We start from the raw sequence: 56,512 nt of genomic DNA, 5'->3' as shown, positions 1-56,512 counted from the left end.
GCGCCTCAAGGCGTTCCGCCTGTTCCGCCAGTTGTGCGGCAGGATCGGTCAGTGCCTCAACCATCACTACTTCAACGTCCATCAGTTCCAGCAGCAGCCGGTTACCGTTAGTGAGATAATTCTCGCTCTGGGTCGCGATGGGGTTTTCAAGTAATGCCACGCATTTCAGCCCAAGTTTGGCGGCGACCGCAGCGGTCTGACGCACGTGGTTAGACTGGATCGCACCGGCGGTGAGCAGCACATCGGCCCCCTCACGCAGCGCATCGGCCGCCAGGAACTCCAGCTTGCGCAGTTTGTTGCCGCCCAGCGCCAGCGGCGTTACATCGTCGCGTTTGATAAAAATGTCACGACCTAAGAAGTCCGACAGACGGGGCAAAAATTCCAGAGGCGTGGGCGCACCCAGAAGTTCAATACGGGGAAACTGATGAATAAGATGTAAAGACAATGCGGCCTCCAGTCAGGCACAGAGCAGTTATCATTACAGTGTTACAGAAGATGAAGAAAGGATCATCCTGAATTGAGGTCAGGAACGTGGAAGACGGGAATGCACAACATCCCCACGTTTCTTCCGATGGTGAGAAGAAACGTGGGGCGGGAAATCGACTGACCGTGCATCCTGTGCCCGGCATTTTTCCCTTAACGTTGCTGCCAGCCTAAGAACTGGTCGTATTTGCGCAGCGCAATTCGATAATTATTGTTGCCTGCATCGGGTAAATCTTTTTCCAGGCATTGATGCCAGCTATTGCCTTTCAGTTTTTCTGCCGGAAAATTTCGCGCCTTCAGCATATCGTCAAGCCGACGTAACCGAACCACATACTCACGAATCGTGCTTGGGCTCATTTCCGTCTGCTCGAACAGATATTGTTTAAACGCCATAATGTCAAAATAGTTAGGATGTGTATTACAAAAAATATCGCTGCAAAAACGACAAAGTGCCGTTAATTCTGGCTGCAGTTTTAGCCAGAGTGGCTCATCAATCATTTGGTCCATCCGTGCGATGGCCTCTTTATTGATGATCTGGCCACGAAAAACCAGCGCCATTCGGTCTAGTACTTTGCCACAGTGTGAACAATTGGTTTGGCTGTGTTTATAGTCTTTAAGATAGCGACTTAAAGGTCTGGCTTTGGTTTTGGCTCCCACTGTTGAGTCCCCGATTTCTTATATTTATAGATCTCCAGGAACTGAGCCTTCTAGCGCGCTCCCGTAAGTCGGGCACGCAAGCGTTTAATCGCCTGACTGTGCAGTTGGCTGACCCGGGATTCCCCGACATCAAGTACCGCGCCAATCTCTTTAAGATTCAGTTCTTCCTGGTAGTACAGTGTCAGCACCATTTTCTCGCGCTCAGGCAACGCCTCGATCGCTTCTAAGACGCGTTCACGCAGACTCCCTTCCATTAACTGATGAAGTGGATTGGCCTCTTCGTGCCCTTCCGTCACCAGCTCCGCACTGTCACCGTGTTCTTCCCGATACTCGTCGTATGAAAAGAGCTGACTGTTGTTGGTATCCAACAGAATCTGCCGGTACTCTTCTATCGAAACATTCAACTGTTGCGCGACTTCCTGCTCGGAAGCGGCGCGACCCAGCATCTGCTCAACCTGATGCATGGCTCCGGCTACCTCACGTGCATTACGTCTGACGCTGCGTGGCGCCCAGTCCCGGCTGCGAAGCTCATCAAGCATTGCGCCACGAATGCGCTGGACTGCATACGTGGTAAAGGCGGTACCCTGAAGCGCGTCGTAGCGCTCCACCGCATTCAACAGACCAATGCCCCCGGCTTGCAGCAGATCGTCAAGTTCCACACTGGCAGGCAGGCGAACCTGCAAGCGCAGTGCTTCATGACGCACCAGTGGGACGTAGCGCTGCCAGAGCGAATGTTTGTCCATCACGCCTTCGGCGGTATAGAGATCGTTCACGTTGACTACCCTGCGTTAATGAAGTTATCGGCATGATTATGCAATTCTGTAGGACTTTCGATTGGCAGAATAGGCGGGATAAACCGAGGTTATTTCAAATTTGTGATGTTTCAGAGCGGAAGATTCCGCTCTGTCTCAACAGGCTAACCTAATGACAGTAAACGTTGACGAGTGGCGGAGGGCACGCTGTCCCATAAAGCACAAACCTGCCCTTCCATTTCCTGATAAAAAGGGCTAATGCTTTCGCGGGTTTTTTCATCCCCATTAAAACGGACCTTGCCGGAATCACCATCAATACTAATCATTCGGTTAACAAAAAGTCGCTGTAAATCGCTGCGCAGGAATAATCCGTTATCCACACTGTTATCCGCCAGAAAACCTTCATCATTCTCTCGCGTATCAATATGGCAGGCTTCCACCCATGGCCACTGATGCTGATCGATCAGGCTGGTGCCGGTAATGACACAGGCACCATAACGGGCTTTCACGGCGGCCATAAATTCGGCCTGGCTGGCTCGCTGCAGCACTTTAGCCTTTACCCGCCGCCCGACTTCAGTACCAGGCATCACTGCGGCGGGTGTTTTATGTCCGGGGGTACTCAGTACCACAATAAACTGGATACGCTGTGATTGCGGAAAGCACGGGTTGGAGTGCATGTTAAACAACTGCCACCAGGCATCGTCGCCGTCTTCTCGCATCAGCACCAGTTTATATCCCCGGCTGTTAATCAGGTTCTGCGCCTGTGCTGAATGGGGATCGATCATGGCATATACGTAGCTTTGGCCAATCACTTTCCACAAATTCTCCGCTTTGTCCTGCTCTCCCCGGCGGAAATAGTGAAAAGGAGCCTGCTGCTTCAGGTAATACTCAAAACGGCGCAGGTAATTTTTACGTTCATTGTCGTTCGCAATAAATAACAGGTCTTCCAGCGGACTGTTGCTCTCTTCCTGTGCGAAGACAGCACGAATCTTTAGCGTCCGAAAGCTGGTCGAAGGACTCAGCAGCGCTCGCGCTGTTAATTCTTTCTCATCAGGGTATTGCTGTGCATAGCGCCGGGCGATCTCCTCGAAGGAAAGCCGTTCACCCGGTAGCAGGTCATAGTTGAAGCGCATAACCACCCCAGAACACGCGAAGTTGTAGCCAAATTAAACTTATCCTGAAGAGTGTTATCGGCACCATCTGTATGAACTGTAACGTTTATCCAACTTTTATCGCGCCGAAAACTCTAATCCACAATCACTTCCTTCTGGTTGACGCGATTTGCATTACTGCGCGATAAAATGTGCCCGCTTCGCTTATGCTGATTTATTTCATTAGCCGCTATGGATGCGGGGACGGACTTATCCTTGACTTTACCCGCTTTTTTGTCGGTTATTCGTGCCATTACTTTCACTCGAACACTCGTATTCTTTCACCATCACGCTGCACGCGCAGACGAGTTATGAAGGAAGCGAATGATGAAAGGCATAGTACTGGCAGGCGGAACCGGTTCCCGACTGCATCCGGTGACCTGTGGCGTCTCTGAGCAACTGCTGCCGGTCTATGACAAGCCCATGCTCTCTCTTCCCCTTTCACTCTTGATGCACTTGCATCCATTCGTCTCGCGCCCGGACATTGCTGATTTTGAATATACCTGTCCTCACTATGACAATCCTAAGGATGAAGCCTGCCTGATGTGGAATGCCCCTGATGTTGCGATTCAATGGTTTGTCGAACAGCCGATATTATCGGTGAAAAATCAACAAGGACTCTCATTGCAGGAGTTGGTGTAATGCGCGTTTTACTTACAGGTGCTTATGGTCAGTTGGGGCGCTGTTTACTGGATCGTTTTCCCGCCGACTGGATTACGCTGGCATGTGGTTCGGCGGAACTGGATATTACCGATCGCGTTGCCGTTGTGCGCGTGGTTAAAAAATTTAAGCCCGATGTCATTATGAATGCAGCGGCTTATACCGCCGTTGATAAAGCAGAAACCGACCGGACACGTGCCTTAAAGATCAATGCGATTGGCCCTGAAAATCTGGCTCAGGCCGCCAAAATGATCGGGGCGCGTTTCATTCATATTTCCACAGATTATGTTTTCGACGGGGTGAAAAGAACGCCCTATACCGAACAGGATCCGCCCTGCCCGATTAATTTTTACGGCCTGAGTAAGTGGGAAGGTGAAAAGCGCGTCTTTGAGGTCCTGCCCGAGGCGATCGTGATCCGTACTTCATGGATGTTCAGCGAATACGGTAATAACTTCGTCAGTACCATGCTTCGTCTGGCGCAGACACGTTCCGAGTTACATGTGGTGAACGATCAGTATGGTTGTCCGACCTACGCGGGTGATTTAGCCCAGGCCATGATCACGCTCGCCGACATGCCCGAAAAGCACGGTATTTACCATTATTGTGGCGACGTTGCCGTCAGCTGGTGCGAATTCGCTCAGACAATCTTTGTCGCGGCGCAACAGGACGTGGTCGTGCATGGCATTATCAGCTCGCACTATCCGTCTGCGGCGATTCGGCCGGCGCGCAGTGTGATGAACAGCGACGCTCTCAGCACCATCGGCATCCCCCCCTCAGACTGGCAGGATAAACTTCGCCTCTGTCTGAATCACCTGGCGACCCCCTTTCCCTACGCGAATACTTTATAAGGAGATAATGTAATGAAAGTAGCAACGATTGGTAACTGTCAGCTCGAAGTCGTTGGTCAGTTATTAAGTAATTATTCTGAGCTTCATCGTGGCGCAATAACACACGTTGTTAATACACCTCTGTATAAACTTGATGCTCAGCGAGACATTATCAATCTGATGCACGAACTTGAAAGCTGCGATCATATTTATATGCAGTATCATTCTGAACGCTGGGGTTTGCTGTCAACCGCGAAACTGACCGAGTATTTCGATATCCGCATATTACCCACAATGGAATCAAGCGTATCAGCACCGCAGCTAGGGTATTATTCTGCTGCCGTGCCCGATTTAATGGTGTATGTTGATTACCGTTTTTTGCATCTCTATTTGACCGCACATGCCTGTGCGGATGCCGTTGCTGCGTACCACAATGTCAGTTACGACGAGGCCAGGCAGCATAACATGATCATGGACGACGCTAATCGCTACCAGCGGTTGTTCAAAGAAGGTAAGGTGGCGTTTGATTATTCAGACTTTTATCGGGACGCCCTGTTAAAAGATAAACATTGCTACAGCACGGTAAGCCACCCCAATAACAAACATTTAAGCATTTTCTTTAGTGCAATCTTTTTTGATTTATTTAAAGAGAATAAGAACTTCGATCTTGGCGGCAACGATTTGCTTAAAAACTATATTGCTCCAGAGGTAGGCAGTGGCGAACAGCATTATTTCATGATGCGCGAAACAGGGCTTTCTCTGGCCTGTAAAATTAACTATCACTTCTTTTCTTCACAACCGCGTGAACAACTCTCAGAAGCCTTACTGCGTTCCACTTATTATCGTAGCCTGAAATCCGGCTATCAAAACCTCTGAGCCTTTGCTGTAAGCCTGAAGATGCATCTTATCGATCAGGCTTGTCAGCACACAAAACAGTACCATTCAGTCACGGCGGCAATGCAATCAATACTGCGATGTTGCTTTACTGTATTAATACAGCGTTATATCGCTTTGTGGCGTCTGCCTGTCTCTGCCATTCCGGTCATTATGACTCTGCATAAAACATTCACGTTGCCGCCAGAAAGAAGCGCGGTTCCTGACGAGCCTGCCTGTCCCCGTTTGCGTTAAATACACACTAAAAAGGGCTTTATTTACGGCATCAGTTCGGCCTGCCGGGATTACAATCTGCTATAAAAGCGCGCCTGGCACCCCATCCATACCAGGAAAAAACTTTGCCAGCTAAACAATGTGTTAGCTGCACCACCTCAGGCAAATCATAATGAGCAGTAATAAAAAAGCACTTATGCTGGATGCCGGTTTTGCTGCCATGCCTCTTTTGATGGCACTTAAGCATTCCGGTTATGAAACAGCTGTATGCAGCGGCAAACCGCAGGATCCGGGTCATCAACTCGCGACCCACTCTTTTTGCCTGAATTATGCCAACGTACAGGACGTACTGACCCTGGCGAAATCACTCAATATTACTTCACTTCTGCCTGGTGTTACTGATGTGTCTTACCTTACGGGTGCCAGTGTCGCTGAAGCAATGGGCTTACGCGGTTTTGATCGCCCTGATGTAGCAGAAATTATTTTTAAAAAAGACGTTTTCCGCCAGTGGGCACAGAATAAGGGTTATCCAGTCCCTGTGGCCGTGAGCTGTCCTGAAGAGGCGGCGCAACTTCCGTTACCGTTGATGATAAAACCTGTCGATTCCTACAGCGGATTAGGGATTTCACTGGTGACTGAGCGCGAACACATCTCCGCCGCCTGGCGAGACGCCTGTGCGGCATCATCCTGTGGCCAGGCACTTATAGAGCGCTGGATAGCCGGTGATTTACACAGCCACTCCGCTTTTATCGTGAATGGAAAAGTGGCGGTCGAATATTTTGTTGATGAATTTTGTACCGTTTATCCCTGGCAGGTAAACAGTAGTAGCCTCAGCCTCAATCTTCCTGCGTCGATAAAAGACCAGGTCAGCGACTGTATACAGGCACTCGTTGATGAGCTTGGGCTTTGTGATGGTTTACTGCACACTCAGTTTATCTCGGATGGTAAAAGCTTTTCTCTGATAGAAATGACACGCCGATGCCCGGGTGACCTGTATAATCAACTCATTGAATACTCTACAGACACGCCTTATTCACTCTGGTTCACCCATGCCTTTACCGGCACGCCTTTTACGCCAGCCAGTCGGCGTCCCGAACATGTCAGATTAATCGCTCGCCATACTGTGTCCGTTGATCAGGAACAAACCTTTACCTCCGTCAGCTTCGCAGCATTACCGACCAATATCCTTTCTTTTCTGCCACTTAAGAAAACAGGCGAGAGAATCCAGCGCGCGCCTCACGATCGCGCCGCGCTTATTTTTGCTGAATTCCACCAACGTGATGAACTGGCCCGCTTCACACCACAGTTAAAAAATTTTTTTACGCTTGGTAAGTACTAGGAAACCGATATGAAAAAACGACTACAACTTGGTTTTATTGGCGGTGGCGCGAATTCGGCTATTGGTCTTACCCATAAAATTGCCTCACAGCTCGACGGGGATTTTACGCTTGTGGCGGGCTGTTTTAGCCGCAATCCTGAGCAGAATCGTCACACGGGTGAGAGCTGGAATATTCATCCTGAACGTATTTATGACAGTATTCAGGCGTTTATTTTACAGGAGCGCCACCATCTTGACGCAGTTGCGGTGTTAACACCTACCCCTGACCATCATGAAATTATCACCGCCTGTTTCGAAAACGGTCTGGCTGTAATTTGCGAAAAGGCAATGGTTGAAAGCCATCAAAGCGCTTTGCACATCATGAACAGCGAGCACCAACATCAGGCTAAATTGTTTGTCACTTATAATTACAGTGGCTATCCCATGGTGCGCGAACTGCAAAAGCGCGTACAGCGGGGCGATTTCGGGGCCATTCAGCAGGTCATGGTTGAAATGCCTCAGGAAGGTTTTGCACGCCATAATCAGCATGGCGATGTGCCAAAACCGCAGAGATGGCGGCAGCAGGATGCCGTCATTCCAACCGTTTCGCTCGATCTTGGCGTTCATGTTCACCAGCTTATTGAATTTATCACCGGGGATCACGCCGTCGATATTTATGCGATCAATGATACCTACGCCAAAATTCCCGGCGTTATCGACACCGTACATATCTTATCGCGTTATCAAAGCGGTATGACGTGTAATTACTGGTATGGCAAAGCCGCTCTGGGATACCGAAATGGCCTGCGGATTCGCGTCATGGGAAGTCAGGGCAGCGCAGAATGGCTCCAGATGGATCCTGAATTCCTGTATGTCAGCGGTTTGCAAGGCAGTCGTTCTGTTATCGATCGCACAGCCAATGACAACATTGTTGCTGCTGATGCACGTTACTGCCGTTTTAAAGCGGGTCACCCTGCTGGCTTTATTGAAGCATTTGCCAATTATTATGCTGACATTGCCTCTGCATTGAGAGGGGAACCTAACGATTACGTGATGGGTTCAGACGTTGCGGCTCGCGGGCTTCACTTTCTTGAAAGTGCCGCGAAAAGTGCAACAAGTCAGCAAAAATGTACCCTTTGAACAATAAAAAGATAAAATATAACGGAGTTCCTCATGAGTTTTCTTAGTGAAATAGTCGAGAAAAATAACCATTTTCTCGTTACGCTGGAGAAAATGTACCAAAACGGTAATCCGGTAGTCCTCATTGGCGCAGGCTGTCTGGCTACCAAGACCAGTGAATATATGGCGCGTAATCACTTGCATATCGATTATGTAGCGGTCAATGAAATGTATTTTTCTCCTGGTCAAACGTTAAACGAACTGACTGTTGTCCCTCTGGAAAGTTTGCTCAACACCAATAAAAAATATAATTTTATTATTGCACTACAGTATGTGGAGCAGGCGTTTTTAAATTCATTATCAGACGTTCAATCTGAAGTGCTGGTCTATGACCCCTCTTTTACGGGCGTAAACACCGAAGATATTATTTCCTATGATTTTTGTCAGACCCATGCTGACGCCCTGCATTCCTTATATGAAAGTCTTGGTGATGATAAATCTCGCGAGACGTTTATCGCATTCATGAATCAGCGTATTAGCGCACGCCCTGACTATATTAAAACAGTGTATGATGAGAACCATTACTTCCCAACCGACATTGTCGCGTTGAGTAAGTCCGAGGTTTTTGTTGACTGTGGTGCTTATAATGGTGACAGCGTGAATGCTTTCGAAGCCGCACTGGCCACCCGCGGACTCCCTTCGCCGAAAAAAATCTTTGCCTTCGAACCTGACGACGTCAATTATCCGTTGCTGTGTGCCGCTACAGCGGATAAAGCGTATTGTGAATGCCACCAGGCAGGCGTATGGAGTGAAGAGACAACGCTGTATTTCGACTCAGGAAAAGCGTTGGATTCAAAAATTACTGAAAAGGTCACGACTAACAGTATCGCATTAACCACACTCGATAGCGTTATTGCGGACAGTAAGGTGACGTTTATCAAAATGGATATTGAAGGCGCTGAGCTTTCTGCGCTGGAGGGGGCGAAAAACAGTATTCAACGCTGTTACCCACTGTTGGCAATCAGCGCTTATCACAAACCGGATGATCTTATAAAGATTCCTGCTTATATCAAAAGCATTATGCCCGGGTATCGATTTTATCTCCGCGCCCATCATCCTGTTCATGCTTTTGAACTGGTGTTGTACGCGATTCCTGCCTGATTTTTTTTTGCATCAGCCCGGCTCTCGCGTATCAGCCGGGCAGAATTGTTCTCATTACCTGTATCCGTCGTCTGTGCCCTTCCCGTTTTTTTTTTTCGATATACCGCTGTCAGCAACGATTTTTGAGATGAGAAACGGTTAAGAAAGCAAGATCGTGCAGATGGAAGCATGTGAGATCTGCAGCGTCAGGCAAAAGCATGTTCCCTTTTGCCTGACAGGCTTATAAAGATCCGGATTGAAGGCTTACGCAGCATTCACATTGCTGGCGCGCATAATAATGTTAATAATCTCATCCTGATCCGCTTCCGCCAGGTTCGGATGCACCGGTAAACACAACACCTGCTGAGAAATTTGACTTGCCACCGGCAAATTTGAAGGAGCCGATGATTCATAGCCTTTGTACATCGGGAAATCGGAGATGAGCGGATAAAAATACCGTCTGACATAAATATTTTGGCTTTTGAAGTGATGATACAGTTCATCACGCGTCATCGGGAATAATCCCGCGTGAACAAAGACCGGGCAATACGCATAGTTCCAGTCGGTTTCATCAACGAGCGGTAGTAGCGTAAGTCCGTGTATATGCCCTAATGCGTGCTGATATTTTTCGTAGATGACTTTACGCTTAGCCAGCGCTGAATCCACATGCTTCAGCTGGAGTAATCCAAATGCCGCCTGAACTTCATTCATTTTGCCATTGATACCCGGCGCAACCACCGTGGTTTCATCGGCAAAGCCAAAATTCTTTAAATAATCAATACGTCGTTTGATTTTTTCATTCGGGCAGATAATGGCGCCGCCTTCAAACGTGTTAAATACCTTTGTCGCATGGAAGCTTAAAACAGAAAGATCGCCGTGATTCAGGATACTGACGTTTTTTTGTTTAACACCAAAACAGTGCGCGGCATCGTAGATGACTTTCAGACCGTAGTTGTCGGCAATACGTTGAATGCGGTCGACATCGCAGGGAATGCCATAGCAGTGAACGGGTAAAATTGCACTGGTGGTAGGCGTAATGGCGGATTCGATTTTTTCAGGATCGATATTGCAGGTAACAGGATCAATATCGACGAATATGGGTTTTATGCCGTTCCATAATAAGGAATGGGATGTCGCGACGAAAGAATAGGGAGTGGTAATCACCTCTCCCGTGATTCTGAGCGCCTGAAGCGCAGTCACCAGCGCCAGGGTACCGTTCGCGAACAAACTGAGGTGCTCGACACCGAGATAATCGGCAAGGGCCCGTTCCAGCTCCTGGTGATACGGACCACCATTTGTGAGCTGTTTACTGTCCCAGATGCGTTCTAAATAAGGCAGGAACTCTTCCAGGGGCGGCAGAAGAGGACTTGTCACCAGCACATTTGATGAGGGTTTGTTTATCTTCATCGGATAACTTCCTGACCTTAAATAATTGTTGAATGCGTACAGGGCTTTTATCTGGCGCGCTGTCTCTGCACGTCATTTATGCCTGAGTGGCTTCAGATAACGCCTGTATCCGGCCGAAAAGTGTCATAAGCGCGTCCTGGTTTACCTCGTTATACGCTTTTTCTTTCAACTGCTGACTGAGCGTGTCACTCAGCGACGTATCAGCACAAAGCGTTGCGATAGCCTCTTTCCAGGCGTTCGGGTTATGTTTTACTCTCCAGCCGGGAACGGACTCACCGAATGTAGGATGATCGCTATACATCGCCGGTATCCCCATTACCGCTAACTGCATGAGTACGTTGTTATCTTTGTAACGGTTTTCATCATTGTTACAGCGCGAAAGCACGGCGATATCGGCGTCACAATGCAGCAACTGCGCGACCAGACGGGCCTCAGTCTGAAAACGGTACGTTTCCCTGATATAAGGCAGCCATTCCGGCGGACAATGCCCAATGACAATCCAGTCAAGCTTTTCCGCACTTGTCGTTATCGCTGGAGTCAGTAATTCACAATCTTTCTTCCTGAGATCGTATGTGAAACACACGACACGGCATTTGTCTTTTTTCTGCTTAACCCTATCCTGACAGGGTTGCACTAAAACATTGGGAAGAATAACGACAGGTTTATGGCGCTTTTTGAGCCAATTGGCCAGTGCATCGCTGTACGTTAGCCAGTTATCGATAACATTATCTTCAATTAATTTTTTATATTTCCGCGCATTCGGATCGTCCTGAATAAGATAATGAACACGACAGGTTATGGCGTTTTTGAGTTGCCTGATTGTCTGGCAGGCGAGCTCCGTCAGTTCGCCGCTGATAACGAGCTCGTCAGGATGATGCCGCAATAATTCTGGCGCGGAGGGTATCTGTTCAAGAAGCACGCTTTTGACGCCACCGGCATTCAGCAGCCTGTCCAGCGCGGTGGTAAATCGCTGCACGCCAGTATTATTCTGATCCTGCGCGATAAAAATGACGGTGCGTGTTTCGCCAGGTTTGAGCGGGTTCCAGCCCGTGACTAACGTGCTGTCTGCGGTAAAAAGGGTTCTGTTCAGGCTTAAATTTTTATTATAAGCCGGATCATCTGCCAGAACAGGGAGCCAGGCGTGATAGAAACGGTCAAGTTCCTGTGAAGGCGACAACGCATATTGTGGCGGAAAGTCCGTCACGGCTTCCTGTTTTGCTACAACGCTGTAAGGTGTGCATATTGCCCGACCGCCCTGCTGAACCAGTCGCAGATTCAGGTCCAGTCTGGCCAGCAGAGGTTGTGTATAAGCCGTATCAAATCCACCGACCTCCAGCCATCTGTCTTTTCTGATTAACAGACAGTCTGTGGCCAACGTCGAATAACTACAGTCGCTTTGATAGCGTGACAGGTAGCCTGCATTGCCCCATCTTTCGGCATAACCAACGGGGAAGGCCAGGCCCCTGACCCCAAGAATTTCTCCGGCACATAAGATCTGACTGTCCAGGTTGATAATATGAGGCGCGACACAGACAACATCATGCCGCAGGGCATGACATGCCAGCGCCTCCAGCCAGCCGCGGCTGACAAATAAAACACGGGGATCCAACAACAGCAGAAACTCGCCTTCTGCCTGCCCTACTGCCTCATTAATCGCCGCTTCCTGGGTTTGGCTGCCATGACTTTTCAGGATGTTGATGTTAACCGACGCTGTTGACAAATTTGTCATCAGCCAGGCCGTGATGGCCTCAGAGGTCGCCGGCGTCACAATAACAATCAACTGGTATACCGGTTGATGGGTTTGTTCAAATAACGTGGTGATGCAACACTGCAGTTGATGAATATCCGTGCCAGCGACAAGTATGATGCTGAGCGAAATCACCGGCTCCGTGCTGTATCTTAACCGCCACGGCTTACCCGGCTGGTGCTCCACTACACCCTGGCTGAAGCCCTGCTGCTGAAGATAAGATTGCAACACAGCATGTTCCTGCTGCAGATCCTGTGCCACACAGCTGTTCAGAGGCGTCACGGTAAAGACCTCTGAAACATGACCAAACACGTTGCTATCGCGCGTAGCTAACAGTCGCGTAATCGCATCCAGCTCATAGCACGCGGATAAATCAGCATTAAACCCGCCGATAGCCATCAAGGCGTTTCGCGCGAAGATCCCGCGCTTAAGGTAGAGTGAAGGCTGACTCAGAAAAAGGTCCGGGCAAAATGCAGGCTTAAAATGAGGATGAATTTTCCCTTCCTTGTCAGAGAGGCCTTCATCCGCGTAAACAAAGGCGCATCCCGTTCTGCTGTGCAAGGCCTCAGCAAGGAGTCGTAAACTTTCCGCTGTAAACTGACACCCGGCAGGAACGACGTATATCCAGTCATAAACGTTCTGCTCCAGATGACAATTCATTTCATTCAGCCACACATCAGACCGAATCTGAAAGACACGATCATCAGAAACGTGGCACGTTTCCTGCGGCGTCGCCAGTAAAACGGCGCATCCTGTTACCTGATCTAACTGAGGCAATAAGGCATTCAGCGTCGAGGTCCTGTCCGCTTCGCTGCCTGGCTGGACGGCAATCAGCATTCTGAGGAGTGGCAGTGATGAAGTACTCTGCACCTCTTCAGCAGGAGCCGGAAGTTGCCGCTTATACAGCCAGTCATTCAAAGCGTGTCGCTTATCGTGCGCGGCACGTTGTTCGGCCTTTTCTTGTGTTAACGTAACGAAGTTTTCAAACTGTTGCTGACTTCGTGCGCGTCGGACCAGAAAATAGTCTCGCATCTTCCATAAATTCTGGCGCTCGGTATCAATAGCTTCCTGGGTGTTTTCCCAGCAAAATCCAGCGCCACCGTTGTCACGCACGGTTTCCTGCGTAATGGCATACTTTTCATAACCCGGTGCGGTTAACGCAACTACAGGACTTCCGCATAAAATCGCCATTGCGCAGGTGCCCGAGGACTCATACGAATAAAATACGCGCGTACGCTTGAGCACAACGGCAAGTTCTTTCAGCGTCAATGGGTTTGCCATGGACAAGATTTTGGTATCCGCGGGTAGCTGGCTGAAATCAACGACCGACTCAGGCACACGATTCAGGTAGAGGATGTTCAGGTCTTTCTGCGGGTTGTCGTCACAAAATAATTGCAGATCAAAGGATTCGATTCCCAATATTTGTGGGTCAACGGCTTTTTCAGCAAACTCATTGCGGTACCAGAAAAATAAATCATCCGGTCCTTCATGGATCCGGTTATTCATGATCACGCCTTCCCGGTTCAGCATATAGCGAACACATACGGGCGCGGAAAGAGGATTACCCGATACGATTTCAGGGTAAATGGCAATCCAGGGTTGCCCGCTGTTTTGAATAACTTTCCAGTCTTCACTGTTTATCACCGGCGTATTCCATTCTGGATTCACGCGGCAATTAACCATCCAGGCTTTACCGCCCTGTTCATTAATCATGTGACAGAGCTGATGGATAACCTGAACGCCGGATGAAGATTCGATGTAATCCGGTGCCAGAAGTAAGTAAGGAAAGGTGAACCCACGCATAACAGCCTCTTTTTCTACAGGCGCGACAACGAAAAGCTGGCGTTGCCTGAACGTTGTGTGTCTCTATGGAGACGTTATGTCCGGTCATGTAACGACGGCGTCATCATCAGGACGACGCGCCGCCACTGTCTCAGGCAGAAAGCCAACCTCTCTGCCATTCGTTTAATCCCTGCTCCCTCAGGTACCAGTCCTGATGGACCGCCGCGCGAAGTTGATCGCCCAGACGACGAGTGGCATCCATATCCGCAAGGTGCGCGCGTATAGCGCTCATCCAGTCTTTAAAGCGGTTTTCAACGAGCGTGACGGGCAGGCCACAACGATAGGGTTCGATACTGGTGGCAATGATCGGCACGCCACAGGTGCCGATCTCCAGTAACCGCAAATTACTTTTGCATTCATTGAACTGGTTGACTTCGAGCGGCACCAGCGCCAGATCCAGGTTCAGGCTGGCCAGCTTTTCGGGGTACATATCAAACGGCACGCCAGTGTGGAACTCACAGTGCACGCCCCGTGGTTTCATTCCCATGAAAACCCATTCAACCTTGTCTTCCAGCTCCTTGATAAGCGGCAGCAAAATTTGCAGGTCACCGGCATGCGTACTGCCGCCCGCCCAGCCGATACGCACTTTACGCCCCACGCCGCGCTGGCTGGTCAAATGGCCCCACTGACCTTCTGCGAGACGGTTCTGTGCAATGCGGATATCATGATGGAAACGGCTGTAGGCATCCGCTAACGGTGCGGTTGACACAACCACCCAGTCCGCGCACTCCATTACTTTGCGAAGATTTTTGACAATCTGTTTAGGGAACTGGTTACGGTTGCCATTTTTTACCGGTACGTTGAGCAGGTAGTCGTCGTACTCAACCACAATTTTGGCATCGCAAACGTCGCGATATTGCGCCATGACCGACGGGAAACGGCCGCCACTCAGCGACTCCAGCACAATAATATCAGGCTGTAGAAGTGCGACTTCCATGACGCCGGGAATTTGCTGAGTCAGTCCGCCCTCAAGCAGCAACTGACTTTCCATGGCCTTGAACGGTTGCAGGATGCGGTGATTGCCACATCCCTGCCAGTCGACATGGTGTGCGAGCACGACAGGCAGTGGCCTGCCCGGCAGCGGCTGCTGAAAACGCGCCGTCCCTGCACCCAGCGTAAACGGTTTACCTGCCCGCTGCATCAGCGGATGGTTACTGGGATCTTTTAACAGCGTGGCGCGCCACTGCTGGCGAAGCCGACTATAGTCATGCTGAAACGGCCTTTCCTGTACGTTGAACTTTTCTGGCATCAACCGCGTTGCACCGCCCATATGGCGAACACGCGACCACGGCGTCCAGACGTTTAAGTAACCTTGTTGCTGCGCACGTAACCCCAAATCGACATCCGCGAAGTAAAGCGGGAAATCGTTCTCAGCAAAGCCACCCAGACTAAAGAACACGTCTTTGCGGACCATCATGCAGGACGCACTCACTGCAGCAAGATTGTGCTCCGTTTGCAGATAGCTCTGGAAACCTCTGGCATGTTCCTGCATCCCCTCCCACGGACTGTCAACGCCGTTCTGTACACCCAGCAGATAACCGCCGTGCTGAACCCGGCCGTCGTGGTATTCAAGGCGCGCCCCGACTAATGCGACCTCTGGCCGCAGTGCATGCTCCAGCAGCGCATCCAGCCAGTCAGGTTGCGTAATCTGGCAGTCGTTATCCAGGAACAACAGGACATCGCCCTTCGCCTGCTCTGCGGCGCGATTATGCATGGCGGCGAAATTAAACGGCGCGTTGTAACGCAGTACCTTAATCTGTTCGATATTGAGTTTGTCGAGATCGTTGAGAAAGGTACAGGCCTGCGCATCCACGGACTGATTGTCGACGATCAGTAATTCATAATAGGGATAACGCGTTTTCTCCATCAACGTATCGATGCAGGCACGGAGTAAGGCGGCATGGTCACGCGTGGGGACGATAATGGAAATGAGAGGCTGCGTGTCCCACTGATAGCGCACCCGTGCAAAACCGGGATTCACGCCGGCATCAAGTGACACTTTTATCCCTAAACGCTGTAAATGCGCCTCGACAACGCGCCGATAGCCGGCTTCACAGGACTGCGCTTCATTCCAGCGCCCGTTCTCTTTTTGGCCTCTGGCTACGACATCTGCCACATGTCCGAGCGCGCCCGGTCCCTGATTTTCAATGCAACGCCACAGCCATTCATACATGATCAGAGGATTGACGGCATCCTCGCCCTTCCCCGCCGCCTGCACTTTCCGGCGGTCAAACAGCAACGTGCGGCCTACGTAAGGCGTACTTCTTAACAGATCGATATTGGGATCGGGACGAAGAATCGCTCCCGGCTCATTCATATCATCATTAAAGGTTTCATCGACATACCACACAGCCGTTTCCGGGCGTCGCAAACGCTGCTCTGCCAGCAACAGCAACGCGTCAGGCAAAAGCTCATCCCCTGCCATCACCAGCAGCAGCGCGGCTGGCCCGGTTTGGTGATAAACGACCTCGTTAAGTTCAGCGACCCAGCCTGAGGCACAGGCGCTTATCGTCCCCTCATTTAACGCAATATCGACATCGCTCAGTAACATGACCGTCGCGGGCGGCAATGTTTGCTGCCTGACGGCGGCAAGGGAACGTTCACAGGCTGCGGCATCACCGTTTTCATCAATGATCACGATCCCGATGTCGCCACTTTCGGGCACAGACTGAATAAATGACTGTAACGCTGCGCGTCGGGCTTCGGTAATTGACCTGTCTTTCAGCCACTGCTCAATAGAGTAATTTTTATCGGCCCAGGACAGGACGGACTGTCTGTGAAAGCGTAATGCATGTTGCGCCGGGTCATCCATGGACCAGCGTTTGGGCGCAGGGAGCTGGCTGAGGATAGTCTGGATTGCAGCAGGCATCGTCCATTTATCGCCAAAGCGGCCCTGGTTCGCCCGGGTCCATGCCACGGCTTCACTGAAACCCCGTTTGAGTGCGGCGATCCACTCCTCCGTCTCCGGGCAAAACTGCAGATTCACCACGGTAAAATGCGATTGTTCAAACTCCTGAAGGTTATGCGCGTTCAGATAACCTTCCACGCCGGTTGTAGACGCTAAAAATACCGGAATACCCAGTATTAATGCCTTGGCCACAATTTCATCGCCACCCATGACCATATCGTAGTTATCCAGCCACTCAGGCTCAATCCGACTCACAGACTGGCTACAGTCGAACCATTCCAGCGTAATGGACTGACTTTTCAGTTGCTGTTGCAGCTCATACATTTCGGCGGAAATATCCGGGGCGTAATAAAGTATGCGTTTGAGCGCAGTGCGGGCATTACGAGATGGATAGCAACTGAATGCGGAAGGAACGGTAAACGGCAAAACAGCGATCTGACTGGATAGCAGTCCGTTTTGCAGCAAACGTTCTGACACCACAGGCGACAAACTCAATGACAGGGAGGCGAGCTGATTTTCCAGCTCAGCGCCCCACGGCATATAAATGTCATGATAATCATAAAAGTGGCGGAAAATAACCGGGGCCGTGCCTGTTAACGTTTCCAGCACGGGTAACAATTTTTGTGCAATAAAACCCTTATAGACCCAGATGAGGCTATAAGCATCAGCGAGCGTGCCTTGCTTATCACTGATAATGCGGAAAGCCGGGTTGGATTTGTACTTTTCCAGTTCAAACGACAGCGTTTTACCATAGGTACTGGTGACAATATCCACCTGCCATCCCCAGGGTAAAAAAACATCAATGATATCGAGCGCCTCATTCACGTGAAGAGAAAACTGCTCAACTCGGTCAATGCTTATTAAAAGCCTGTTCATCTGACATCCTCTGGTTGTGCATAGCACTATCCTGCACGTAAGTACCTTACCTGTTTCAGACTATTGTAAATTTTTGGGCATTAACTTAGGGCGGGAAAAGCTATAGCAAAGCGGGCTAATTAGACCGATTAAAAAAAACGCCCTCATTTCTGAGAGCGCTTTTAATCAGACGGGCTGTGCGGCGATTAACGCAGCAGAGACAGCATGGTCTGTGGCACCTGGTTGGCCTGTGCCAGTACAGAAGAACCGGCCTGCTGCAGGATCTGCGCGCGGGACATGTTTGACACTTCCGTTGCGTAGTCCGCATCCTGAATACGGCTGCGGGCAGCGGTCAGGTTGGTCACGGTGTTGTTCAGGTTGCTGATGGTGGACTCAAAACGGTTCTGAGACGCACCCAGCAGGCTGCGCTGGTTGTCGACCGCTTTGATGGCCGCATCGATGTCCGCCAGAGGTGAACCATCGGTGGTGCCACCGCTTGTTACGGTCCCGCTCATCACGTCAAAACCTTCAGCCGCGGTAGTACGCGCGTTGCCATTGATAGTCTGACCGGTTGTCTGAGCAGTCGCACCAGAGGTATTGAACAGGTTGAAACCGTTGCTTGCACTGATAGTGATACCGATGGTTTCGCCGTCTTTTGCGCCAACCTGGAAGTTATACGTCTGAGAACCTGAACCGGTATTCAACACTTTAATACCGTTAAAGTCAGTCTGCTGAGTAACGCGGTTGATCTCTTCCATGCGCTGGTTAACTTCCGCCTGGATTGAGTCAATGTCAGACGCTGAGTTAGAGCTGTTCTGCGCCTGAACGGTCAGGTCACGTACACGCTGCAGGTTGTTGTTCACTTCAGTCAGGGCGCCTTCAGCCGTCTGCGACAGAGAGATACCGTCGTTGGCGTTACGGGCTGCAACGGTCAGGCCGTTGATGTTAGAGCTGAAGCGGTTAGCGATAGCTTCGCCGGCTGCGTCGTCTTTTGCGCTGTTGATACGCAGGCCAGAAGACAGGCGCTCAATCGCCGTACCCAGTGATGACTGAGATTTGGTCAGGTTGTTCTGAGTAACCAGCGACAGGGTATTGGTATTAATGACTGCCATAATAATTATCCTTCATGATGATAGGGTTCAGATTTGGGCTGCGGCTTTATCGCCTTCATTATTGTTATCGTCGAACGGGGGACAAACTTTATACATTACTTAAATTTTTTTAACTGATTTGGCAAAAAAAAACGCCCTCATTTCTGAGGGCGCTTTTAATCAGACGGGCTGTGCGGCGATTAACGCAGCAGAGACAGCATGGTCTGTGGCACCTGGTTGGCCTGTGCCAGTACAGAAGAACCGGCCTGCTGCAGGATCTGCGCGCGGGACATGTTCGACACTTCTGTCGCGTAGTCCGCATCCTGAATACGGCTGCGGGCAGCGGTCAGGTTGGTCACGGTGTTGTTCAGGTTGCTGATGGTGGACTCAAAACGGTTCTGAGACGCACCCAGCAGGCTGCGCTGGTTGTCAACGGCTTTGATCGCCTTGTCAATGTCAGCCAGCGGTGTGGTACCTGCTGCAGTACCGCCGGTACCGCCGGTTACTGCGCCTTTCAGCACGTCGAAACCGATAGCTGAAGTGGTACGCGCGTTGCCGTTAACGGTCTGACCGGTTGTTGAGCTGGTGTTCTGAGTGGTGCCAGACTGGCCCGCTGCTGCCAGGTCAAAACCGTCGCTTGAGCTGATGGTGATACCGATGGTTTCGCCGTCTTTTGCGCCAACCTGGAAGTTATAAGTGGTGCTGCCTGAACCGGTGTTCAGAACTTTGATGCCGTTGAAATCGGTCTGCTTGGTGACGCGGTCGATTTCCTGCATACGCTGGTTAACTTCAGCCTGGATTGAGTCGATGTCAGACGCTGAGTTAGAGCTGTTCTGCGCCTGAACGGTCAGGTCACGTACACGCTGCAGGTTGTTGTTCACTTCAGTCAGGGCGCCTTCAGCCGTCTGCGACAGAGAGATACCGTCGTTGGCGTTACGGGCTGCAACGGTCAGGCCGTTGATGTTAGAGCTGAAGCGGTTAGCGATAGCTTCGCCGGCTGCATCGTCTTTTGCGCTGTTGATACGCAGGCCAGAAGACAGGCGCTCAATTGCAGTACCCAGAGAAGACTGTGACTTGCTCAGGTTGTTCTGGGTAACCAGCGACAGGGTATTGGTGTTAATAACGGCCATGATAATTATCCTTCATAAATAATGTCGGGGGTCAGGTGTTAATCCTGCGGCTTTATCGCCTTCACTATTGTTATCGCCCGTCGGGGCTAAAACTTTAGAGAGAATGACGGCTTTTATTTTAATGAGACAGGAAGGCATCCTGGCGGAATGGCGTGGTTATCAAAAAATAGTGCTGTCGCTATTACGCTTTCTGATGACATTAACTCAGCGCAAACAATCATTGCCCCATTGACAATAAGCATTGCGCGAACCTTAGCTTGTCAAACGACAGTCAGACAGCCCTGTGAGAGAGCTTCGGGCAGACTGTCATACCCGGAAAATACACCGTCTGCTGGATCCATCAACAATAAAAAAGCGCCCTCATCACTGGGGGCGCTTTTAATCAGACGGGCTGTGCGGCGATTAACGCAGCAGAGACAGCATGGTCTGTGGCACCTGGTTAGCCTGTGCCAGTACAGAAGAACCGGCCTGCTGCAGGATCTGCGCACGGGACATGTTTGACACCTCGGTCGCGTAGTCCGCATCCTGAATACGGCTGCGGGCAGCGGTCAGGTTGGTCACGGTGTTGTTCAGGTTGCTGATGGTGGACTCAAAACGGTTCTGAGACGCACCCAGCAGGCTGCGCTGGTTGTCAACGGCTTTGATCGCCTTGTCAATGTCGGCCAGCGGTGTGGTACCTGCTGCGGTACCGCCGGTACCGCCGGTTACTGCGCCTTTCAGCACGTCGAAACCGATAGCTGAAGTGGTACGGGCGTTGCCGTTAACGGTCTGACCGGTTGTTGAGCTGGTGTTCTGAGTGGTGCCAGACTGGCCCGCTGCTGCCAGGTCAAAACCGTCGCTTGAGCTGATGGTGATACCGATGGTTTCGCCGTCTTTTGCGCCAACCTGGAAGTTATAAGTGGTGCTGCCTGAACCGGTGTTCAGAACTTTGATGCCGTTGAAATCGGTCTGCTTGGTGACGCGGTCGATTTCCTGCATACGCTGGTTAACTTCAGCCTGGATTGAGTCGATGTCAGATGCTGAGTTAGAGCTGTTCTGCGCCTGAACGGTCAGGTCACGTACACGCTGCAGGTTGTTGTTCACTTCAGTCAGGGCGCCTTCAGCCGTCTGCGACAGAGAGATACCGTCGTTGGCGTTACGGGCTGCAACGGTCAGGCCGTTGATGTTAGAGCTGAAGCGGTTAGCGATAGCTTCGCCGGCTGCATCGTCTTTTGCGCTGTTGATACGCAGGCCAGAAGACAGGCGCTCAATTGCAGTACCCAGAGAAGACTGTGACTTGCTCAGGTTGTTCTGGGTAACCAGCGACAGGGTGTTAGTGTTAATCACTGCCATGATGTTTTTCCTTTAAAAAATTGAGCCATATTAGGCGTCTGAATTCGGCTAGCTTACCGACAACCTGATTATCGTCAGCCCTCGTTCAACCTTTAGAAAAAAAATTCAGTAATTTTTCGCCAGCCAAATCCGGGAAGACAATTAAAGAAAGGGGTTTTATTCAGCCATCAATTTTTTCAGAAACAGGCTAATCTTTTGCCACTCGCTGCCGATACCCATTTCACTTAACGTAAACTCGTAAAGGATTAAAGCATGGCAAGTGTAAGTTCACTCGGTGCTGGTACGAACCTCGACCTGAATACTCTCTACAGCAGCCTGGAATCCGCTGAGCAGACTAAACTGACGCCTATTACTAAGCAGCAGGCGTCCTATAACGCTCAGCTTACCGCCTGGGGCGTGGTGAAAACCGGCCTGTCAAAATTGCAGACCGCGGCGGCGGCATTGCAAAATGCCTCGACGATTGCGGCTACGAAAGTCACCAGCACGAATACCGCTTTCACTGCCACGCTGGCGAGCAAAGCCTCAGCGGGTAACTATTCTATTGAGGTTACTCAACTCGCCTCGTCGCAATCGCTGCTGTCAAAATCAGCCAGCAGTAAAGATACCGACTTAGGTGATCAGAGCCTGGCATCTCGTACCATTACGATTTCCCAGTCTGGGCAGAAATCGCCGCTCACGGTAACACTGAGCAAAGATCAAACCAGCCTGTCTGATATTCGCGATGCGATTAATAAACAGCAAGGCAGCGTAAACGCCAGTATTATTAAAGCAGACGATAATACCTATTATCTGTCTCTGACTGCACGCGACAGTGGCACAGCGAATGCGATGACGGTCAGTACGGACGACGGCACGCTGTCCCAGTATATTAATTACAGTTCGGGTGGCAGCAGCAACGCGATGACCGAACAGGTTGCCGCTAAAGATGCGCAGTTAAAAATTAACGGCGTGTCCATCACCCGCAGCAGCAATACCGTCACGGACGCGCCTGAAGGTGTCACGCTCAACCTGACGAAAACCACCGCTGCAAATACACCGGAAACGCTGACCGTCGCCACAGACAATCAGCCAATGACAGCGGCAATCCAGGCTTACGTGGATGCCTACAATTCCCTGCAAACTACCATCGGTAACCAGACGAAATACACGGCGGTGAAAGCAGGTGAGTCGCAAAGTTCCGGTAACGGCGATCTGTTGGGTGATAATACCTTACGTAACATCCAGACCAGCCTGCGCAGTCAACTGTCCAGCGCACAAGCCAGCGGAAACCTGACCAGTCTGTCACAACTGGGGATCACGCAGGACGTTAACGGCAAGCTGACTGTGGACAGCACCAAACTGGACAAAGCCCTGACCAATCAACCGACAGATGTCCTGAACTTTCTGACGGGTGACGGTAAAACAACCGGGTTTGCCACACAGGCAAATAACAAACTGACGCAGATACTGGCCAGTGACGGACAGGTACAAAATGCCACTAACGGCATTAATACCTCACTGAAAAAACTGTCCGATCAGTACGACGAAGTAAACAGCCAGATTGCGGCGACCATGGCGCGTTACAAAACACAGTTTACCAGTCTGTCTACCCTGGTCAGCTCCATGACCCAGACCGGTAACTATTTGACCCAGCAGTTCGCCAAACTATAACAGGAGTGGTAAGCATGTACGCTAAGTCCGGTATTCAGGCCTATGCGCAGGTAGGTGTGGAAAGCGCCGTATTAAGCGCCAGCCCACATCAGCTGGTCGTGCTGCTTTTTGATGGCGCCCTGAGCGCCATGAAAAAAGCTGCCATTTTAATTGAGCAAGGCGATATTCCCGGTAAAGGTAACGCCTTATCTAAGGCCATTAATATCATTACTAACGGGCTGCGCGCAGGCCTGAACCATGAGGTTGGCGGTGAAATTTCCGCTAATCTCGACGATCTGTATGAATATATGACCCGTCGTCTGTTACAGGCTAACCTGAACAACGACCTTGAGGCCATTACGGAAGTCGAAGGCTTGCTCAATAATATTGCGGATGCGTGGAAACAGATTGGCCCTAATTACCAGCCACAGCAGGATACCTTTTAATGAGTCATCCACTCGAGCTGCTAAAAGGATATCAACACTTACTCACGCTCAGTAATGCCATGCTGGAAAATGCCCGGCAGGGACAATGGGATGAGTTGCTTAGTTGCGAATCAACTTACGTTAGTAGCGTCGAGCGTGTTGCGCGTGATAACGATGCCAGTGCGCTGTCCGCATTACAGCGGGCACAAATTCGCCCGGTACTTGAGCAAATTCTGAAGAATGAAACCACGCTGAAGACGTTGCTGGGTGAACGTATGAGCGAACTGCGCTCGCTGGTCACGACCTCAACGCAGCAACACAACATTGTCTCTTCTTACGGCAAGATGGCGGGTAATATCCTTTACCCAAAAGACCAGTAAAGGCCGACTTATGCGGGTAAACACTCTTTTTTTAGTTTACCCGCGTAATTTCTTCACTCTTATCCCATACTTCCAGTTCCCTCTCCTCTGACTGGACGTTTGTCATGCACAACCCAACCCTTTTGCAGTTTTTCCACTGGTATTATCCCGATGGCAGCACGCTGTGGCCGGAAGTCGCAGAAAAAGCGGCCCTGCTTAATGACATCGGCATCAACATGGTCTGGCTGCCCCCTTGCTATAAAGGCGAGTCCGGTGGTTACTCGGTGGGTTATGACAGCTACGATCTCTTCGATTTAGGCGAGTTTGAGCAAAAAGGCAGCGTCGCCACCAAATATGGTGATAAGCAGCAGTTGCTGGCTGCCGTCAATGCGCTGCGCAGCCACAACATTGGCGTGCTGCTGGATGTGGTTCTCAACCATAAAATGGGCGCGGACGAGAAAGAACAGGTGAGCGTAAATCGCGTTAACCCGGATAATCGTGATGAAATTTATCCCGAGGTCGTGGAATGCGAAGCCTGGACAAAGTTTACGTTTCCGGCTCGGGCAGGCGAATACTCGACATTCATCTGGGATCATAAGTGTTTTAGCGGGGTCGACCATATTGAAAATCCCGATGAAAACGGCGTGTTCAAAATTATCAACGATTACACCGCTGAAGGCTGGAACGACCAGGTGGATAACGAGTTAGGTAACTTTGATTATCTGATGGGCGCCAATGTTGATTTCCGCAATAAGGCGGTGAGCGAAGAACTCAAATACTGGGCGCGCTGGGTCATGGAGCAGGTCCCCTGCACCGGCTTTCGTCTGGACGCGGTAAAACATATCCCGGCCTGGTTTTACAAAGACTGGATCGAACATATTCAGGACGTCGCTAACGAACCGCTGTTTATTGTGGCGGAATACTGGTCCTTTGAAACCGAAAAGTTGCAGGAATATATCAATCAGGTGGAAGGCAAAACGCTGCTGTTTGACGCCCCGCTGCATATGAATTTTCATCAGGCGTCTAAAGCCGGCAGCGATTATGACCTGAGCAAAATTTTTGATAACTCGTTGGTATTAGCCGACCCGTGGCATGCCGTGACTATCGTGGCCAACCACGACACACAGCCGCTGCAGTCTCTGGAAGCGCCCGTTGAAGCCTGGTTTAAGCCGCTGGCTTATGCGCTGATTCTGTTGCGCGAGCAAGGCGTTCCGACCATTTTTTATCCGGACCTGTTCGGTGCCCACTATGAGGATGAAGGCGGAGACGGTGAAATGCATCAGGTCGATATGCCGGTCATTCCTGAACTCGAAGGGCTGATTCGTGCCCGTCAGCAATTTGGCTGGGGCGCGCAAACCGATTACTTCGACCATCCTAACTGCGTCGCGTTCAGCCGCAGCGGAACCGCTGAAAAGCCGGGCTGTATTGTGATCATGTCGAATGGCGAAGCGGGGGAAAAACAGATTTCAATGGGAGAAGGATATGCCGGGAAAGTATGGTATGACTATCTGGGACATCAATCCGATACCGTTACGACGGACGACGCCGGCAGCGCCGTGTTTCGCTGTAATGCAGGCAGCGTGAGTGTCTGGGTTGTTGAGGCATAAAACCACAGGTCCGCTGCTTTTTCTGGCGCGGTAACAGCCTGCGCATCAGCGCAAAGCGGTCTCGTGGACCGCTTTGCGTCATTTATTTGTTCAGAACCGGACGCATAATCTCAGGTTCGATATTCTGAATCACATCCACACCGGGATGTTGGGCCGCTTCCTGTAAAGCTTTCTGGCATTCCACCGTGGGTCGATCGACCTTACGCAACGTAAGCCCGTCGTAATCCAGCTCACCGCCATCCAGATCCAGTGTCATGATGCGTAACTGACGCGTAACATTGACATAATCGCCATTCAGCTGCGTCAATTTGCCTGGCTTCGCAATGACCCGTTGCCACTGCCGGCAATCCAGCGTACTGCCGTCCGCGTTGATAATCAGACTCCCAATCGCCTTGTCGCTAATCAGGTTACTCTGCGGCCCAACCGTCTGCCAGTTGCCTTGTAAATTTGCCGGGGCCGGCGTTTGCACCGCACTTTGATAACTGTTTATTTGTGCGCAGCCACTCAGCGCCAGTGTGGCAATCAGCATCCAGTTTTTCATCTTTGATCCCTAAATCCGGTTAATGGCGGCTACGTTATAATTTTTACTGCCAGATGTGCAAGATATCTGAGGGATGAAATCAACGTAAAGCGCGCTTTTCCTGGATTCATCACGCACCGGGTGATGTTTATTCCCTTCCCTGCCCGCTTTTATCGCTGTGAATGAACCTGTCCACTCCGGCCTGACAAGGGAGGCACAACAGGCTACACTGTCGCCCTGCATTACATCTCAGAGATTTGTCATGAAAACTCCAGAAGCTTATTATGCCCAGGCACGCCAAATGTTCTTCACTGCCCATGCCGATTTTCAGGCCGCACTCGATGAACTGACCGAACAGGATGCCCGTGCCGCCAATATGTCCCTGCGTGAATTGCGCGAGTGGCACGCCGAACGCATTTATGCCGCCTTTTTACGCCAGAAAAATCTTGATGGTATGATTTTTTCGATTCAACTGGCAGAGCCGGATAAAGCCGTCGCCGCCGAAGCCATCGAAGCCTATCTCCGATCGCATGCCGAATCTCTGGGAATGAGTTGGGAAGAATTTTGTATTAAGAACGAGCTCTAGCTATACCTCAGCTGTGCGGACAGGAAGAATAACGGCGATGGCGTTGCGCAGCGTCGTGACAACAAACGGTTAATGCCCCTGATACGGCCTCGCTGGCGGCAGAAAACCCCTCTGCCGCCAGCGTTAGCCATCACTCTTCTTGTTCGAGCTTTCCCCTCACCTCAACATACTTAGCCACGGCCAGTAATCGGTTGAGGTGCGTGAGCAACAGATCAATATCAGACTGCATGAACTCTGATGAGGAACGCGATGCCGTGACAATGGCATCCTGCACCGTCTCAGAAATCGTTAACGCATTATCTTGTTTCGCCTGGACTAATAAAGCGGCAACCAGCAATGACTGCGCTTCGACCTGAGCAGTCAGTTCCTTTGCATCGACATCCATTTTTGCCAGTTTAAGCAGAATATCAATAACCAATTGTCGCATTGCACTTCTCCCGGTGAGTGAGCGCATATATCGTTAAGAGCGCCCTCAGAGTAAACCAGATAAAAATGCTTTTCTACGCGGGACCTAAAAAACGGATTCATGCAAACATCAGCTTGATACTGTTTTTATTTACAGTAAAATGGCAACGCGATTTTGCCCTGAAGGGATGGTTATTATGTTTGTAGAGTTAATTTACGATAAGCGTAATGTCGCGGGCCTGCCAGGGGCGCGCGACATGATATTGGCAGAGCTTGAAAAGCGTGTGCATCGTGTTTTTCCTGACATCGAGGTCAAGGTGAAACCGATGGAACGTAACGCGATAGAAACCGACCTCAGCAAGAATGATAAAGCCACTGTCGCGCGTCTGGTGGAAGAAATGTTTGATGAAGCCGAGTTTTGGCTGGTGGCGGATTAATCCGTTAATCGCCACCCCTCAGTTAGCGGGAGATACCTTAACTCTCCTGCTCACTGTGGTTGATTTCAATTTCAATATCCTGAATGGCTTTCTCCAGATCTTCCAGCAACGTTCCCTGCTTATTCAGTAATGCGTCAATACGGGCCGCATTCCCTTCATCCTTGTATTCACCGGCATCAAAGGCTAACCAATGGGCGGAAAGCGTCTCAGTATTCGTTTGCGCATAGTGGCGCATTTCTTTCAACTGGGATGCCACGTCACGCAGATAATCGGTTTTGCTTTTGGTTTCGATTGAATCACTCATGCTGTGTTTCCTTTTGGTTGTTTTTCCAATGAAAATATCGCCTGGAGATTTAAAGGTAGGACAATATAGCGGTTTTGCATTAGGAATAATCGGAAGTCACTTTTACAGGACATGGCTTCTCGCCGTGGTCAGGCGGAAAACGGCAGTGTCATACCCCGTCCTTACGTGATGATAAATATACTGACGGGTCTCCGCTCACAGCTTTGTTGTGCTGGTCTAGACTTAGAGGACGACAAAGAGGAGCAAACGATGCACAACCAAAGTAACGATAAACGTAAACATGAAGGCGATGTCAGCAAAGGATTACCCGAAGCCGCACCTAATGCGGGAAATGCCTACGAGGAAGATGATCATCCCGCAAACGATGCACCGAAAGATCACGGTGAAGTGCCCAGAAAAAATGATGACAGTCAGGATGATAAAAAGGATCCTTTCAAAGCATCATGACATCTCACCGTCTGCCCACTTAACCGGGGCAGACGGTGATCTGCCCCATGCTTTGAAGCCGGTGCAGCCATTATTTTAAGGCCAGCAGGATGAGAAGCCATGCCTCCCTGCTCGTTAACCCAGCTGGCCTGGCATGTGGGCTGCTCGCCTGGCAACGGTCAGGGACGGGCGGGCAACAGGCTTTGGCCCTTTATTCACACGGATCGCAGGCGCAGAAAACCGCCGGATACGGGAGCCGGCCCCCTCTGCACATGATCAGGCTTGCTGATTTAAATAATCGACCAGCATCTCAAGATTAATCCGGTGAGGGCCGTCTGGATAAAAAACATCCTGCGCCGGTCGATGGGCATCGAATAACGGTTGCAGATTCACATCCCGATCCAGCAACTGAATCGTCCCCTCAGTCAGTTTGTAAGAAATCACTGTGCAGGAACCTTCCGGGATTTTATCTATAAAATCTGACTTCCGGTTTTCCGAATAGACTTCATATTTAATCTGCTCACCACTTTTTGAGGTCGTGAGAAGTGTTTGAATTAAGTATCTCATGTTGATATATCCGTGAGCAGAATGAATGCTGACATTAATATCAGGCGACAGATTTAAACAGTTAAATATTTTAATTAGATTAGAAGAGGAATATTTCCGTTTGATGTGTAACCGGGGCTGCAAGCCGCGTGGTGCCTGTTACGCTGCTGTCGCAACCCGCGTCGCCGTTAAGGTAAACAGGTTTTGCTGGCTTACGAATACATACCAGATTACATCTTTTGCTTTCAGTATTTCATTTTTTACTTCCCACCTTCAGGGATATTTTTAGTTATTAAGCTAACTAATTTTGCTTTTAAAAGTCGTAGAAAAATTACAACATTAGAAATGATATTTTTTGACGCAGGAACCGTGCTGAAAATACTTTAGCGGATGGCGTCATGAAGCCGTAACCGGCACAGCGAAAATGTCATAGTGAACGCCTGCACGGAAGCGAAGGATAAAGATGCAGGATATATTTTCTTTCGGCAAGAAAAGGAGAATAAACACCGACAGGTAGATGTCTGAAGTAAAGGGATGATGAGGCAGGTTGTGGTGCGATAATCGCGTCTCAGACGCGGCCCTGACAGGCCCAACTCGGCTACCGCGCGCGGCTGGCATGGCCTGAACGCATCAGGAAAGGTTATCAGGTGTACGATTGCATCGTTGAACACGTATAAAGCAACAAGAAGGCGCTTTTGGTAAAGCCACATTCTGTGTCGCTCTTGTCCCAACTCAACGTCGCCAGGCATATACCTGATAATAAAGACCCGTTTTCCCGACTACACCTGCATGTTCATGATGTCGGTATAGGCCGAAACCAGCTTGTTCCTGACCTGAATCCCCATCTGCATGGAGATAGACGATTTTTGCAGATCGACCATCACATCGTTTAAAGCGACACCGGGTTTCCCCATTTCGAACGCCTGCGCCTGGCTACGGGCGGTGGTCTGGGTTTCGCTGATTTTGTCCAGAGCGGCCTTCATGGTCGCGCCAAAATCGATATGGCTGTTGACCTCATCGCTTTTGTTATTGGCCTGAAGCGAGGTCATCTGTAACTGCTGTAAAACACCGTCGATTGCCTGAATTGACATGGTTGCTACCTCATTAAAAAAGATGAAGATTTTTGACGTGGGGAGAAGTTAACACATTGTCAATAAGACAAAGCCGCTAAATGACGCTAAAAACCGTGGCTTATTCACCCATCGAATTTTGCGTTTCATCAAATAATGCCAGGCATTGAAGTAGAAATTTTATTTAAGCAGGTCAGGGAGTCTGTTTTGCCATCACAACTAACCCGGTCAATTACGTCAGGCAGGAATCGGTCATGAATGCGAGTGCAGCCGCCACACAAAATGAAGAAACGAAAGGCTTTGGTGACCTTCTCGCTCGCCTGCGTGCCAATCCACGTATTCCGTTAATCGTCGCAGCCGCAGCCGCTATCGCTGTGGTTTTTGCGTTGGTGCTCTGGGCCAAAACACCGAACTACAGCGTATTGTTCAGCAACCTGTCCAATGAGGACGGGGGTGCCATTGTCACGCAGTTGACGCAAATGAATGTCCCTTATCGTTTCGCGGATAACGGCGGTGCATTAATGGTGCCGGAAGATAAGGTGCATGAGCTGCGCCTGCGTCTGGCTGAACAGGGCCTGCCTAAAGGTGGCAACGTCGGTTTTGAACTGCTGGATAAAGAAAAGTTCGGTATCAGCCAGTTCAGCGAGCAGGTGAACTACCAGCGCGCACTGGAAGGCGAGCTGGCACGTACTATCGAATCTCTGGGGCCGGTGAAAACGGCGCGCGTCCATCTGGCGATGCCTAAACCAACCCTGTTCGTACGTGAGCAAAAAGCGCCCTCCGCGTCTGTGACGTTAACTCTGCAGCCGGGCCGTGCGCTGGATGAAGGTCAGATTCAGGCCATCACGCACATGGTTTCCAGCAGCGTGGCCGGTTTACCGCCGGGGAACGTGACCGTAGTCGATCAGAGCGGTCATCTGTTAACCCGTTCTGACGCAGTAGGCCGTGATCTGAACGATGCACAGCTGAAATATGCCGCCGAAGTCGAAGCGCGTTACCAGCAACGTATCGAAGCGATCCTTAACCCGATTCTGGGCCAGGGCAATGTCCATGCGCAGGTGACGGCACAGATTAACTTCGATACCAGTGAACAGACGGATGAGAAGTACCAGCCGAACGGCGATCCGAAAAACGCGTCTATTCGCTCTCAGCAGACCAGCACCAGCGAGCAGACGGGCAGCCCTTATCCGGGCGGCGTACCGGGCGCACTGTCTAACCAGCCTGCGCCAGCCAATACGGCCCCGATCAATACGGCCAATAACAATGCGGCCAATGGCCAGAATGCCAATGGTCAGAACAATGCGGCCAATGGTCAACGGACCAGCACAGCCTCTACCAGCAGTGTACCGACCAACTCGCGCCGTGATGATACGGTGAACTATGAGCTGGATCGTACCATTCGTCATACCAAGATGAATGTGGGTGACGTGCAGCGCCTGTCTGTTGCCGTGGTGGTGAACTATCGCGAAGACGATAAAGGCAAAGCGATTGCGCTGAATGAGCAGCAGCTGAAGCAGATTGAAGACCTGACGCGCGAAGCCATGGGCTATTCACAGACACGTGGCGACACTGTCAACGTGGTGAACTCGCAGTTTAATACCACCGAGCCTGTATCAACTGAACTGCCCTTCTGGCAACAGCAGTCGTTCTTTGATCAGCTGATTAATGCAGGTAAATGGCTGTTGGTTGCGCTGGTGGCGTTCATCCTGTATCGCAAAATGGTGCGTCCGCATGTTCTGCGTAAGAAAGCCGCAGAGCAGGCCGCTGCAGAAGCTCAGGCTGCCCGTGCTGCTCAGCAGAACGATCAGGAAGCTTACAGCGTCCAGCTCAGCAAAGATGAACTTGAGCAGGAACGTAAATCTAATAACCGCATGAGCGCTGAAGTCATGAGCCAGCGTATCCGCGACATGTCTGAAAACGATCCGCGCGTTGTTGCGCTGGTGATTCGCGAATGGATGAGTAACGAACTATGAGTCTGACCGGTACTGAAAAAAGCGCCATTCTGATGATGACCATTGGTGAAGAACGCGCGGCGGAAGTCTTTAAGCACCTGAACCAGCGTGAGGTTCAGCATCTGAGTGCCGCGATGGCCAGCATGCGTCAGGTCTCGCATAAGCAACTGACCGAAGTGCTGCGTGAGTTTGAAGGCGATGCCGAGCAGTTCGCGGCACTGAGCCTCAACTCGAACGATTACCTGCGCTCCGTGCTGACCCGGGCGTTGGGTGAAGAGCGTGCGTCAAGCCTGCTGGAAGATATCCTTGAAACCCGCGATACCACCAGTGGTATGGAAACGCTCAACTTCATGGAACCGCAGGCCGCAGCCGATCTGATTCGCGACGAGCATCCACAGATCATCGCGACTATCCTGGTCCACCTGAAACGGGGTCAGGCTGCCGATATTCTGGCCTTGTTTGATGAGCGCCTGCGTCATGACGTCATGCTGCGTATTGCTACCTTCGGTGGTGTGCAGCCGGCAGCGCTGGCAGAACTGACCGAAGTCCTGAACAGCCTGCTCGACGGTACCAACCTCAAGCGTGCGAAGATGGGCGGCGTGAGAACAGCGGCCGAAATTATCAACCTGATGAAAACGCAGCAGGAAGAAGCGGTTATCGAAGCGGTACGCGACTTCGATGGCGAACTGGCACAGAAAATTATCGACGAGATGTTCCTGTTCGAAAACCTGGTGGAAGTGGACGACCGCAGTATCCAGCGTCTGTTGCAGGAAGTGGAATCCGAGCAGTTGCTGATCGCCCTGAAAGGTGCCGAGCAGCCGCTGCGCGAGAAGTTCCTCAAAAACATGTCAGCCCGTGCGGCCGATATCCTGCGCGACGATCTGGCCAACCGTGGTCCGGTACGTATGTCTGCAGTAGAGAACGAACAGAAAGCGATCCTGCTGGTGGTGCGTCGTCTGGCAGAGTCCGGCGAGATGGTAATCGGTGGCGGCGAGGAAACCTATGTCTGATGCATTTTCCGCCCGCCCCTGGCAACTGTGGCAGCCTGTAGAACTGGGGCGTCCTGAAGAGCCCGCGACGATTCAGGCTGAACCCGAAATCGAATTCTTCGAATCAGAAGAAGACGAACAGCAACAGCAGTTTGAGCAGATGCAGCAGCAGTTGCGTAAAGAAGCCCACGGTCAAGGCTACAGCGAAGGCCATCAGCAGGGGTTTAATGAAGGTCAGAAAGCCGGCTATGACGCGGGCTTTCAGCAAGGCCTTGCTGATGCGCAGCAACAGCAGGCTCCCTTACAGGCGCGAATGCAGCAGCTGGTGACGGAATTTCAAAATACGCTGGAATCGCTGGACAGCGTCATTGCTGCCCGCCTGATGCAGCTGGCTCTGGAAGCTGCGCGTTCGGTGATTGGTCAGGCCACCACGGTGGATGGCAGTGCGTTGCTGCGCCAGATTCAGGGCTTACTGCAGCAGGAGCCCATGTTTAGCGGTAAGCCGCAGCTTCGGGTGCATCCTGATGACCTGCTGAGGATTGAACAAACACTGGGGCCAACGCTTGATCTGCACGGCTGGCGTTTACTGGCTGACAATACACTGCACCCCGGCGGCTGCAAGCTCAGTGCCGAAGACGGCGATCTTGACGCGAGCGTGGCAACCCGCTGGCAGGAACTGTGCCGTCTTGCCGCACCTGGAGAGTTTTAATGACCACTCGTCTGAACCGCTGGCTGGGCTCGCTTGATGCCTTCGAAAGTCGTATTGCGCAGGTGCAACCTGTTCGTCGCTATGGACGGCTGACGCGTGCCACCGGCCTGGTTCTCGAAGCAACCGGCCTGCAGTTGCCGCTCGGTTCGACCTGTGTGATTGAACGTAATGACGGTAAAACGATTAGCGAAATTGAAAGCGAAGTCGTGGGCTTCAACGGTCAGAAACTGTTGATGATGCCGCTGGAAGAAGTGGACGGCATCCTGCCCGGCGCGCGCGTTTATGCCCGTACCACCGGCGATAACCCTCATTCAGGTAAACAGCTGCTGCTGGGGCCACAGCTGTTAGGCCGGGTGCTTGATGGCAGCGGCCGCCCACTGGATGGCTTGCCTTCCCCGGAAACGGGCTACCGTGCCCCATTGAACACACCGCCGTTTAACCCTTTACAGCGCACCCCCATTACCGATGTGCTGGACACCGGCGTTCGGGCGATTAACGCCCTGCTCACCGTTGGCCGGGGACAACGTATGGGCTTGTTCGCCGGATCAGGCGTGGGTAAAAGTGTGCTGCTCGGCATGATGGCGCGCTATACCCAGGCCGATGTGATCGTGGTGGGCTTAATCGGTGAACGTGGCCGTGAAGTTAAAGACTTTATTGAAAACATCTTAGGTGCTGAAGGCCGCGCCCGTTCGGTCGTCATCGCCGCGCCGGCAGATGTCTCACCGCTACTGCGTCTGCAGGGTGCCGCTTACGCCACGCGCATTGCGGAAGATTTCCGCGATCGCGGTAAACATGTTTTATTAATCATGGATTCGCTGACACGTTATGCCATGGCGCAACGTGAAATCGCGCTGGCGATTGGTGAGCCGCCGGCCACCAAAGGTTATCCACCTTCCGTATTTGCCAAACTGCCCGCCCTGGTTGAACGCGCGGGTAACGGCATCGATGGCGGCGGCTCGATCACGGCGTTTTATACCGTGCTGACCGAAGGCGACGATCAGCAGGACCCGATTGCTGACTCTGCGCGTGCCATCCTTGACGGCCACATTGTGCTGTCACGTCGTCTGGCCGAAGCCGGCCATTATCCGGCGATTGATATTGAAGCCTCAATCAGTCGTGCCATGACGTCACTGATTGATGAAAACCATTATGCACGCGTGCGCCAGTTCAAACAGTTGCTCTCGAGTTTCCAGCGCAACCGGGATCTGGTCAGCGTCGGTGCCTATGCCGCCGGTAGCGATCCGATGCTGGACAAAGCCATTCAGCTTTATCCGCAGATGGAAGCCTTCCTGCAACAAGGCATTTTTGAGCGCAGTGAGTACGACGATGCCTGCCTGCATTTACATGCATTGTTCGGTTAATTCGCGCGTTTGATATGAGGACATCGTAATGAAAACAGTCAATGCCATTGACACTTTGCGTGACCTGGCGGAACAGGATCTTGAACGCGCCGCCGTGCTGTTAGGCGATATGCGGCGTGGCCAGCAGGCTGCAAACGAGCAGCTCAGTATGTTGCTTGACTATCAGGATGAATACCGCAACAAGCTGAACAGCGACATGTCCAGCGGTATTGCCAGCAACCGCTGGACGAACTATCACCAGTTCATTCAGACGCTGGAAAAAGCCATTGAGCAACACCGCAGTCAGTTGCAGCAATGGAATCAACGACTTGAACAGGCACTGGTTAACTGGCGTGAAAAACAACAACGCCTCAATGCCTATCAGACGCTGATTACCCGGGCAGAAGAAAATGCATTACGACAAGAAAACCGTCTCGACCAGAAACGGATGGATGAATTTGCCCAACGGGCTGCACTGAGGAAAGGCGAATGATTACGCTGCCAAACATTGCGTTGACAACGAAAACAACCGGCACCGCTGAAACATCGGGGACTACCGATCTGCTGAGCGGTGGCGAGGCGCTACCGAAGGACTTTATCACTACGCTGGGAAATCAGTTGCTTTCCCTGGCGAAACTGCACAGTAAAACCACGGTTGCAGCAGAAAAAAATAGCGTCGCTGATGACGACAGCAAGGTTGCCACGTCGTTGAATGCATTGATCTCTTCGCTGGAAAACCCGACTGCACTCAGTGCGCTGTTTAAACCGGAAAATATTAAAGCCGGTACAAAATCAGCCGATGATAAGGGTGACGCGAAAGAGGCCGCGCTGAACAGCAGCGATATGCAAAATATTCAGGCGCTGTTTGCCATGTTACCGGCAACCGGCTTGCAACAGGCCGTGAAAGACAGCACGACGACGCGTGACGTGGATATGCAACGCGATGCCGGACCGCGTTCGGCCTTATCGGCACTGACGCAGGCGGTGACCACGGCTCTGAGCGGTGATGACAAAGACGCGAAAAACAGCAAGGTGCAGGATGGCGGTCGCCTGGCCAGTAACGTTGACCAGGCCAGCCGTGGGGTAACGCCCGCAGCCACGACGCAAACCGCATCGACACCGGCACAGTTGACTACAGACGCCAGTTTTCAGCAGATACTGAGCAGCGTCAACAAGCAGGATGAGCGTCCGATAAACGCTGCAGCCAGCGATAATCAGACGATGATTGCCGCGCCGATTACCAGCGCCAGCAGCGTTATGCAACCCTTCACGGCCTCTGCGTCGATGAACACGCCGTCTACGCCGATGCTGAATGCCCACCTGGGTAGCAATGAATGGCAGCAGGCCCTGAGTCAACAAATTGTGATGTTCAGTCGTAACGGCCAGCAGAATGCGGAGTTACGCCTGCATCCAGAAGATCTCGGTGCGATCCAGATCAGCCTGAAACTGAATAACGATCAGGCACAGTTAAATATGGTTTCAGGTCACAGCCATGTCAGGGCTGCACTGGAAGCCGCGCTTCCTCAGCTGCGCACTGCGCTGGCTGAAAATGGTATTAACCTGGGTGAGAGTCAGGTCAGCAGTGACAGTTTCGCGCAAGGGCAAAGCTTCCAGCATCAGCAGGAGGCGCGTCGCGACGGACAGCACGGCAGCTTCTCTCTGACCCAGGACAGTGATAACGACATCACGCCGATTGCCGTACCGCAGGCTCTTCAGGCCCGGTTAAACGGTAAGGGCGCCGTCGACACCTTTGCCTGACAGCGACAAACGCTGAAGGTAAGCGTAAAACCCGTGTCTTTTCTTGCCATTGTTTGACTTAAGACACGCGATAATCTGTTCAGGTGAGCCGAGAGGCTCGCCCATAATTCACAGGAAGTAACTGCTAAAATGTCTGATAACGCGAAAGCTAAAGGTCGCAAACGTAAAATCCTGATTCCAGTGTTGCTGATCGTAACGCTGGCCGCTTGCAGCGTGGCAGGCTATGCAGTCTGGCGAATAATGAATAAACATGAGGGCGATAAGCCGGAGGTCGCGAAAGTTGAACCGCCTCCCGCCCCGGTCTTTTTTGCACTTGATACATTTACGGTTAACCTGGTCAATCCCGACAACGATCCAGACCGTGTACTGTACGTAGGGTTTACTCTGCGTCTGCCGGATGAAGAAACGCGTCGTCGGATGAGTGACTATCTGCCTGAGGTTCGCAGTCGTCTGTTACTGCTGCTTTCTCGCCAGAGCGCTGCTGCGCTGGCGACAGAGCAAGGAAAGCAAGCGCTTGTTGAGCAAATCAAACAGGCGCTGGCACCACCGCTGGTGAAAGGTCAACCTCCGCAGGTCGTAGACGACGTACTGTTTACCGCCTTCATTTTGAGGTGAATCAATGGGCGACAGCATTCTCTCCCAGGCTGAAATTGACGCGCTATTAAACGGCGACAGTGGCAGCGCGGAAGAAGAAAAGAAACAAAACGGGCCAGAGGGCGATATTCGCCCTTATGATCCCAATACCCAGCGCCGCGTGGTGCGCGAGCGTTTACAGGCGCTGGAAATTATTAACGAGCGTTTTGCCCGTCATTTCCGTATGGCGCTGTTTAACCTGCTGCGCCGTAGCCCGGATATCAGCGTGGGCGCGATCAAGATTCAGCCATACCATGAGTTTGCCCGCAACCTGCCGGTGCCAACGAACCTGAACCTGATCCACCTGAAGCCGCTGCGCGGCACGGCTCTGGTCGTGTTTTCACCGAGCCTTGTGTTTATTGCCGTTGATAACCTTTTTGGCGGAGATGGGCGTTTTCCGACTAAAGTAGAAGGACGTGAGTTCACGCATACCGAGCAACGCGTCATTCGTCGTATGCTGAAACTGGCGCTTGATGGCTACAGCGATGCGTGGAAAGCGATTTATCCTCTGGATGTCGAGTACGTCCGTTCGGAAATGCAGGTGAAGTTCACCAACATCACCACATCGCCTAACGATATCGTCGTCAACACGCCGTTCCAGGTCGAGATTGGCAACCTTGTCGGTGAGTTCAACATCTGTATTCCGTTTTCGATGATTGAACCTTTGCGTGAAATGCTGGTGAATCCGCCGCTGGAAAACTCGCGGTCAGAAGATACACACTGGCGGGACAATCTGGTGAAGCAGGTTCAGCATTCTGAACTGGAACTGATTGCCCATTTTGCTGAAACGTCGTTGCGTCTGTCACGCGTGTTGCAGCTGAAACCCGGCGATGTCCTGCCGATTGAAAAACCCGAGCGCATTATTGCCCACGTGGACGGTGTGCCTGTTTTAACCAGCCAGTACGGTACACTTAACGGTCAGTATGCGCTGCGTGTAGAACATTTGATTAACCCGATTTTGAATTCGCTTAACGAGGAACAGCCCCATGACTGACAGCAAGAAACCGTCCGATGACACCATCTCTGCGGACGATCTGTGGGCTGAAGCAATGAATGAGCAGGTGGGCTCTGGTGCCAGCACCTCACAAAGTGATGACGTTTTCAAATCGTTTGAAAGCAGCAACACTTCAGGCTCATTGCAGGATATTGACCTGATTATGGATATCCCGGTAAAACTGACTGTGGAACTGGGCCGCACCAAGATGACCATCAAAGAACTGCTGCGTCTGACACAGGGTTCTGTGGTCTCACTGGATGGTCTCGCAGGCGAGCCGCTGGATATCCTGATTAACGGTTACCTGATTGCGCAGGGTGAAGTCGTGGTCGTTAACGACAAATATGGTGTGCGTATCACCGACATCATTACGCCTTCAGAACGTATGCGCCGTCTGAGCCGTTAATATGAATAACCAGAATCATACTGTCCAACCGGCTACGCCGCAGACGCCCGCCATCTCAGCGGGCTCTGTACTGACTCAGGTAAGTGGTGTTCTGGTTGTTATTATCCTGTTGATTCTGGCATGCGCCTGGCTGGCCCGTCGTATGGGCTTTGCGCCGAAAAAAGTCGGCAGCCGTGAGCTGACGCTCACGGCCAGTGTCCAGGTCGGTCAGCGCGAGCGCGTCGTCATCGTTGATACGCCAGATGCCCGTCTGGTACTGGGCGTAACGGCACAGCAAATTACCCACCTGCATACGTTGCCACCGGGTTCACCCGATGTAGACACCGCGGAAAAGGCAGCACCGCAGGATTTTCGTCAGTTATTACAGAATCTGGTTAAACGTCCCGGAAAAAACCCATGATGCGTCGACTGCTCCCTCTTCTGCCGCTGCTGTTGCTGGCACCGGTTGCTCACGCCCAGTTACCAGGCCTGGTAAGCCAGCCATTAGCCAATGGTGGCCAGAGCTGGTCACTTCCGGTACAAACGCTGGTATTTATTACCTCATTGACGTTTCTGCCGGCCATTCTGTTAATGATGACCAGCTTCACCCGCATCATTATTGTTTTTGGTCTGCTGCGTAATGCGCTGGGCACGCCCTCTGCGCCGCCCAATCAGGTATTACTGGGCCTGACGCTCTTTTTAACTTTTTTTATTATGGCACCTACCTTTGATAAAATTTATCAGGATGCCTATCTGCCTTTCAGTCAGGATAAAATCAGTATGGATGTGGCCATTGATAAAGGCGCACAACCCCTGCGTGAATTTATGCTGCGTCAAACGCGTGAAGCTGATTTAGCGTTATTTGCCCGTCTGGCAAATACGCCTCCGATTGTCGGGCCGGAAGCCGTGCCGATGCGTATTTTATTGCCTGCTTATGTGACCAGTGAATTAAAGACCGCCTTCCAGATTGGATTTACCGTCTTTATTCCTTTTTTAATTATTGACCTTGTCGTGGCCAGCGTATTAATGGCGCTGGGTATGATGATGGTGCCGCCGGCAACCATCGCCCTGCCCTTTAAATTAATGTTATTTGTTCTGGTAGATGGCTGGCAGTTGCTGGTTGGATCGCTGGCACAAAGTTTCTATTCCTGATCTTGTGAGTGGCACAGGAGATATTCATGACACCTGAATCGGTAATGGTAATGGGCCAGGAGGCGATGCGCGTCGCGTTGCTGCTGGCCGCTCCGATGCTGCTGGCCGCCCTGGTCAGCGGTTTACTGGTGAGCTTGCTACAGGCAGCGACCCAGATTAATGAACAAACGCTGTCTTTCATTCCTAAGATTATTGCGGTGGCGGCCACGGGCGTCGTTGCCGGTCCCTGGATGTTAAACGTCTTGCTGGATTATATCCGCACCGTTTTTTCTAACCTGCCCTATATCATCGGCTGATGATTACGCTCGACAGCAGCCAGCTTGTTCACTGGATAAGCCAGTTTTTCTGGCCGATGGTGCGCATTCTGGCGCTGATTGCGACAGCGCCGGTATTGAGTGAGCGCGCCATCAGCAAACGGGTGAAAATCGGCCTGGCGGCCATGATCACCTGGCTGCTGGTCCCGCTGTTACCGCCGGTGAACGTCACCCTGTTTTCGCCGGCCGGTTTCATGCTGCTGATTCAGCAAATGCTGATTGGTATCGCCATTGGTTTTACGATGCAGTTTGCCTTTGCAGCTGTCCGGGCGGCCGGTGAACTGATTGGTTTGCAAATGGGTCTGTCATTTGCGACGTTTTTTGATCCCGCCAGTCGGCTTAATATGCCGGTCCTTGCGCGTTTTCTCGACATGCTGGCCATGTTACTGTTTTTATCCTTCAACGGTCATTTGTGGCTTATCTCACTGTTGGCGGACAGTTTTCATACACTTCCTGTAGGTGGAACACCACTTGAAGCTAATGCTTTTATGGCGCTGGCAAAATCAGGCGGCATGATTTTCCTTAATGGCATGATGTTAGCGTTACCCTTGATCGTTCTGCTACTCACACTAAACATGGTCCTGGGTTTGTTAAACCGTCTTTCACCACAGTTATCAATCTTCGCGATCGGCTTCCCGATTACCTTATCAGTCGGCATTTTGACGATCAGCCTGCTGATGCCCCTTCTCGCCCCGTTCTGTGAGCACCTGTTCGGCGAAATATTTGATCTTCTGGCCCAGTTCCTCACCGAACTGTCCCCCTCCTGAACATTAAGTATCTAACTATTTTTCCTTTTCCATACTTAAGAAATTCACAACTATCCGGGCATTTTTCAAACCATATTTTCCAGAAATCAACTAAGGATATTCTGATAAATGTGCGATAAGTCTTAAAATAATTCTTATTAAACCGCGCATCGCGTATTTTAGTCGGGCGGTACACAGAGTCATCGACAGGGTTGTTTTGGTGATAAAATCGGCAATGCATTGAAATTAAACAAGAAAAAATATTGTGTGATTTTTCTTGTCAGAAAATGTTTTTTCCGGCATTGTCAACTCACTCTTCAACCTTACACTTTCGTGAAACAAATGTTTTTAAGACTTGTCCTATCAGAAAACTCTGGGTTTTCAGCGATAGTGACATTGCTCCCAAAAACGGTGTTTCGCGCCGGTACGACTTTACATCAATACCCGATGTGGATTCGACGCCAGGTGTGGGGCCAGAGTAAGAAAAAATTTTGCAGAACGGGTCAAGGAAGAAGACTTTTACGGGCGTTTGCCCGTTGCCACGCTGCATCAGCAGAATAAAAAAAAGCGCTTTGGAAATCTTCTCGTACCGCAACGCGTAATTCATCGTTGATTTAAACGGATAACAAATTGGTGAGGGTCGCTAACATGCCAACGATTATTATGGATTCCTGCAACTACACACGCCTGGGATTATCGGACTATATGTCTTCTAAAGGAGTGAAGAAGAAAAATATTACTTCTGTCTCCGATATTGAGCAATTACAGCAAAGATGTGAGCAGTTGAAACCAGGTGTTGTGTTTATTAATGAAGACTGTTTCATTCACGAAACCGACTCTAGCGAGCGCATTCGCAGCATTATTAATCAGCATCCCGAAACACTGTTTTTTATTTTTATGGCCATCAGTAATATTCATTTTGAAGAATATCTGTATGTCCGAAAAAATTTAATTATTACGTCGAAAGCCATTAAACCTTCAACGCTGGATTCTCTCCTTAGCACGTATTTGCAAAAGAAACTTAACATGTCTCCGCGTATTTCCTCAGGGCTGGACGTTCACCCTCTGACGTTGAGCCAGACTGAGTCAAATATGCTGAAAATGTGGATGTCGGGTCATGATACCATTCAGATATCCGACAAAATGCAAATTAAAGCGAAGACGGTCTCTTCCCATAAAGGAAACATTAAGCGGAAAATTAAAACGCACAACAAGCAGGTTATTTACCATGTCGTGCGCTTAACCGATAACGTGACCTCTGGTATTTACGTTAACGTAAGATAGTTTGCCGCCTCACAGAACTGGCCCAAAAGGCCGGTTTTTTTTAGTGATTAGCGATCAAGATCTCAATTTTCAGCATAAACCTTTTCCTGCTCCTGCCGATGTTTTTTTCATCAGGCCCCCTTAAGAGAGCAAGGAAATGAACACAACGCTGATTAATGAAGGACATCACAACGTCAGTTTTTGGCAAAATCTCAGACTGGTCCCGCTGTTTAGTTTGATTTTCGGCGGGATATTATTTTTGTTCGCACTCTGTATAGGCATTTCCAGCTACTTCCTCATCCTGAGTAATCAGTCGTTGAAAGATGCGACTGAGGAAATTCAGGTCCGCAACGGTCTGATCGACAGCTCCTCAAACCTCCGCTCTGCCCGACTGAATATCATCCAGGCCGGTGCGGCCGCGCGTATTGGTGAGATGGATGATTTCAATGCCAACCTTGCCGCAACGGATGAGCGTATTAAGCAGGCTGAAAATGGCCTCAACGTCTACCTGAACCGCAAGAATAAAACCCCCGAAGACGTCAGGCTGGACGAAGAGCTCACTACTCGCTTCAAAGAGTATGTTCAAAAAGGCCTGAAGCCGATGATTGATGCCGGTAAACAGGGCAGTTTCGAAAGCATCATTGCCCAGGAAACCGACACCACGCGTAAACTGGATAACGCTTATAACGCTGTGCTGGTCAAGGCGATCAAACTTCGGGATATCCGTTCTGATTTCATTAACGCCAAGGCTGCCGAACAGTCACGTATTGGTTTTATTTCCATGGGTGGTGCGTTTGTGGCTGCGCTGGTGCTGGTGCTGCTGACCTTTGTTTTTCTCCGTCGGGTCGTGATCACGCCTTTACGCAAATCGGTTGCCCATATCGAGCGTATCGCTCAGGGTGACTTAACCGCCCCTTCAGTACCGCACGGTCGTAACGAAATCGGCTTACTGCTGGATAATCTGCAGCGCATGCAGGAATCGTTAGTCAAAACGGTCGGTACGGTGCGTGAAGGCGCTATCGCCATTTATCAAGGCTCCAGTGAAATTTCAGCCGGTAACACCGACCTCTCCTCGCGGACGGAGCAGCAAGCCGCCGCCCTTGAGCAGACCGCAGCCAGCATGGAGCAGTTGACGGCGACGGTGAAACAGAACGCCGATAACGCGCACCATGCCAGCCAACTCGCAGCCGATGCATCAGATAAAGCACGCAACGGTGGCGACATGGTCAGTGGTGTAGTGAAAACCATGAACGATATTTCTGGCAGCTCGAAGAAAATTGCTGAGATCACCAATGTGATTAACAGCATCGCTTTCCAGACCAATATTCTGGCGCTGAACGCCGCCGTCGAAGCGGCGCGCGCAGGGGAGCAAGGACGTGGCTTTGCGGTTGTTGCGAGTGAAGTCCGTAGTCTGGCACAACGCAGCGCCCAGGCCGCGAAGGAAATTGAATCCCTGATTGCCGAGTCTGTGAAGTTAGTCAGCAGTGGCTCGCATCAGGTTGGCGAGGCCGGCAGTACGATGGGTGAAATTGTCGAAGCGGTGCGTCGCGTGACCGATATCATGTCTGAGATTGCTGCCGCCTCGGATGAACAAAGCCGCGGTATTCAGCAGGTGAGCCAGGCGGTAACGGAAATGGATAACGTGACCCAGCAGAACGCCTCGCTGGTTGAAGAAGCCTCAGCGGCGGCGGCATCACTGGAAGATCAGGCGGGTAAACTGACGAAAGCGGTTTCCGCATTTCGCTTAGTCGACACACCGGTCGCGAAAACTCCCGATGTTAAAGACGTGGCACCGAAAGCGAGCTCACCCGTGCTACGTCCGGTAGCCACTACCTCTGGTCATGAAAACTGGGAAACGTTCTGACCCAAGCAAACGCCCCTGTCCTGTGACATGCGTGACAGGACAGATAAAAGTAAACGCCCGCGACATCCTCAGACATCGCGGGCGTTTTCATCAGACTGACCGATAATCAGGCGGGAACCCAGGGCTCGACAAAAACGCCGTCCCGGTGATTATTCTCGTTAAAAAACCAGATCCCCTGCGGGTAATCGTCCAGCGCCACCAAAAACATCGTCCCTTCGTTAAAAGGTTCTACCGCCAGGATCGTACCGATTCGCCGGGGTCCACCGTCGGTTTTAACGCTTACGCGATCGTCTACCTTCATCTGTTACTCTCCAGAAACGTTCCTGATAACAGTGTAATGGAAGCGTAGGACGAATGCAGGCATTAACGGCGGGCAATCACCCACACGGCATGGACGATGCCGGGAATGTAGCCGCACAAGGTCAGTAAAATGTTCAGCCAGAACGCGCCGCCAAAACCGACCTGCAGGAAAACGCCCAGTGGTGGAAGTAAAATAGCAATAAGAATTCGAAGTAAGTCCATAACCATTCCTTTAGGTACTGAGAAAAACCGTTTTGCTTACCAATATAGCCGTTTTCTGAAGGGTTACAGGAAAAGTCAGGTAAATCTGAGTCAGGGTTTTTTTCGTTTTCCTGACACTTCACAGCCGGACGTTTAACACGAGAATCGTTACACTTCATTGCGTTGCTTTCCTACCCCAGGAAAACAACACACCCAAAGTAACAAGGATTATTTTGCCCGCGCAGCGCGGGCTTTTTTTTACCCTTCCCTGCTGTCAGCCCGCCGTTCTATACTCAGTATTCACGTTGCTCTTTGGAGGCAGACTATGACGCATTTTCTCGCTTCAGATGAAAACCAAAGTGATCGGGACAGTGAAATGGATGCGCTTCTTCATGCCATCCAGCGTGACACGGCAGGACAGGCACAGGACTATTTTTCGCCTCAGGTTGCGCAGACTGAAAAAAATGCTGGCGGGCCGACAGCCCCGTGCCGTGAACCTGCGGAGCAGTGTGAGATGGACATTCACGATTGCCGCTACAGTGAGATCAATCGCTAGCGGGATCGCTCGCCGGGCGGAATAGCAGGCAAAAAAATACCCGGCACAGGCCAGGCAAGTATTCAAATCGTTACACCAGGGAAGACATACTGCTTTCTCAGAGTAGCTGTTCCGGTAATGAAAACAAGCTTCTGCGATGCACGTTTCGCTCATCTTATTCTGCTCCTGCCCTCCTCCTGCCTACGCAAGCCGCAGCGCGCGCGCCATGCGTCGTGCACATTCTGACCGCTCCCGCTTTTTGTCCTATCGGGTTTTAAGAATCCTCCTGGTTCTGTCTGCATGAGTACGGAACCTCGGGCCTTTTCAGGACTCAACTACACTAAACAGATGCCGTGGCTAACGTGAGCCGTGTGGAGGAGACCTGGATGCCCAACCTGAATGAATCGCTGATGATCGTGACCGACCTCGATGGATCGCTGCTTGACCACCACGACTACAACTGGGATGCCGCCACAACATGGCTGGAGACCTTCAGCCAGCATCAGGTTCCTGTGGTGATTTGCTCCAGCAAGACGGCGGCGGAAATTCTGCCGCTGCAACGAAAAATCGGGATTAGCGGTACGCCGTTTATCGCCGAAAACGGCGCGGTTCTCTACTTCCACGAGGACAAACCCGTTCGTATCCCTGACGATAAGCTGAACTACGTCGCCATCTGTCGGATTCTTAGCGCGATGAAACAGCAGTTCCGCTTTAGCGGCTTTCAGGATTTTAGCGACAGCGACGTGTCGGCAATGACAGGTTTACCGGAAGCCGAGGCCGCGCTCGCCCGCCAGCGCGATGCTTCCGAAGTTATCGTCTGGCGCGATACCGACGAGGCGTTAGACCGTTTTCGCCATGCGCTGGCTGACTACCATTTGACGCTTACCCAGGGCGGCCGCTTCTGGCACGTGATGCCGGCCCGAAGCGGAAAAGGCCATGCCCTGCATAAATTACTGTCGCATTACAGCCATCAGGATTTGATCACGATTGGACTGGGTGATGGCCCTAACGATGCACCTATGCTCGATGCGGTCGATTATGCCATCGTGATTAAAGGCTTCAGCAAAAACCCTGTCACGTTAACGCGTAATGATGGGCAGGTTTATCATACAACGCATCACGGCCCTGAAGGCTGGCGCGAAGGTCTGGACCATTTTTTAACGCAGCCATGAACGGCTGTGGTTCCTCGGGCAACCCCATAAGGATGATGCAATGAGTGATTTCTTTCAGAATGGCGTAATTACTAACTTTCATAATCTCACGCACCGCAGCGTCGAATCGCTGGAAAAAGAGATGGTGCGTTTTGCGCGTAAACGCAAAATGGGGTTAATTCTGCCCTCCCTGTTTTCTGAGCTGGAAGGACCGGCACTGAGCAAAATCGTCGATGAACTGGCAAAAGTGCCGTATCTGAATGAAATTGTCATCGGCCTTGACCGGGCCGATCGCGATCAGTTCCTCCATGCCCGCGAGTTCTTTTCTCGCCTGCCGCAGCGCCATCGGATCTTATGGAATGATGGTCCCCGCCTGAAGGCGATCGACGCGGAACTGGACAAAGAAGGTTTGTCGCCGACGAATCCGGGCAAAGGGCGTAACGTCTGGTTCTGCACCGGCTATACGCTGGCCTCCGACCGCACCAGCTGTGTCGCGCTACACGATTGCGATATTGTTACCTATGAGCGCGGTATGCTGGCACGTCTGCTTTATCCGCTGGCGAATCCCGCGTTTCAGTATGAGTTTTGTAAAGGATTTTATGCGCGTGTCGCCGACGGCAAACTCAATGGTCGCGTGGGCCGTTTATTAGTCGGGCCGCTGCTGCGTTCCCTGCAAAAAGTGTATGGTCACTCGGAGTACCTTGATTACCTCTCCAGTTTCCGTTACCCGCTCTCCGGCGAGTTCGCCATGCGTACTCATGTCCTTAACGGGATTAAAATTCCGGGTGACTGGGGCCTGGAGATTGGCGTGCTCTCCGAGATCTATCGCAATTACACCACACGCCAGTCGTGCCAGGTTGAGATTGCGGATAATTATGACCACAAGCATCAACCGCTGGCAGAGGATGACGGAACAGGCGGCCTGAAGCGCATGAGCAACGATATTGTTCAGTCGCTTTTACGTAAACTTGCCACCATGGGCGTGCCGCTCACCAGTGACTCCTTCCGCGTGCTGAAAGCCACCTACTATCGCAACGCGTTAGATATGATGGAAATCTACAATCATGAGGCCGCCATGAACGGACTGAAATTCGATCAGCACGTGGAAGAGGCTGCGGTCGAGATGTTTACCCAGGCTATCCTGGATGCGGGTCAGTCCTTTATAGAACGCCCAAATGACAAGCCGTTTATCCCAAGCTGGAGTCGGGTTCAGTCTGCCTTCCCGGATATACTGCAACGAATTTACAAGGCGGTAGAAGAGGATAATGACGGTAACGTCTAGCGTGCCATAGGTGGAAGACAGGCTATTACGTGACGTGATGCCTGGATGGAAGACAGACGGGCCAGGTGTACAACACCGGCCCGGTCATCTGCAATCAGGACGTTAACTGCGGTTGTGACTCACGGGTGTGGCTGAGCTCGTCTGTCCGAAACGCCTCGCTTCTGACCGCATAACCATCATACCAGCGACACTCTACCATGCCACTGGCATGACCGGTCACCACCATCGTTTGCCCGCCGTCCTTATGCTGCACTTCATCACTGATTGCAAAAACCATGTTGCGCCCTCTTTATCCATTGACATTAATTCTTAATATTTATTTATAGCATGGTAAAAAAGTTGCTGCTGTTAAGGCGCGCAGAAAAAGGGCAAATTCAGAATAAAGTAGAAGGTTATTTTGGAAAGGAATAAAGCGGATAAGAGGCTATCCGCTTCAGAGGGAGGATGAATCAGATTTTGCAGCCTTCGCAATCCGCTTCGTCACTCAGGTCGTCAGGCACTTCGGCCGCCTTTTTTTCTGCCTTGGCTTCGGCCTGCTCTAACTGAGCATCTATATCGAATTCAAACATATCGTCGCTCATTGTTTTCTCCCCAGAACGCGTAAAAGAAGGCGCTGTTATACCGATTACCCCCGCAGTTTGGCAATAAGGTTAACCACTAAAAGCACGATCGACCCAATGATAAAACCAATCACCAGGTTAGCGCCGTTACTCAGCAGCCCTGACACCAGACCGCTAAACGGAGCGATAGCATTTTCAATAAAGTGGTGCAAAGGCGTTATCCCGTGAACAATGATGCCCCCTCCCACCAGGAACATGGCCAGCGTGCCCACCACGGTTAATATTTTCATCAGCCAGGGTGCCGCAGCCAGCAGCACGGCACCAACTGACTGGGCCACCCGTGACGATTTTTGCTTTAACCAGAATCCCAGATCATCGATTTTCACGATGCCCGCCACAATACCGTAAACGCCAATCGTGACCAGAATGGCAATGCCCGCCAGGATCAGAACCTGATTCAGCAGCGGTGCTTCCGAAACGATGCCCAGCGTAATCGCGACGATTTCGGCGGACAAAATGAAATCGGTGCGCACAGCCCCTTTAACCTTTTTCTTTTCAAATTCACGCGGGTCCTGCTTTGCCAGATTATCCAGACGCTGCTGACGGGCCTCTGGTGAATTTTGCTGCTTGTCGTGTTGCAGGCTGTGCAGCACTTTCTCGACACCTTCATAACAAAGGTAAGCGCCGCCAATCATCAACAGCGGCGTGATTAACCACGGCGCAAATGCCGAGATAATCAGCGCCAGCGGCACCAAAATCAGCTTGTTCAGAAACGAGCCTTTGGCCACGCCCCACACGACCGGCAGTTCGCGATTGGCTTTTACGCCACTGACCTGTTGCGCATTCAGTGACAGATCGTCTCCCAGAACGCCCGCCGTCTTCTTTGCCGCGACTTTGCCCATTACAGAGATATCATCCAGCAGCGTGGCGATATCATCCAGCAACGTTAATAAACTGGTTCCTGCCAAAATATGTCCCTTATTCGGTCATCGACAACGACTTACATCGCAAACAGTGGAGGCCTCATCCTCGACGAAGCCCAACGGCATACGACGCGTGCGTTGTGACTATTCCGGTTCGTTATGTTGACAACATGGGCATCGTTCGATTTCCGTTACCGTCATCTCTGCGATGCCCTCACAATCCCATTCGACGCGCACCGCTTGCCCAGCCAGTCCTTCGCTATGCAGGTATTTACTGACCGGGCTTTCCGTCATGCCGGTAATTTCTTCCGTGGCCACCAGCGTTTCGCCCACATAAATTCTGGCGGTGGCTTTGGTATTCACCATGCGCTCATCACGAATCTGGTAGAGACGTTTAACCGTCAGTTTTATGCTGCTCATCTCGGTCTCCCGGTCACGGAAAAGCGTCTATCTAACATGTTATGTTACTGATGAGCAAGGCCCAATCATTCCTGCTCACGATAATGATGAATGCCCTGATGATCGATTTCAGCACTGTCATTCATCACCAGTAACCACTCTTCCAGTCGTTCAAGCAACGCGTCGTCGTCGAGACGGAGTTTGCCACGCAGTGCACATTCCCAGATGATGAGAACCTTCCAGCCGCTCTCACGTAACTGCCGTACATAGCGATGGTCTCGTTCGACGTTGCTGTTAATCTTGCCTGTCCAGAACTCGGTGCGCGTGGCGGGTATCTTAAACAAATAGCAGTGATGACGATGCCAGAAGCAGCCGTGCACAAAGATAATGGCCTGATGAGCGGTCAGGACAAAATCAGGCCGCCCTGGCAGGTTTTTGTCCTGAACCCGGTAAGTGAATCCGCGATCTTTAAGCAACAGTGCGATGCGTTGCTCAATCGCAGTGTCCTGCTGGCGAATGGCGCGCATGTTTTTGCTGCGCGTTTCGCTGGAGTGAACGTCGGCCATAGCATCTCCTTAAAGGCTACTCATTCAACTTTAGTCGCCGTCCTGAAAAGCGAAAGTCACCTGGACAAAAGCGGCCATTTTTTTGCCGCTTCCGGACGGTAATCAGACGTCCGGTGCTACCTGTCCTGACTTTCCCACTCGCGTGTTTTGCAGCATACCGCCGCCGCGTCAGGCGGATTTCCTCATCGGGCAAGGAGTGATAGCATAGGCGCTTCACTGTTAAGGATATTTGCATGCACGCCGTCGCAACCGCTGAACCTCTTCTTTCTGCAGCTCTGCATTCCGATGAACTGAATCTGTTACACCAGGTCCTGTCGATCTATTCCGTCAGGGATATCGTTGCCCGACTGCATCAGGCCGGCTTTGCGCACTGGTCACCGACGCTCATCAACCGTATTCGTCAGGGTAAAAGCACGCTGCCCGTGCTGAGCACTGCGGAGCGGGATCTGTTCGAACGCTTATTGCCGTCTCGTCCTGCACATTATGATGCACCTGCGTTTCGTTTTGTTGATCTGTTCGCCGGCATCGGGGGGATTCGTCGCGGATTTGAGCGCATTGGTGGAAAATGTGTCTTTACCAGTGAGTGGAATAAAGAGGCGATTCGCACGTACCGGGCCAACCATTACAGCGATCCGCTTGAGCACCACTTCAATACCGATATCCGCCAGGTCACGCAGCCTGCCGGGCTAAACGATGAAGCAGCGATCTACTCCTCCATTGATGCAGCCATCCCCGATCATCAGGTGCTGCTGGCAGGCTTTCCTTGTCAGCCTTTTTCGCTGGCTGGCGTCAGTAAGAAGAATGCATTGGGTCGGGCGCATGGGTTCGAATGTCAGGCGCAGGGTACGCTGTTTTTTGATGTAGCACGCATTCTTGCCGCCAAAAAACCGCCCTTCTTCGTGCTGGAGAACGTGAAGAACCTAAAAAGCCATGACAAAGGCCGGACCTTTGCCATCATCATGGACACGCTGGATGAGCTGGGCTATGCCGTCGCGGATGCCGATGCCAGTGCACCGGATCCGAAAGTGATTGATGCCCGCCATTTTTTGCCTCAACACCGCGAGCGTATTGTGCTGGTGGGCATTCGACGGGACATTGCCGGCTGCGAGAATTTTACCCTGCGCGACATCAAACGCTTTTTCCCTGCCCAGGTGCCCAGCCTGCAAAGTTTGCTGGAAGCCGAACCTGATGATAAGTACATCCTGTCGCCGGTGCTGTGGCGTTATCTGTATCAGTATGCCAAAAAGCATAAAGCGCTGGGGAATGGCTTTGGCTTTGGTCTGAACGATCCGCGCAATCTGCAGTGCTGCGTGCGCACCCTGTCTGCCCGCTACTATAAAGATGGCTCTGAGATTTTGATCGATCGCGGCTGGGACGCGGATAAAGGCGAGCGTGATTTCCTTGATGCCACCAATATGGCGCATCGTCCCCGTCGTCTTACGCCCCGTGAATGCGCACGCATCATGGGCTTCGATGATGCCGGCAGTGAGCCTTTTCGCATTCCGGTCTCCGACACGCAAGCGTATAAACAGTTTGGTAATTCCGTTGTCGTCCCCGTTTTTGCCGCCGTGGCGCAGCTTCTCCTGCCCTACATCCGCGATTTACAGCATAAAACACGCTAAAAGTTGCGCTTAGGCGCAACCTTTCTCCTCTTTTCCCGCTGCCAGGCGATATTGTCACAACCTCGTCATACAAGCCCAGAATACTGCTGCTTTTTCACTTGATGGGTAGAATGATGTCACCTCTCACGTTGTTATCCCTGCGCAGTCTGAAGCGTCGCTATCGCGTCAAACTGCCCCCGGTGCCCACCTGGCTTACCAGCCTGCGCGGCAATTTTATGCTGTTCGTTGTGCTGTTTTGTTTACTGCAATCCATCGGGATTGTTCTGCTGACCGCGCAGGTCAGCCATACCAAAGTGAACCTGACGCAGGCGAGTGCCATGCGCGACCGGCTGGCGCTGCTCGATCACGCTCGCATAGAGCTGCTGACGGCCAGCGATAACAGTCACCGGGCAGGCATTTATCTGATGGAAGATCAGAAAAGTGGATCGGTGGACAGTTGGAAGAGCCTGGCGGAAACCGCAAAATCCTCACTCGTGCATGCAGAACAGCTGTTTGCTCAGTACCATGCCGTTCCCAAGGGGGAGCTTGAGCAGGGTTTCATGATGTTAACCCAGGGCCTTGAAGAGCAGCTTAAAGGCCTGGAAGCCAATAATATCGATGCGTTCTTTATGGTGCCGATGCAGGCTTATCAACAGCAGTTTAACAGCGCCTGGTTTAACGAAATCACCCAGGCCAACAAACAGCTTTCTGCCGTCAACAACCTGACACTGGAGACGCTGACCACCAGCCGTAACCTGTCGCTGCTGGTCACAGGGCTGCTGTTTACGCTGTTGCTGACGGGTGGGGTTTTGCTGCTGCGCGGCGTGATTATTCCTTTAAGACTGGCCAGCCGCCAGCTGCAGGCTATTGCCACTGGCGACTTAGTCAGTTGCCCGCAACCGCCTCGTCTGCAATCGTTAGAAACCGCCGGATTGTTTAACGCGGTGGCGGATATGCGGCAAGGGCTGCGCACCATTGTGGCAGAAATTAATACTATAGCCGCCAGCGTGGCGGAGGGTGCGCGGGAAATGCAGCATACCAATGACCAGGTAAGCGAGCACTATAAGGTGCAAAACAGCAGCTTTAGTCATATTTCGCAGCGCCTGCATCGTGTCTCGGAAGAGGTTGAAAACAGTACGCTGTTTTCGCAACAGGCCGCACAGCAGGCACATGTCGCGGATGAACTGATGCAGCAGTGCGCCAGTCAGGTCGATGAAATGGAGGTGCAGATGCGCCACATCGTCGATTCCTCAGGGGAAATCGCCGGTATTGTCGAGCTGCTGGACGTTCTTTCACTGCAAACGCGTCTGCTGGCGTTGAATGCGGCGATTGAATCAGCGCATGCAGGGGTTTATGGACGCAGCTTTAGCGTCGTGGCAAAAGAGATGGGTACCCTGTCGAATAAAAGCGGCGAGTCGGCACAGCAAATTAACGGGCTGGTGAACAATACACAGCTGCATATTTTTGAGGGATTCAACAAGGTGAAGTCGCTGGAAGCCTTGTTTTACCAAATCAGCCAGTCGGTCAGCGCCGTGGTCACCCAGTTAAAAGAACTGGAAGAAAACGCCACAGCACAAAGTCGCCGCGTGTCTGGCATTGCCGCCGAAGTGGTGGCGCTGGACAAGGAACTGCATACCAACGAGGGGCTTACGGCACGGCAGGTGCGTACCGCCGATACCTTACAACATCAGGCCTCACGCCTGGCCGAAAGCGTGCAACAATTTCGCATTGCCGTCTGAATACGCGCTCTGAATAAAAAAGCCGCCTTTATCAAAGGCGGCTTTCATCGCGAGAGCAACCGATAACCATTATTTCTTTTTCTTACTCTGCTTCTTAAGCAGCGTACGCAGTTGTTTGATTTCGCTGGAACTTAAAGCATCCGACGCGCCTTCTTCCGTGTTCTGACTGTCGATGGCGGGCTGAGAAGGTGCTTCGAGGCTGGCCTGCAGACGTTGCACGATCTCCTGACTCATTGATACCTGGTTTTCAAGCGCCAGCTGTTTAATGTGTTCTTTCAATGCAGGATCAATTTTAATCGTCAAATTAACAGTTTCGGTCATTTCCTCACTCCTTTTTTGTTATTGCTTCCACGCTACCGGATGACTGTATCGATTCCTATACTGTCATAAAAATTTAATATTCCGCGTGTAAGGGACTAAAATCACGAAGTACTGCCTCATCCAGACTAACCAGATTACCCTGCAGCTCAGCACACAACTTGGCCATATAGCGCACCAGGAAGTCCGCGTTGTGTTCTGCGAGTCTCCGCCCTGCTTCGGTTTGCATCGTTTCAGGCAACCGTAACAGCTTGGTTTGAAAGTGATCCAGTGTCCATTTCACATCATTAAGTTCACGCGCTTTCCCCAGCGGGTCTTCACTGTTGAACAGAGGACGGTTCATCGTACCGGCCGTGTAAAACACCCGGGCCAGCCCGATTGCACCCAGCGATTCCAGCCGATCGGCATCCTGAACGATCTTCGCTTCAGGGGTTTCAGGCGTGATTGCCGCGCTAAAACTGTGTGCCTGAACCGCGTGCATCACTCCAGCGATTAATTCGGCAGGAAAATCCGTAAAGTCCTGCTGCAGGATACGCTGCGTTTCGCTGGCGGCGTAAGTGGAAGCCTTATGACGTTCAGGATGGTTTTTCGGTAAGTTCACCACGTCATGAAAGTAGCAGGCAGTCAGGACGATCAGGGGGTCGGCAGATGTACCTGCCATAATGCGCTGCGCGCTCATCCAGACCCGACGTAAATGCGCAATATCGTGTGCGCCATCATCATGAATCCAGTTTTTTTCAAACCAGGTTTCATAGCGAGCCTGCCAAAGTGCAAGTGACATAATCTTTTCCTGTAAGGGTTATTTTCGTCTCAATTGACGACCTGTTACGCGTATAGGCTTTGTCATCATAACGAATGGCTAATGACATTTTCTTTACATCGCTAAGGAAAAAGCCGGTCGGGACCTTTAAATTCCTCTTAAAAATGAGACGCTGATCATTTTTATGGCAATTTGCTACCAGGAAAACAGCCATTTGCTGCTTTTTCAGCCTTGACTGATTCAGTTTTAGGCAGGATGAATAGTTTAATATTAATAATGATTAATCAGCGCTATTTTATCTCAGAGTGAGGGAATTAATGTCATAATAAAAATGTAAAAAACAATAAAAGCGGCGAAAATTATAGATGGATAAATCTGAAAAGGTTCCTATTTTTGCCGATATAACGTACTGTATTCTCACTATCAGATGTCCGGTAATACGCGTTAACAGCAGTGCTGATGATTTTTTATCCACTCCTGTCCGGTGGATTAAAAATCATCACAACTGAGCGAACCACACGGTGGCCAATTATCAGGAATAATGATTTATATTTTTTATGATATTGCCACCATTTAGGTGCCCTTTTTGTTTCAGCAGTAACCGGGATCGACTAATAAAAAGAGGTAATCCATGAAAGAGCGGCCGATTCTTTTTTCCGAACAGCGGGTCCGAGCCCTGCTGGTTGGCCAACAAACCCAAACCCGGCGCATAATGAAAACGCAGGCTTTTGGTCCAGGCCAGGATCATCATGAAGGGGTACATGCCTTTGATGTGCAGGCTAATCACCTGCACGGTGACAAAATGATGGCCATGAACGACATTCGTTATCATTGTCCTTACGGCATGCCTGGCGACAAGCTCTGGGTCCGCGAAACCTGGCGTGGCCCCATCGTGCCTGAACATGCGCTGGCGGATTATGAACGCGATCCCACCCCGTTTCGCTCGCCGGACTTTTGCCAGTACCGGGCGGACAGCAATGAACTGGGCCAACATATGTCAGGCGGACCGGACGCCGAGCAGTTTGGCTGGCAAACAGCCATTCATATGCCGCGCTGGGCAAGCCGCATCGACCTGATTATTACGGATGTGCGCGCAGAGCAGATTCAGGATATTAGTGAAGACGACATTATGGCGGAAGGTGTGCAGACCGACTCGCACTTCCTGAACAACTTCTTTACCATGAACGTCAATTCTGAACTGCCTAAAGAAGCCTATCGCAAAGCCTGGCAAAAACAGTACGGGGCAACCAGCTGGCAGGTTAACCCGTGGGTTTGGGTTATTGAGTTCGAGCGTGCCACGCGCGAATCAACTTAGCCTGCGCTTTGTGGGCTGAATCACAGACAATTTCCTTGCTAACAGGTTGAATATTGCTCCTTCATCCCTGAAGCCTGACGATGCCAGCATGCCGTTTTGATGCTGGCATTTTACTGTCTGGTCGCTCAGGGTTCTGCAATTGCAGCATTCAGTGCGGAACCAACGATGTTTAAATGGCCATGGAAAACACACAGCAATACGGATCTGACTGACCTGCCCTGGCAGGCCGGGCTGACACAGCCGATTTTTACCCTCCTCAACCACGATGAACGTCAGTCGCTGCAGGCCATGGCTCAGCATTTTCTGCAGCAAAAAAAACTGGTTCCGCTTGAAGGCTGTCAGCTTGATGCGCTGCGTACCGTGCGCATTGCTTTGCTGTTCTGCCTGCCGGTGCTGAAGCTGGGGCTCGACTGGCTGGACGGCTTTCACGAAGTGCTCATTTATCCCGAGCCTTTCAATGTGGATGACCTGTGGCAGGATGAGCATGGCCTGGTCCATCAGGCCCCCGCCGTCCATGCCGGGCAAAGCTGGACGCAAGGGCCAATCGTACTCAACTGGCTGGATATTCAGGACTCCTTCGATCTTTCCGGCTACAACCTGGTCATTCATGAAGTGGCGCACAAACTGGATGCGCGCGGTAGCGGTTATACCAGCGGCGTGCCAATGATGCCGCTACGTGAGGTTGCCCAATGGGAAAAAGATTTGCGTAGCGCGATGGCCGGGATTGAACATGAAGTGGAAAGTGTCGGTGAGCAGGCCGCCAGCATCGATCCTTATGCCGCCAGCGATCCGGCAGAGTGTTTCGCGGTATTATCCGAGTATTTTTTTACGGCCCCGGCCCTGCTGGCGGAGCGTTTCCCGGCCATGTACCGTCATCTTCAGCACTTTTATCAGCAGGACCCGTTAAGCAGAACAGGAGCCGC

Annotated in this window: 59 protein-coding genes and 1 pseudogene (2 of these 60 only partly in view); 36 read left to right on the top strand and 24 right to left on the bottom strand. The window is 51.3% G+C overall.

What is annotated here, in order from left to right; genetic code table 11:
- The 4 genes from GC087_RS10240 to GC087_RS10225 form a co-directional block, all read right to left on the bottom strand.
- Positions 1–445, bottom strand: the 5' portion of a protein-coding gene (locus GC087_RS10240; protein WP_185199337.1) for a D-cysteine desulfhydrase. It extends 542 nt beyond the left edge of the window; the window shows 445 of its 987 coding nt (coding positions 1–445); it begins with the start codon at positions 443–445; its stop codon lies beyond the left edge, outside the window.
- A 191-nt stretch (positions 446–636) separates the two neighbouring features.
- Positions 637–1,140, bottom strand: coding sequence for a flagella biosynthesis regulatory protein FliZ (gene fliZ, locus GC087_RS10235; protein WP_033742041.1), 504 nt, complete (start codon positions 1,138–1,140; stop codon positions 637–639).
- A 50-nt stretch (positions 1,141–1,190) separates the two neighbouring features.
- A complete protein-coding gene (locus GC087_RS10230) occupies positions 1,191–1,913 on the bottom strand; it encodes an RNA polymerase sigma factor FliA (protein WP_324030490.1) in 723 nt (240 codons plus the stop codon).
- Between the two features lie 143 nt (positions 1,914–2,056).
- Positions 2,057–3,025 (bottom strand): HNH endonuclease signature motif containing protein, encoded by a 969-nt coding sequence (locus tag GC087_RS10225; protein ID WP_185199336.1) that lies wholly within the window; start codon positions 3,023–3,025, stop codon positions 2,057–2,059.
- A 342-nt stretch (positions 3,026–3,367) separates the two neighbouring features.
- Between GC087_RS10225 and GC087_RS10220 the strand changes: the two are divergent.
- The 7 genes and pseudogenes from GC087_RS10220 to GC087_RS10190 all read left to right on the top strand — a co-directional run.
- A pseudogene (locus GC087_RS10220) lies at positions 3,368–3,496 on the top strand (sugar phosphate nucleotidyltransferase); the annotation flags it as partial.
- Positions 3,494–3,685, top strand: coding sequence for a dTDP-4-dehydrorhamnose 3,5-epimerase family protein (locus tag GC087_RS10215; RefSeq protein ID WP_324030615.1), 192 nt, complete (start codon positions 3,494–3,496; stop codon positions 3,683–3,685). The pseudogene GC087_RS10220 and the gene GC087_RS10215, both read left to right, overlap by 3 nt.
- Positions 3,685–4,551 (top strand): dTDP-4-dehydrorhamnose reductase, encoded by an 867-nt coding sequence (gene rfbD / locus GC087_RS10210; RefSeq protein ID WP_324030488.1) that lies wholly within the window; start codon positions 3,685–3,687, stop codon positions 4,549–4,551. The genes GC087_RS10215 and rfbD overlap by 1 nt, the downstream gene beginning before the upstream one ends.
- A gap of 12 nt (positions 4,552–4,563) precedes the next feature.
- On the top strand, positions 4,564–5,406 hold the full coding sequence (locus GC087_RS10205) for a WcbI family polysaccharide biosynthesis putative acetyltransferase (protein ID WP_033742047.1): 843 nt from the start codon (positions 4,564–4,566) through the stop codon (positions 5,404–5,406).
- Positions 5,407–5,809: 403 nt separating this feature from the next.
- Complete coding sequence (locus GC087_RS10200) at positions 5,810–6,976, top strand: ATP-grasp domain-containing protein (RefSeq protein WP_324030487.1); 1,167 nt, start codon at positions 5,810–5,812, stop codon at positions 6,974–6,976.
- A 9-nt stretch (positions 6,977–6,985) separates the two neighbouring features.
- Positions 6,986–8,095, top strand: a complete 1,110-nt coding sequence (locus GC087_RS10195; protein ID WP_006118881.1) for a Gfo/Idh/MocA family protein — start codon at positions 6,986–6,988, stop codon at positions 8,093–8,095.
- Between the two features lie 33 nt (positions 8,096–8,128).
- A complete protein-coding gene (locus GC087_RS10190) occupies positions 8,129–9,235 on the top strand; it encodes an FkbM family methyltransferase (RefSeq protein ID WP_164482094.1) in 1,107 nt (368 codons plus the stop codon).
- A gap of 243 nt (positions 9,236–9,478) precedes the next feature.
- Here GC087_RS10190 and GC087_RS10185 read toward each other — a convergent pair whose 3' ends face one another.
- The 6 genes from GC087_RS10185 to GC087_RS10160 form a co-directional block, all read right to left on the bottom strand.
- On the bottom strand, positions 9,479–10,621 hold the full coding sequence (locus tag GC087_RS10185) for a DegT/DnrJ/EryC1/StrS family aminotransferase (protein WP_054633612.1): 1,143 nt from the start codon (positions 10,619–10,621) through the stop codon (positions 9,479–9,481).
- A gap of 76 nt (positions 10,622–10,697) precedes the next feature.
- Positions 10,698–14,171 carry a glycosyltransferase family 2 protein gene (locus GC087_RS10180; protein ID WP_324030485.1) on the bottom strand — a complete coding sequence of 1,158 codons (3,474 nt, stop codon included), beginning with the start codon at positions 14,169–14,171 and terminating at the stop codon, positions 10,698–10,700.
- 130 nt (positions 14,172–14,301) lie between these two features.
- Positions 14,302–17,994, bottom strand: a complete 3,693-nt coding sequence (locus GC087_RS10175) for a glycosyltransferase (protein ID WP_324030483.1) — start codon at positions 17,992–17,994, stop codon at positions 14,302–14,304.
- A 185-nt stretch (positions 17,995–18,179) separates the two neighbouring features.
- Positions 18,180–19,085: a flagellin N-terminal helical domain-containing protein gene (locus GC087_RS10170; protein ID WP_039342628.1), complete on the bottom strand. Its 906-nt coding sequence runs from the start codon at positions 19,083–19,085 to the stop codon at positions 18,180–18,182.
- 179 nt (positions 19,086–19,264) lie between these two features.
- Positions 19,265–20,194: a flagellin N-terminal helical domain-containing protein gene (locus tag GC087_RS10165; protein WP_006119482.1), complete on the bottom strand. Its 930-nt coding sequence runs from the start codon at positions 20,192–20,194 to the stop codon at positions 19,265–19,267.
- Between the two features lie 402 nt (positions 20,195–20,596).
- Positions 20,597–21,526: a flagellin N-terminal helical domain-containing protein gene (locus GC087_RS10160; protein ID WP_006119482.1), complete on the bottom strand. Its 930-nt coding sequence runs from the start codon at positions 21,524–21,526 to the stop codon at positions 20,597–20,599.
- A gap of 252 nt (positions 21,527–21,778) precedes the next feature.
- On the opposite strand from GC087_RS10160, the gene fliD reads away from it, so the two are divergent.
- The 4 genes from fliD to amyA all read left to right on the top strand — a co-directional run bounded on the left by fliD (position 21,779) and on the right by amyA (position 25,546).
- Positions 21,779–23,176, top strand: a complete 1,398-nt coding sequence (gene fliD, locus GC087_RS10155) for a flagellar filament capping protein FliD (protein WP_033742060.1) — start codon at positions 21,779–21,781, stop codon at positions 23,174–23,176.
- Positions 23,177–23,190: 14 nt separating this feature from the next.
- Positions 23,191–23,601 (top strand): flagellar export chaperone FliS, encoded by a 411-nt coding sequence (gene fliS / locus GC087_RS10150; protein WP_033742062.1) that lies wholly within the window; start codon positions 23,191–23,193, stop codon positions 23,599–23,601.
- Positions 23,601–23,960 (top strand): flagellar protein FliT, encoded by a 360-nt coding sequence (gene fliT / locus GC087_RS10145; protein ID WP_033742064.1) that lies wholly within the window; start codon positions 23,601–23,603, stop codon positions 23,958–23,960. The genes fliS and fliT overlap by 1 nt, the downstream gene beginning before the upstream one ends.
- A gap of 104 nt (positions 23,961–24,064) precedes the next feature.
- Complete coding sequence (gene amyA / locus GC087_RS10140) at positions 24,065–25,546, top strand: alpha-amylase (protein ID WP_033742066.1); 1,482 nt, start codon at positions 24,065–24,067, stop codon at positions 25,544–25,546.
- An 82-nt stretch (positions 25,547–25,628) separates the two neighbouring features.
- On the opposite strand, the gene yedD is transcribed toward amyA, so the two are convergent.
- Positions 25,629–26,087 (bottom strand): lipoprotein YedD, encoded by a 459-nt coding sequence (gene yedD / locus GC087_RS10135; protein WP_006119487.1) that lies wholly within the window; start codon positions 26,085–26,087, stop codon positions 25,629–25,631.
- Between the two features lie 241 nt (positions 26,088–26,328).
- Between yedD and GC087_RS10130 the strand changes: the two genes are divergently transcribed.
- Entirely contained in the window at positions 26,329–26,652 is a 324-nt protein-coding gene (locus tag GC087_RS10130; protein WP_006119488.1) for a DUF6388 family protein, read from the top strand.
- A gap of 130 nt (positions 26,653–26,782) precedes the next feature.
- Here GC087_RS10130 and iraP read toward each other — a convergent pair whose 3' ends face one another.
- The gene (iraP, locus tag GC087_RS10125) at positions 26,783–27,079 is read right to left on the bottom strand and encodes an anti-adapter protein IraP (protein WP_006119490.1); all 297 of its coding nucleotides are present in this window, start codon (positions 27,077–27,079) and stop codon (positions 26,783–26,785) included.
- 175 nt (positions 27,080–27,254) lie between these two features.
- Between iraP and GC087_RS10120 the strand changes: the two genes are divergently transcribed.
- On the top strand, positions 27,255–27,494 hold the full coding sequence (locus GC087_RS10120; protein WP_033742070.1) for a DinI-like family protein: 240 nt from the start codon (positions 27,255–27,257) through the stop codon (positions 27,492–27,494).
- A 37-nt stretch (positions 27,495–27,531) separates the two neighbouring features.
- Here GC087_RS10120 and GC087_RS10115 read toward each other — a convergent pair whose 3' ends face one another.
- Positions 27,532–27,798, bottom strand: a complete 267-nt coding sequence (locus GC087_RS10115; protein ID WP_006119493.1) for a hypothetical protein — start codon at positions 27,796–27,798, stop codon at positions 27,532–27,534.
- 249 nt (positions 27,799–28,047) lie between these two features.
- On the opposite strand from GC087_RS10115, the gene GC087_RS10110 reads away from it, so the two are divergent.
- Positions 28,048–28,245 carry a hypothetical protein gene (locus GC087_RS10110; protein WP_006119494.1) on the top strand — a complete coding sequence of 66 codons (198 nt, stop codon included), beginning with the start codon at positions 28,048–28,050 and terminating at the stop codon, positions 28,243–28,245.
- Between the two features lie 255 nt (positions 28,246–28,500).
- On the opposite strand, the gene GC087_RS10105 is transcribed toward GC087_RS10110, so the two are convergent.
- Together GC087_RS10105 and fliE are read right to left on the bottom strand one after the other, a co-directional pair.
- A complete protein-coding gene (locus GC087_RS10105; protein WP_324030481.1) occupies positions 28,501–28,791 on the bottom strand; it encodes a hypothetical protein in 291 nt (96 codons plus the stop codon).
- Positions 28,792–29,549: 758 nt separating this feature from the next.
- Entirely contained in the window at positions 29,550–29,861 is a 312-nt protein-coding gene (fliE, locus tag GC087_RS10100; RefSeq protein WP_006119561.1) for a flagellar hook-basal body complex protein FliE, read from the bottom strand.
- 233 nt (positions 29,862–30,094) lie between these two features.
- On the opposite strand from fliE, the gene fliF reads away from it, so the two are divergent.
- The 15 genes from fliF (at position 30,095) to GC087_RS10025 (ending at position 43,939) form a co-directional block, all read left to right on the top strand.
- On the top strand, positions 30,095–31,813 hold the full coding sequence (gene fliF / locus GC087_RS10095) for a flagellar basal-body MS-ring/collar protein FliF (protein ID WP_033742074.1): 1,719 nt from the start codon (positions 30,095–30,097) through the stop codon (positions 31,811–31,813).
- Positions 31,810–32,802 (top strand): flagellar motor switch protein FliG, encoded by a 993-nt coding sequence (fliG, locus tag GC087_RS10090; RefSeq protein ID WP_006119564.1) that lies wholly within the window; start codon positions 31,810–31,812, stop codon positions 32,800–32,802. Before fliF ends, fliG begins: the two co-directional genes overlap by 4 nt.
- Positions 32,795–33,490, top strand: a complete 696-nt coding sequence (fliH, locus tag GC087_RS10085; RefSeq protein ID WP_033742075.1) for a flagellar assembly protein FliH — start codon at positions 32,795–32,797, stop codon at positions 33,488–33,490. Before fliG ends, fliH begins: the two co-directional genes overlap by 8 nt.
- Positions 33,490–34,851 (top strand): flagellar protein export ATPase FliI, encoded by a 1,362-nt coding sequence (gene fliI / locus GC087_RS10080; RefSeq protein ID WP_033742076.1) that lies wholly within the window; start codon positions 33,490–33,492, stop codon positions 34,849–34,851. Before fliH ends, fliI begins: the two co-directional genes overlap by 1 nt.
- A 28-nt stretch (positions 34,852–34,879) precedes the next feature.
- Positions 34,880–35,323: a flagellar export protein FliJ gene (gene fliJ / locus GC087_RS10075; RefSeq protein ID WP_033742078.1), complete on the top strand. Its 444-nt coding sequence runs from the start codon at positions 34,880–34,882 to the stop codon at positions 35,321–35,323.
- Positions 35,320–36,588 (top strand): flagellar hook-length control protein FliK, encoded by a 1,269-nt coding sequence (locus tag GC087_RS10070; protein ID WP_033742080.1) that lies wholly within the window; start codon positions 35,320–35,322, stop codon positions 36,586–36,588. The genes fliJ and GC087_RS10070 overlap by 4 nt, the downstream gene beginning before the upstream one ends.
- 129 nt (positions 36,589–36,717) lie before the next feature.
- Positions 36,718–37,203, top strand: coding sequence for a flagellar basal body-associated protein FliL (gene fliL / locus GC087_RS10065; protein WP_006119574.1), 486 nt, complete (start codon positions 36,718–36,720; stop codon positions 37,201–37,203).
- Between the two features lie 4 nt (positions 37,204–37,207).
- On the top strand, positions 37,208–38,215 hold the full coding sequence (gene fliM / locus GC087_RS10060; protein WP_006119575.1) for a flagellar motor switch protein FliM: 1,008 nt from the start codon (positions 37,208–37,210) through the stop codon (positions 38,213–38,215).
- Positions 38,208–38,621, top strand: coding sequence for a flagellar motor switch protein FliN (gene fliN / locus GC087_RS10055; protein ID WP_006119577.1), 414 nt, complete (start codon positions 38,208–38,210; stop codon positions 38,619–38,621). Before fliM ends, fliN begins: the two co-directional genes overlap by 8 nt.
- A gap of 1 nt (position 38,622) precedes the next feature.
- Entirely contained in the window at positions 38,623–39,021 is a 399-nt protein-coding gene (fliO, locus tag GC087_RS10050) for a flagellar biosynthetic protein FliO (RefSeq protein WP_033742082.1), read from the top strand.
- Positions 39,021–39,752: a flagellar type III secretion system pore protein FliP gene (gene fliP / locus GC087_RS10045; RefSeq protein WP_033742230.1), complete on the top strand. Its 732-nt coding sequence runs from the start codon at positions 39,021–39,023 to the stop codon at positions 39,750–39,752. The genes fliO and fliP overlap by 1 nt, the downstream gene beginning before the upstream one ends.
- Before the next feature lie 26 nt (positions 39,753–39,778).
- A complete protein-coding gene (gene fliQ / locus GC087_RS10040) occupies positions 39,779–40,048 on the top strand; it encodes a flagellar biosynthesis protein FliQ (protein WP_033742083.1) in 270 nt (89 codons plus the stop codon).
- Positions 40,048–40,833 carry a flagellar biosynthetic protein FliR gene (gene fliR, locus GC087_RS10035; RefSeq protein ID WP_006119583.1) on the top strand — a complete coding sequence of 262 codons (786 nt, stop codon included), beginning with the start codon at positions 40,048–40,050 and terminating at the stop codon, positions 40,831–40,833. The genes fliQ and fliR overlap by 1 nt, the downstream gene beginning before the upstream one ends.
- A gap of 627 nt (positions 40,834–41,460) precedes the next feature.
- On the top strand, positions 41,461–42,096 hold the full coding sequence (gene rcsA / locus GC087_RS10030; protein WP_006119584.1) for a transcriptional regulator RcsA: 636 nt from the start codon (positions 41,461–41,463) through the stop codon (positions 42,094–42,096).
- Positions 42,097–42,232: 136 nt separating this feature from the next.
- Positions 42,233–43,939: a methyl-accepting chemotaxis protein gene (locus tag GC087_RS10025; protein ID WP_039338285.1), complete on the top strand. Its 1,707-nt coding sequence runs from the start codon at positions 42,233–42,235 to the stop codon at positions 43,937–43,939.
- 106 nt (positions 43,940–44,045) lie between these two features.
- Here GC087_RS10025 and dsrB read toward each other — a convergent pair whose 3' ends face one another.
- Together dsrB and GC087_RS10015 are read right to left on the bottom strand one after the other, a co-directional pair.
- A complete protein-coding gene (gene dsrB, locus GC087_RS10020) occupies positions 44,046–44,240 on the bottom strand; it encodes a protein DsrB (protein ID WP_006119586.1) in 195 nt (64 codons plus the stop codon).
- A 62-nt stretch (positions 44,241–44,302) separates the two neighbouring features.
- Positions 44,303–44,461, bottom strand: a complete 159-nt coding sequence (locus GC087_RS10015; protein WP_006119587.1) for a YqaE/Pmp3 family membrane protein — start codon at positions 44,459–44,461, stop codon at positions 44,303–44,305.
- 304 nt (positions 44,462–44,765) lie between these two features.
- Here GC087_RS10015 and GC087_RS10010 point away from each other — a divergent pair, with 304 nt between their 5' ends.
- From GC087_RS10010 to GC087_RS10000, 3 genes are all read left to right on the top strand, one after another.
- Complete coding sequence (locus tag GC087_RS10010; protein WP_324030479.1) at positions 44,766–44,996, top strand: DUF2525 domain-containing protein; 231 nt, start codon at positions 44,766–44,768, stop codon at positions 44,994–44,996.
- Positions 44,997–45,361: 365 nt separating this feature from the next.
- Positions 45,362–46,147, top strand: a complete 786-nt coding sequence (locus GC087_RS10005; RefSeq protein ID WP_324030477.1) for a mannosyl-3-phosphoglycerate phosphatase-related protein — start codon at positions 45,362–45,364, stop codon at positions 46,145–46,147.
- A gap of 40 nt (positions 46,148–46,187) precedes the next feature.
- Positions 46,188–47,408 (top strand): glycosyltransferase family protein, encoded by a 1,221-nt coding sequence (locus tag GC087_RS10000; protein ID WP_033742089.1) that lies wholly within the window; start codon positions 46,188–46,190, stop codon positions 47,406–47,408.
- 94 nt (positions 47,409–47,502) lie between these two features.
- On the opposite strand, the gene GC087_RS09995 is transcribed toward GC087_RS10000, so the two are convergent.
- The 5 genes from GC087_RS09995 to GC087_RS09975 all read right to left on the bottom strand — a co-directional run bounded on the left by GC087_RS09995 (position 47,503) and on the right by GC087_RS09975 (position 49,856).
- Positions 47,503–47,685 carry a YodC family protein gene (locus GC087_RS09995; protein WP_033742091.1) on the bottom strand — a complete coding sequence of 61 codons (183 nt, stop codon included), beginning with the start codon at positions 47,683–47,685 and terminating at the stop codon, positions 47,503–47,505.
- 172 nt (positions 47,686–47,857) lie between these two features.
- Positions 47,858–47,989, bottom strand: a complete 132-nt coding sequence (locus GC087_RS09990; RefSeq protein WP_006119592.1) for a hypothetical protein — start codon at positions 47,987–47,989, stop codon at positions 47,858–47,860.
- A 44-nt stretch (positions 47,990–48,033) separates the two neighbouring features.
- Positions 48,034–48,936 (bottom strand): DUF808 domain-containing protein, encoded by a 903-nt coding sequence (locus tag GC087_RS09985; RefSeq protein WP_054633597.1) that lies wholly within the window; start codon positions 48,934–48,936, stop codon positions 48,034–48,036.
- A 99-nt stretch (positions 48,937–49,035) separates the two neighbouring features.
- Positions 49,036–49,311 (bottom strand): hypothetical protein, encoded by a 276-nt coding sequence (locus GC087_RS09980; RefSeq protein ID WP_006119595.1) that lies wholly within the window; start codon positions 49,309–49,311, stop codon positions 49,036–49,038.
- A gap of 65 nt (positions 49,312–49,376) precedes the next feature.
- Positions 49,377–49,856, bottom strand: coding sequence for a very short patch repair endonuclease (locus GC087_RS09975; RefSeq protein ID WP_006119596.1), 480 nt, complete (start codon positions 49,854–49,856; stop codon positions 49,377–49,379).
- 233 nt (positions 49,857–50,089) lie between these two features.
- Here GC087_RS09975 and dcm point away from each other — a divergent pair, with 233 nt between their 5' ends.
- Entirely contained in the window at positions 50,090–51,478 is a 1,389-nt protein-coding gene (dcm, locus tag GC087_RS09970) for a DNA (cytosine-5-)-methyltransferase (protein WP_324030475.1), read from the top strand.
- Between the two features lie 101 nt (positions 51,479–51,579).
- Positions 51,580–53,196 carry a methyl-accepting chemotaxis protein gene (locus GC087_RS09965; RefSeq protein ID WP_324030473.1) on the top strand — a complete coding sequence of 539 codons (1,617 nt, stop codon included), beginning with the start codon at positions 51,580–51,582 and terminating at the stop codon, positions 53,194–53,196.
- Between the two features lie 69 nt (positions 53,197–53,265).
- Here GC087_RS09965 and GC087_RS09960 read toward each other — a convergent pair whose 3' ends face one another.
- Both GC087_RS09960 and GC087_RS09955 read right to left on the bottom strand, forming a co-directional pair.
- Positions 53,266–53,517 (bottom strand): Arc family DNA-binding protein, encoded by a 252-nt coding sequence (locus GC087_RS09960; RefSeq protein WP_006119599.1) that lies wholly within the window; start codon positions 53,515–53,517, stop codon positions 53,266–53,268.
- 73 nt (positions 53,518–53,590) lie between these two features.
- Positions 53,591–54,295 (bottom strand): phosphohydrolase, encoded by a 705-nt coding sequence (locus GC087_RS09955; protein WP_033742101.1) that lies wholly within the window; start codon positions 54,293–54,295, stop codon positions 53,591–53,593.
- Positions 54,296–54,905: 610 nt separating this feature from the next.
- On the opposite strand from GC087_RS09955, the gene GC087_RS09950 reads away from it, so the two are divergent.
- Positions 54,906–55,589: an ASCH domain-containing protein gene (locus tag GC087_RS09950; RefSeq protein WP_282497974.1), complete on the top strand. Its 684-nt coding sequence runs from the start codon at positions 54,906–54,908 to the stop codon at positions 55,587–55,589.
- 165 nt (positions 55,590–55,754) lie between these two features.
- Positions 55,755–56,512, top strand: partial view of a DgsA anti-repressor MtfA gene (gene mtfA / locus GC087_RS09945; RefSeq protein ID WP_200885608.1) — the 5' portion only. 10 nt of this gene lie beyond the right edge of the window; 758 of the gene's 768 nt are visible here — the first part of the coding sequence; its start codon is at positions 55,755–55,757; the stop codon falls past the right edge of the window.

The organism is Pantoea sp. JZ2, from assembly GCF_035191405.1.
In the GTDB taxonomy this organism is placed as follows: domain Bacteria; phylum Pseudomonadota; class Gammaproteobacteria; order Enterobacterales; family Enterobacteriaceae; genus Pantoea; species Pantoea stewartii.
Note: the sequence above shows the minus strand (reverse complement) of the source record. Positions and strands in the feature narration are given on the sequence as shown.

What these genes read in the sequence shown, in the direction of transcription:
- GC087_RS10225 (WP_185199336.1), bottom strand. Translation starts at nt 3,025, where the DNA reads ATGCGCTTCAACTATGACCTGCTACCGGGTGAACGGCTTTCCTTCGAG.
- GC087_RS10215 (WP_324030615.1), top strand. Translation starts at nt 3,494, where the DNA reads ATGCACTTGCATCCATTCGTCTCGCGCCCGGACATTGCTGATTTTGAA.
- rfbD (WP_324030488.1), top strand. Translation starts at nt 3,685, where the DNA reads ATGCGCGTTTTACTTACAGGTGCTTATGGTCAGTTGGGGCGCTGTTTA.
- GC087_RS10205 (WP_033742047.1), top strand. Translation starts at nt 4,564, where the DNA reads ATGAAAGTAGCAACGATTGGTAACTGTCAGCTCGAAGTCGTTGGTCAG.
- GC087_RS10200 (WP_324030487.1), top strand. Translation starts at nt 5,810, where the DNA reads ATGAGCAGTAATAAAAAAGCACTTATGCTGGATGCCGGTTTTGCTGCC.
- GC087_RS10195 (WP_006118881.1), top strand. Translation starts at nt 6,986, where the DNA reads ATGAAAAAACGACTACAACTTGGTTTTATTGGCGGTGGCGCGAATTCG.
- GC087_RS10190 (WP_164482094.1), top strand. Translation starts at nt 8,129, where the DNA reads ATGAGTTTTCTTAGTGAAATAGTCGAGAAAAATAACCATTTTCTCGTT.
- GC087_RS10185 (WP_054633612.1), bottom strand. Translation starts at nt 10,621, where the DNA reads ATGAAGATAAACAAACCCTCATCAAATGTGCTGGTGACAAGTCCTCTT.
- GC087_RS10180 (WP_324030485.1), bottom strand. Translation starts at nt 14,171, where the DNA reads ATGCGTGGGTTCACCTTTCCTTACTTACTTCTGGCACCGGATTACATC.
- GC087_RS10175 (WP_324030483.1), bottom strand. Translation starts at nt 17,994, where the DNA reads ATGAACAGGCTTTTAATAAGCATTGACCGAGTTGAGCAGTTTTCTCTT.
- GC087_RS10170 (WP_039342628.1), bottom strand. Translation starts at nt 19,085, where the DNA reads ATGGCAGTCATTAATACCAATACCCTGTCGCTGGTTACTCAGAACAAC.
- GC087_RS10165 (WP_006119482.1), bottom strand. Translation starts at nt 20,194, where the DNA reads ATGGCCGTTATTAACACCAATACCCTGTCGCTGGTTACCCAGAACAAC.
- GC087_RS10160 (WP_006119482.1), bottom strand. Translation starts at nt 21,526, where the DNA reads ATGGCAGTGATTAACACTAACACCCTGTCGCTGGTTACCCAGAACAAC.
- fliD (WP_033742060.1), top strand. Translation starts at nt 21,779, where the DNA reads ATGGCAAGTGTAAGTTCACTCGGTGCTGGTACGAACCTCGACCTGAAT.
- fliS (WP_033742062.1), top strand. Translation starts at nt 23,191, where the DNA reads ATGTACGCTAAGTCCGGTATTCAGGCCTATGCGCAGGTAGGTGTGGAA.
- fliT (WP_033742064.1), top strand. Translation starts at nt 23,601, where the DNA reads ATGAGTCATCCACTCGAGCTGCTAAAAGGATATCAACACTTACTCACG.
- amyA (WP_033742066.1), top strand. Translation starts at nt 24,065, where the DNA reads ATGCACAACCCAACCCTTTTGCAGTTTTTCCACTGGTATTATCCCGAT.
- yedD (WP_006119487.1), bottom strand. Translation starts at nt 26,087, where the DNA reads ATGAAAAACTGGATGCTGATTGCCACACTGGCGCTGAGTGGCTGCGCA.
- GC087_RS10130 (WP_006119488.1), top strand. Translation starts at nt 26,329, where the DNA reads ATGAAAACTCCAGAAGCTTATTATGCCCAGGCACGCCAAATGTTCTTC.
- iraP (WP_006119490.1), bottom strand. Translation starts at nt 27,079, where the DNA reads ATGCGACAATTGGTTATTGATATTCTGCTTAAACTGGCAAAAATGGAT.
- GC087_RS10120 (WP_033742070.1), top strand. Translation starts at nt 27,255, where the DNA reads ATGTTTGTAGAGTTAATTTACGATAAGCGTAATGTCGCGGGCCTGCCA.
- GC087_RS10115 (WP_006119493.1), bottom strand. Translation starts at nt 27,798, where the DNA reads ATGAGTGATTCAATCGAAACCAAAAGCAAAACCGATTATCTGCGTGAC.
- GC087_RS10110 (WP_006119494.1), top strand. Translation starts at nt 28,048, where the DNA reads ATGCACAACCAAAGTAACGATAAACGTAAACATGAAGGCGATGTCAGC.
- GC087_RS10105 (WP_324030481.1), bottom strand. Translation starts at nt 28,791, where the DNA reads ATGAGATACTTAATTCAAACACTTCTCACGACCTCAAAAAGTGGTGAG.
- fliE (WP_006119561.1), bottom strand. Translation starts at nt 29,861, where the DNA reads ATGTCAATTCAGGCAATCGACGGTGTTTTACAGCAGTTACAGATGACC.
- fliF (WP_033742074.1), top strand. Translation starts at nt 30,095, where the DNA reads ATGAATGCGAGTGCAGCCGCCACACAAAATGAAGAAACGAAAGGCTTT.
- fliG (WP_006119564.1), top strand. Translation starts at nt 31,810, where the DNA reads ATGAGTCTGACCGGTACTGAAAAAAGCGCCATTCTGATGATGACCATT.
- fliH (WP_033742075.1), top strand. Translation starts at nt 32,795, where the DNA reads ATGTCTGATGCATTTTCCGCCCGCCCCTGGCAACTGTGGCAGCCTGTA.
- fliI (WP_033742076.1), top strand. Translation starts at nt 33,490, where the DNA reads ATGACCACTCGTCTGAACCGCTGGCTGGGCTCGCTTGATGCCTTCGAA.
- fliJ (WP_033742078.1), top strand. Translation starts at nt 34,880, where the DNA reads ATGAAAACAGTCAATGCCATTGACACTTTGCGTGACCTGGCGGAACAG.
- GC087_RS10070 (WP_033742080.1), top strand. Translation starts at nt 35,320, where the DNA reads ATGATTACGCTGCCAAACATTGCGTTGACAACGAAAACAACCGGCACC.
- fliL (WP_006119574.1), top strand. Translation starts at nt 36,718, where the DNA reads ATGTCTGATAACGCGAAAGCTAAAGGTCGCAAACGTAAAATCCTGATT.
- fliM (WP_006119575.1), top strand. Translation starts at nt 37,208, where the DNA reads ATGGGCGACAGCATTCTCTCCCAGGCTGAAATTGACGCGCTATTAAAC.
- fliN (WP_006119577.1), top strand. Translation starts at nt 38,208, where the DNA reads ATGACTGACAGCAAGAAACCGTCCGATGACACCATCTCTGCGGACGAT.
- fliO (WP_033742082.1), top strand. Translation starts at nt 38,623, where the DNA reads ATGAATAACCAGAATCATACTGTCCAACCGGCTACGCCGCAGACGCCC.
- fliP (WP_033742230.1), top strand. Translation starts at nt 39,021, where the DNA reads ATGCGTCGACTGCTCCCTCTTCTGCCGCTGCTGTTGCTGGCACCGGTT.
- fliQ (WP_033742083.1), top strand. Translation starts at nt 39,779, where the DNA reads ATGACACCTGAATCGGTAATGGTAATGGGCCAGGAGGCGATGCGCGTC.
- fliR (WP_006119583.1), top strand. Translation starts at nt 40,048, where the DNA reads ATGATTACGCTCGACAGCAGCCAGCTTGTTCACTGGATAAGCCAGTTT.
- rcsA (WP_006119584.1), top strand. Translation starts at nt 41,461, where the DNA reads ATGCCAACGATTATTATGGATTCCTGCAACTACACACGCCTGGGATTA.
- GC087_RS10025 (WP_039338285.1), top strand. Translation starts at nt 42,233, where the DNA reads ATGAACACAACGCTGATTAATGAAGGACATCACAACGTCAGTTTTTGG.
- dsrB (WP_006119586.1), bottom strand. Translation starts at nt 44,240, where the DNA reads ATGAAGGTAGACGATCGCGTAAGCGTTAAAACCGACGGTGGACCCCGG.
- GC087_RS10015 (WP_006119587.1), bottom strand. Translation starts at nt 44,461, where the DNA reads ATGGACTTACTTCGAATTCTTATTGCTATTTTACTTCCACCACTGGGC.
- GC087_RS10010 (WP_324030479.1), top strand. Translation starts at nt 44,766, where the DNA reads ATGACGCATTTTCTCGCTTCAGATGAAAACCAAAGTGATCGGGACAGT.
- GC087_RS10005 (WP_324030477.1), top strand. Translation starts at nt 45,362, where the DNA reads ATGCCCAACCTGAATGAATCGCTGATGATCGTGACCGACCTCGATGGA.
- GC087_RS10000 (WP_033742089.1), top strand. Translation starts at nt 46,188, where the DNA reads ATGAGTGATTTCTTTCAGAATGGCGTAATTACTAACTTTCATAATCTC.
- GC087_RS09995 (WP_033742091.1), bottom strand. Translation starts at nt 47,685, where the DNA reads ATGGTTTTTGCAATCAGTGATGAAGTGCAGCATAAGGACGGCGGGCAA.
- GC087_RS09990 (WP_006119592.1), bottom strand. Translation starts at nt 47,989, where the DNA reads ATGAGCGACGATATGTTTGAATTCGATATAGATGCTCAGTTAGAGCAG.
- GC087_RS09980 (WP_006119595.1), bottom strand. Translation starts at nt 49,311, where the DNA reads ATGAGCAGCATAAAACTGACGGTTAAACGTCTCTACCAGATTCGTGAT.
- GC087_RS09975 (WP_006119596.1), bottom strand. Translation starts at nt 49,856, where the DNA reads ATGGCCGACGTTCACTCCAGCGAAACGCGCAGCAAAAACATGCGCGCC.
- dcm (WP_324030475.1), top strand. Translation starts at nt 50,090, where the DNA reads ATGCACGCCGTCGCAACCGCTGAACCTCTTCTTTCTGCAGCTCTGCAT.
- GC087_RS09965 (WP_324030473.1), top strand. Translation starts at nt 51,580, where the DNA reads ATGGGTAGAATGATGTCACCTCTCACGTTGTTATCCCTGCGCAGTCTG.
- GC087_RS09960 (WP_006119599.1), bottom strand. Translation starts at nt 53,517, where the DNA reads ATGACCGAAACTGTTAATTTGACGATTAAAATTGATCCTGCATTGAAA.
- GC087_RS09955 (WP_033742101.1), bottom strand. Translation starts at nt 54,295, where the DNA reads ATGTCACTTGCACTTTGGCAGGCTCGCTATGAAACCTGGTTTGAAAAA.
- GC087_RS09950 (WP_282497974.1), top strand. Translation starts at nt 54,906, where the DNA reads ATGAAAGAGCGGCCGATTCTTTTTTCCGAACAGCGGGTCCGAGCCCTG.